Below are 56,731 nucleotides of genomic sequence, written 5' to 3'. Positions count from 1 at the left end.
CTACTGACGCAACAGGGCAGCGCTCCAGTTCGTCAGTATAACGACCTGACGCGTCGTTTACGGATTGGCAACGACGCGGTGCTTCACTGTTGTGAAGCAGAGAGTGACATGCCATCCCGCCTACCAAGGAGGTGCCGTATGCGTCGTTATGGGCTACTAGTGGCATGTAACAACTGAAACGGTAGTGTATACTGGGCGTCCACAAGGGAGGACGCCATGATCCTGACAGACGTGGAACGACGGGAGCTGGAACGGCGCAGCCGCAGTCGCAAAGGTCGAGCGGATGAGGCCCGGCGGGCCCGGTGTATTATCTTGTTGGCCAAGGGCGCCAGTTGGGCGCAGATTCGCAGGCACCTCTGCTGCGGCGATAGTTACATTGCCCGCTGGAGTCACCGTTTTGCGACCGAACGACTGGCAGGCCTCTACAGTCGGCATCGGGGACAGTCCCCCACAGTGCTCACCCCCAAGCTGGACGCCAAGATTCTGGACTGGACTCGCCGGGGACCACAGGACGGGACGACGCACTGGAGTACGCGGCGATTGGCGAAGGCGCTGCGGATCTCTCATATGATGGTGGCCCGGGTCTGGGCCCGGCATGGCCTCAAACCGCATCGCCTCAAGCGGTACATGGCGTCGGACGATCCCGACTTCGAGCGCAAGGCGGCCGATATCATTGGGCTGTACGTGAATCCGCCGCAGCATGCCGCCGTCTTCTGTGTGGATGAGAAGACGGCGATCCAGGCATTGGATCGGCTGGATCCGGTGTTGCCGCTGTCGCCCGGTCGTGTCGAGCGGCATGGCTTTGAATATGCCCGTCACGGCACCCTCTCGCTCTATGCTGCATTCGAGACTCGCAGCGGTACGGTGCTCGGGCGTACCGCCGAGCGACACACCTCGGCGGAGTTCGTCGCGTTTTTGACCGACCTGGTGGCCCATCAGCCGCGTGGGCAAGCGCTGCACCTTATCCTCGACAATCTCTCGGCGCATAAGACCAAACAGGTGGACGTCTTCCTGCGTGACCATCCTACGGTCCGTCTACATTTCACGCCCACGTACTCCTCCTGGCTCAACCAAGTCGAACTGTGGTTCGCCAAGATCGAGCGTGATGTGATTGCGCGCGGCATCTTCACGTCTCAGCACGATCTCAAACGGAAACTGATGCGGTATATCCGCCACTACAATCGAGCTGCGAAACCCGTGAAATGGACGCATACCGACCCGCGGCGTCGGATTACTCCCACTTTGTCTGTTACAGGCCACTAGTTAGTACTATACTGCTCGCCTTTGGTGTGGCCCGTTCTCGTCATGGGCAGCCAACAATTTGATCTCAGGCGGGCAAACATCTCCAGCGACCTGGGAAATTCGAAATGCCACCGGGGGACTAGTCAGCAGTGGATCGTTGAGCGCAAACCGTGCCGCTCATTGTGGCGTCAAACTTTCAACAGGGAACATCATGTTGGCAGGAGGTGTACTGTCCGCCACTACCTGGGAAATTCGCAACACAGCGGGTGTGCGCTTGTGAGTACGGGAACGTTGAATGCAACCAGGAGCGGTTCTCATACCTGCACGCTGTTGACAACCGGCAACGTGTTGATCGTCGGAGGAATTGCGAGCCCTGGTACCTACGAAATTCGAACCAGTGCAGGAGCCCTGGTCAGTTCAGGGTCTTTATGGGCGAGTCGTGCCTCTCACTCCACCACGCTCCTCACTTCCGGCAATGTGCTCATCGTAGGAGGCAGCGCCTCAGGTGGAACGTGGGAAATCCGAAATAGCACCGGAGGGCTTGTCTCGACGGGTTCCCTCTGGGCACTTCGAAATGGGCACTGCGATGTCCTACTTCCTAACGGAAATGTGTTCTTGGGCGGGGGAACAAATGCAATACGACCTGGGAGATCCGAAACGGGAGCGGTGCACTGGTGAGCAACGGGTCACTTTCGACGACAAGAACGGATTCGTTTACCTGCAACCTGTTCACCACCGGCAATACCATGATTGTGGGCGGCCAACCATTTTTCACGTCGTGGGAAATTCGTAACAGCAGTGGAGGTGCGGTGTCGACTGGAACGCTCACCATCAATCGCTATGATCACAAAGCTGATGTACAAACGACGGGAAATTTGTTCATTACGGGAGGGGCGGGATCTCCAACGACGTGGGAGATCCGAAGTAATACTGGTGCGCTGCTGAGCACCGGCACATTGAACGCCAATCGAAGCGGGGGGCACGCCCAGACTCAGTACTAGCCTACCCGCTCAGCCAATAGGCCCCTGGGTCGCTCTCGCTTGCGAGAGCGACCCCTCATTCGTCGCCCCGTCGCACCTCGGTGGCAAGAAGAAAAATCTTGGAGCCTTGCATCTGAAGTATCCCTCGTACGATATAGTTCTGGCGCCATGTTCTGTCTACGGATTCCGCGCAATCTCGATCGACCTCAACTTCAATAGAACCAGTGCCATCTTTCAAAGTAAACAGACAAGCTCCTACGACAGGTCCTCGGCGTGTCATGTAGGGTGGTAGTGCTTCAAGGTCTGTGATTGAGCCGCGCAATGTGACGATGCGAAGTTGATAAGCCGCAGATTCTTTTATGACGGTGGCAATGGAAATTGGGGCTTGTGCCTGAGCCGTCGAGAAGCCGAGGCAAAGCACTGTCACATGCGCGCAGATGAGAGTTGCCCATATGCTCTTCCTCATGCGATGGGAGCGGCTTTTCATTACAGATAAAGTATAGCACCTCTCGATGGCGGCTCCATGCAGTGGACCGAAGTCCACTATGGAAAGGTTCCAACAAAGGGAACAACTGCGGCACGAGCGCTTGTTGCAGAGCGTTGTGCTGTGCGACTGCGAATGCAAGACCCCGCCAGCATTCCTCCCTCTTGGTGTGCTCTTAGGAACATCGCCAGGACTGCTGATCTGATGCGTCACTATAAACGAACACCCCGGTTGATTTAGTCATCCGCTCTGCACTCATGAGGGTCCTCAAAAAACCGACGCTCACGCCTTCTCGGCTTACAGCGCATTCGGTAGTACTTGAATCGTCAGGCACACATTCCCTTCGCCGCGGTTGTTGATGAAGACGTACATTCCTCGATTTTCTTCTACCGCGTTCTTCGCCAGCTCCACTTTCTTTCGTGTATCACTGCCAGCCCTTTCACTATCTTGGCGTGCGGCTCCGCTCGTTTCTTTGTGATCCGTTGACCGACATCGAGAAGACGGCTGGACCTACGGGCGTTTGATTGCAGAGTGACGGAAAGTTTGCCTTGATTTTCACTCACCTGCCTGTGTAGCTTCTGGTTTCGTTTCGATTTCCGGTGTGTCTGGATCGTCCGGTTGTCACTTCGAACCACGACCTCTGGACCTACAATTCGGCGGGACATTCACGATTCCCGTTCGACAATTCTTGATCCACCGAAAAGACGAACAGCCGTACTCTCGGCCAACGATAGAGGTTGGGGGTTCGGGGGTAAAGCTGAGAATGGGCTCCAACCGCCGTCCCATGCCCCCGAAATTCAACACACTTCTTGTCGACAGTCGCCTGATTGGGTGCTTGCACGATGACCGCTTTGCGATGGTAGTAGGCTCGCTCCTTCGCATCGCTATGATCAACGCGAAGCAGGGGGAGCGTCATGCGCCTTGAAGAGCAGAAGATTCCGTCGTCGCGCACGGGCATCGGTCCGCGGCTGGTCATCGCCGGAACCGTGTTCATGTTATGGTTCGCCCCGTCGTTCGCCGTCGCGGCGACCGACCCACCCACCGCGTTTGGCATCCCGTTCGATTTCATCTTGTTCGCCCTCACGCTGCTCGGTGTCGCGCTGTTCCACCACCACACGCTGCAGGTGGCGCTCACCGGACTCACAACGATCGCGCTGTACAAATTGGCGTTCACCGGGTTCAAGACCGGCGATGGCGTGTCGGGCTTGGTCAGCCACCTGGCCCATGAATGGGTCATTCTTTCCAATCTGCTGTGCCTGTTACTGGGCTTTGCGTTGCTGTCCAAGCATTTCGAAGACAGCCATGTTCCCGCGGTGCTGCCAAAGTACCTACCGGGGCAAGCGAAGGGTGCGTTCGCGTTGCTCGCGACGGTGTTCGTGCTGTCCTCGTTTCTCGACAACATCGCCGCAGCGCTGATTGGGGGCACAATGGCACACACCGTCTTTCGCGGCAAGGTCCACATCGGTTACCTCGCCGCGATCGTCGCCGCCTCCAATGCGGGCGGTTCGGGCAGCGTGGTAGGCGACACAACGACCACGATGATGTGGATCGACGGCGTGAGCCCGGCCGACGTATTCCACGCGTATGTCGCCGCGGTGGTCGCACTGGTCCTGTTCGGTGTCCCGGCTGCGTTGCAGCAGAACAAGTATTCGCCGCTGATAGCCTATGAGCCCGGTGGCACGCATGTGGACTGGGGCCGCGTCGGTATTGTGGCGTTCATTTTGGTGGCGGCGATTTCCACCAACGTGTACATCAACTTGGTACACCCTGAGATCGCCGATCATTTCCCATTCATCGGCGTGGCCGTGGCACTGGCGATCCTGGTCTCGGCGCCGTTACGCAAACCGGATTGGAGTCTGTTACCCGACGCGACGAAAGGGACGATTTTTCTGCTCGCACTGGTCACCTGCGCCTCGATGATGCCGGTGGAAAAATTGCCGACCGCCTCCTGGCAATCGGCCATGGGGCTCGGTTTCATCTCCGCGGTGTTCGACAACATTCCGCTCACCGCGCTCGCGCTGAAACAAGGCGGCTACGACTGGGGTATGCTCGCCTACACGGTGGGGTTCGGCGGCTCGATGATGTGGTTCGGCTCGTCGGCCGGCGTTGCGTTGTCCAACATGTATCCGGATGCGAAGAACGTCGGCCGATGGATCTATCACGGGTGGCATGTCGCAGTCGCGTATGTCATCAGCTTCTTGGTGCTGCTCGCGGTCATGGGCTGGCACCCCGGTCCCAAACGCGGCGATCCGCCGGTCACAACGTCTTCTGTGGCACAACCAACCGAGGCGCCGGCGCGCTAGAACATCTCATCCTTCGTGATCAAAGGGAAATCCAACATCTCAAATGGACTCCGGCTATTGCGCTTGGTTATGGCGCGAGCATTTTCTTGTGCACATGTGGATCAATGCCGCACGTTCTGAGCGGGAAAATCTTTCAAGAATCAGGTTCGCCCTACTCTACGATTTGATGGGCCTTTTCTCTTTCCCAACCACGCCGCAATGCAGGTTCTCGGAAGGTACTGTTACAAGGTCGCACGTACAAGGAGCATGTGGGTCTGCAAGGGCACAAACGGTACGGCGGGAAGAGTGGAGGTCTCAACATGAGAACTGATGGAACGCGATACAGAAGGTCTCTCGCACTATATTGTTTTTCAAACACTCAGGAAGGTAACAAGGGGTTGGAAGGCCTCCGCTGATCCGACGTAAGACCTTCCAGCCCTCGTTCTGTAGTCCTCCGTTCTAAAACCTCGATGCCGTCAGCGTCACGTCGGTGTCAGGCCAGGCTTTGTGAAAGCGTGCTTCCGTTGCGGCCGCTTCAGTGTCCTTCCCCTGCGCACGGAGCGCTTGCGCGAGGCCGAACAAGGACCAGCCGTTCTCGGGAAAGCGACGGAGGTCCTCGCGATACACCTTCTCGGCCTCGGCATGATGTCCGCTTTTCACCAGCGCGGCACCGAGCGAGTGCCGAATGGGGTAGTACCACTTGGGCGGTTCAGCGTAGAGTCCGCCGTCCTCGATTTTCGCCGCCTCCCGGAAATGATTGATCCCCGCATCGAGATCGCCGCGACGGGTTGCGATCTCGCCGGACAGTGCGTGCACGGCTATCGAGAGTCCTGTCTTCTCTTCGGCCCCTTCGCGCGTCGCAGCGTCGGCGGCCCTCACCATCTCGAGCGCGGCTTGCGCCTCCTCCCACTCTTCTTTGGCGGCATGCGCCACCCCGCGGGCGTAGGTGGCCATGACATAGGAGAAGCGGAGGTCCTCCGGCGGAAGCGGTGTGGCCAGCACCTCGTCCCATTTTCCGAACGTCGTGAGCGTGAGTACATCGTACGGCACCATTTCCTGCAGCAGCCCGATCTGGCGCGCAGCGTTCAGGTCCACCTTGGCAGTGAGTGTCTTGGCCGCCTCGATCGCCTGCGCACTACGGCCCGCCATCGTGGAGGCGAAGGCGAGAAAGTGGATGTTGTGTGGGTAGTAGGCGAGCGGATAGACGCCCGTCGGCTGCTGCCCTTCGATGAACACCTCGTCAGAATGAATGGCGTGGTGGTTAGCCTGCACGGCGTCGTTATACCGTCCGACGCGGATGTATATGTGTGCTGGCATGTGGACCATGTGGCCCTCGCCGGGCATGAGCCGAGCGAGCCGTTCGGCGCACGGCACCGCAGCCTTGGGATTCACCGCTTCCACCGCGTGGATGTAGTAATGACACGCGCCGGGATGATCGGGGCTGCGGGAAAGGACCCTTTCGAGCTGGCCGACAATGTCCTTCGTGCCAGGATAAGGAGTCCCGTCAGGGCGCCAGTAATTCCATGGGCGAAGGTCCATCAGCGATTCGGCGTACAGGGTCGCGGCATCGAGGTCTTTGGGATAAGTCTTCGCGAGTGTCCCCATCGCACGGGAATACGCCACGTCCAACCGGGCTCTATCGGCCGGTGGGTTCGCCTCATAGCGCTGTGCGAGCGCCTCGATGTAGGCACGCTCAGGCGCCGTGGCGTGTGACTTGAGCGACAGGGCTTTCTCCACCGCCTTATACGCCGCGACGCCGCTGGCCGCGTCCATTGGAACGTTGACGTGCGGGCCGTGGGCCAATGCGATCCCCCAGTAGCACATGGCGCACCTGGGATCGAGTTCTGCGGCGCGCCTGAACGAACGGATCGCCTCCGCATGATTGAATCCGTAGACGAATCGCAGACCCTGGTCGAAGTATTGCTGTGCGGCCGGGACTCGAGTGGAGATACGTTTATGATGGGTGCCCAGGTTTGTATAAAGAGGAACTATGTCAGAATGGTTCGCCTGGGCTGCGGGAGTGGCCGTCGACTCAGTGGCTGAACTAAGTGCGGCACTGCCGAGCAGAGCAGCCGCAGCGAATCCGATGATGTGATGGAACTTCATGGCGGACCTCCTTGTACATCGTGGAATGGATTTACCGTGTTTGCGTTATCATGCGTATATATCGGTAATGACGTGATTCATATCTCTTTTCCAATCAAAATCATTGAACCCACCCGCTCGTGTGACCCTTGATGCGCGGAAATGCGCTGAGGCTCCTCTTGGTCGGCTCCACTCCCGTGCGACTCGGAGACAATCCGAGGCATCAGTATCGTCAGAATCATCCCTGCAATGACTAATGCAAACCAGACGGCTAAAATTTCGATGTCGTGCATGATGATGCTTCCTTTCTTTTTCGACGGATGTTTAACATAGTGGGTAGTTAGATCTCTCGATGTCCTGTTCTTTTCCGGCACTCGCAGTTACACGCGAATACCGACGACTTCCAGGTACTCAGCAAATACGGTGGTGCAGTCACCGCCCGCTCGGTTGTGTGCCGCCCAGAGTGTTTCGAGCTCTTGCCGCAATCGGACTTGCCCCTCAGCGTCAAGCGACGCGAATGCTTTGTTCGTCGGCCCGTAATACAGACGAAAGAATTCCACGACCTCCGACGGTGGAAAGGGATAGTCGAAGAGGTACTGCCGTCTCATGAGGCTGAGTTCCGAGAGTCCGTGGCCAAGCCGCTCGCGAACCGTCGACTCGTCACCCCAGAGGACCGGCGACGGCATGCCGGACGGCGCGATGAATTTTGAGACGGCCTTGAACATTTGCCCGATGAATCCCTGTGGGGTCCAGTTGGCCATCGCGATGGTGCCTCCCGGCGCGCACACACGGAGCAATTCTTGGGCGACCAACTGAGGACGCGGGGCGAACATCGCGCCGATCAGACTGGTCACGACGTCGAAGCTCGCGTCGTCGAACGGAAGCCCCTCGGCATCAGCCTCCTCGAATTGGGCGGTCAATCCTTCCGCTTTCGCGCGGGTCCGCGCCCGCTCCACCAGGTTGCCTGCGATATCCACGCCGGTCACCTCGATGCCGTCTTTGGCCGCCATCAGCGCCAGTTGACCGGACCCGCACGCGACGTCCAGCAGCTTGCAGCCCGGCGTAATGTTCAGACGTTCATAAAACTCTCGTGCACCGCCTTCCATGAATCGTGAAAACCGATCATAGTCTCCCGCCGTCCAGATTGATTTGAGCCGAGCCTTTATACTATCTATTTCTGCAATCGTTGCACTCGTCATGATGGCCTCCTTTATTGGTTGTGTATTCCGGATGTGGTGCCCGGTGCCGTGCTGTTTCTGGTCGCACTATACGAGAGAATCGCGTCGGCGTCTTATCAGCGCGTCTAGCTCTCTTATCAGGAGAATGCTAAGCTGCACGTCGTTTATCCGAGCGTCCAGCGGGCTTAGCCGAGAGGCCTCGTTGGGGGGACCCGTCGAATGGATGTACTGTCTGAAGTCTTGAAAGCCGTGAAACTGGACGGCGCGGTCTTCTTCAACGGTGTCTTCTCATCACCATGGTGTACACGTGAGCCCGATTCAAGCACCTTGGCGTCCTATTTGCCGTCCGGTCCCAAACATGTCTTCATTTTCCATTTGGTCACCGAAGGACAGTGCTATTGTCAGAACGAAGACGGTGGCCGTGCCGTCCCTCTGGAAGCGGGCGATATCGTCATCCTCCCCCATGGGAATGCCCACCTCATGGGCAACGGCCCTTCAGTCACACCCATCGACAGCGCGCCGCACCTGAAGCAGGTTTTCGCTGAAGGCCGTATCCTGTCCCAGTTGGGCGGCGGAGGAGAGACCACGAAACTGGTGTGCGGGTACCTGACCTGCGATCCTCAACTCGGGCAGGTGTTCTTGGCCGGGCTCCCATCGATCGTCAAAGTGCATATTCGAGACAACCCGTCCGGACAGTGGTTGGAGGATACCTTCCGCTATTCGGTCGATCACGCGGAGGCTTCCGGTCCAGGCGGCGCCGCAGTCATCGCGAAACTATCCGAAGCGTTGTTCGTGGAGACGTTGCGCCGCTACATCGCCCAACTGCCGCCGACACAGACGGGCTGGCTCGCCGGCGTGCGTGATCCGGACGTCGGAAAGGCGCTGGCGCTCTTGCACAAACAGCCTGCGCATCCTTGGACGATCGCGTCGTTGGCCAATGAAGTGGGCTTGTCCCGTTCAGTGCTGGCCGAGCGATTTCGGCATTATCTCTCCGATACACCGATGGGGTATCTCACGCGCTGGCGGTTGCAGCTCGCCGCGCAAGTGCTGACGTCGACCTCCAAGAGCGTGGCGGAAGTGGCGGGTGAGGTGGGATATGAGTCCGAGCCGTCTTTCAATCGCGCCTTCAAGCGGGAGTTCGGTGCCCCTCCGGCTCGGTTCCGCAGCCAGACCAGACGCGCTCAACGTCAGCATGAAACGAGAACGTGATGAACATGAGGGGGACAGCCTCATGGATGTGACTTTCAGATCCGGCACGGTTGCCGACGCTCCGGCTTGCGGAAGGATCGGCTACGAGGCGTTCAAGGCAATTGCCGAGCACCATCACTTTCAGCCTGATTTTCCTTCCGCTGAGATCGCGATCGGACTGTACGCGATGATCCTCTCACGGTCCGACATCTTCTCGGTCGTGGGGGAGCGTGATGGCCACATCGTGTGCAGTAATTTTCTGTGGGAAGGGGATGTCATTGCAGGAGTGGGTCCGATCACCGTCCTTCCGGCAACACAAAATGCCTCGCTCGGGCGCCGGTTGATGCAGTCGGTCTTGGACCGCGCCGAGAGTCGGCATCACGCCGGTGTGCGACTAGTCCAGGCCGCGTATCATAACCGGTCTCTATCCCTGTACACCAAGCTCGGATTTCACGCGCGCGAGCCACTTTCCACGCTGCAGGGCCCACCGCTCAACATGGAGCTGCCCGGCTATCGAGTCCGCCAAGCGACCCTGGACGATCTTGCGAAATGCGATGACTTGTGCCGTTACGTGCACGGACATGACCGTCACGGCGAACTGGCGCAGGCCATTGCGGATGGAGCCGCAACGGTCGTTGAGCATAGCGGCAGTATCACCGGCTATGCCACGGGTCTTGGTTTCTTTGGACATGCGGTCGGTCGAACGAATGAAGAACTCAAGGCGCTGATCGGCGCTGCGCCGGCCTTTACCGGACCAGGTTTCTTGTTGCCGACGCGGAACACGGAATTGTTGCAGTGGTGTCTCAATCACGGCCTGCGGATCGTTCAACCGATGACCCTCATGAGCCTCGGGCTGTATCAGAAGCCGCTCGGTTCCTTTCTTCCCTCCATTTTGTACTGAGCGAGCGCCCGTTCTACGTTTCCATCATTTCCAGCCTGGCATCGAATTCATGTCCACAGGCGGTACATTGGATGCAGTCCGATTCGACGACGAATTCATCGGTTCGGATTCCCATACCTCCACAATCCGGACAGCGGGCCAGATGGACGCGCTCATCGTTCACCGTTTCGTATTGCGTTCCGCGAAGGCAATAGACCGGCTTTCCCTCGAGGAGCCATGGTCGCCCCTGCTTATCGACGACCGGCAGGACGAGATAATGATGGTTCACGTAGGCTTCCAGGTCCTCCTGGGTGGTGAAACCGTCTTTGATCAACTTGCCTCCGCGTGCCTCGTAGAGCGCATGATCTTTCACGATCGCCTTCGTCGGCCCCATAGCTCCCTCCCCTCGTTTAAGTTCAGATCGTCCAGTGTTTGCTTATGGCACACCCACCCCTCTCCCCCGAATTCGCGGTCTCAACGATCAATTCCACACAGGCTCGTGGCCACCAGGATGAAGTTCACCACCGAACCGTCATGCCGCTCGTCTGTGGATCATTGGCGGTTCTTGATTCATATCAACCGATCCACCGGCACCTTGCTCTGATGACCGTTGCGCCTCGTTGTCGTCAGAAGAGAGGAGGCGTATGCAGGCAATCAGCATCACGATCATGGCTACGAGACCGATGACGATTCCCCAATATGCCCAGGACATAAATCACCCGCTCGCGTCATGCGACGCGAGTCCTTTGTGAGGTTGACAGTACTGATTTCCGCAGTGGAATCCCTAAGACATCCGCGAAAGGCGACGTCCTATTGCACGCAAACGAATAGGATCGTCCATGCACGAACAGGGCATGGTACGAGAAAAGGGCCCGTCTGGTGAAGAACGTACACCCGGCAGGTCCAGATCGTTGGAACCGTGCTCCACGGAGGACCATGAGCACCACCTCCAGGATGAGGCGGCAGTGAGAGAATGATGTCAGCCTACGCCTCGGACGATAAACAGGTCAAGAGGGGGATCGTGGATGCTATCAGACACTATTCTTCGTGGCGGTCACGACGAGATAATCATATTGTTTCGGTGTGTTGACGTTAGGTATCTTGCCATAGACCAGTCGCGTTGGAAAAAGTAGTGGGAGGATGCTCTATGCGCAAGCGGTTGTGATGCTCGGTGCCGTTGGAGTGACAGTGGCAGCGCGATTCATCCTCTATCCCTCATTCCCGAGATAGTGCCAGATGCACGAGCCGAGTCCTTCAATGTCGAACCAGGGAGTAGCAGGCATAAAGATTCCGGCTCACCGCACCATGGTCTCCAGGCCATAGATGTGTCCGTCATTTTCCGCTAGACTGATCTTTCTAGAATGATCATGGCTGACACCGAGCTTACATGAGGAGAAGCCGTGGTCGGCTTCCGTAATGAGCGTACGGCACACCCGTGACGTCCCTCCCAAATATGACGCCGGACGGCGACAGACTTCATGGTCTGGCGCAGGCGCTGAAGGCCGGTGCCATCTACTTCCTTATTGTGGTAGGAGCGGAGTTTGTTTTGGAGGTCGTCCGTCTCCAAGTCGTCGCGCTGCATATCAGCGCGCGGCTTGCCGAGATGCTGGAAATCCCCAATGTGCTTCTGGCTACCATTATTGGTGCGCGATGGGTCGTCGATCGATTTACCTTGCCTCCCCTGCCCGGCATTCGCCTCGGCGTAGGTCTCGTAGCCCTGTGCCTTGTGCTGGTGTCGGAGTGGACCGTCGTACAAGCTCTTCAGATCCTCTCTGTTGATGGGCATGTCGCTGCTCATGACGCGACGATTGAGACGATTCCCATCGGTGCGCTGGGTGTGTTGACGGTCATGCCGTTTCTGGTCGGGTATCGATGGGAGCGCTGATCCATGCGCGTTCTCAGACTGTTCGCTGTTTTCTCGTTAATGAAGTAATAGTATGAAAGTCGCACGTCTTTGCTGAAGGAGTTTTCTATGAGCTGTCTCGGCTGGTTTGCGCGGTGTGTACTGGCGCTGTTCCTGGGCGTCCCCACCGCTGTGATCGCGTCAGACCCTTCCGATCCAGAGTCCGCCGTCCGCCGCATGGTACGCGCGAACGCCGAAAAGGACTTGCCGACACTGTCACGATTGATGGCACATGATGCCGATATCATCAGTTACGGGGTCGCCGGCCGTAAGTACGTCGGTTGGACCGAACTTGAGGAGGGCATACGGGAGGAATTCGTCAATTCCCAGAAACTCGAGATTCCGATCCGGGAGCTCAAGGTGTGGACCAAGGGAGACGTGGCCTGGTATGCGATGGAGCTCGACTATATTCGCTATGTTGCCGACGGACCCGGACTGAAACGGACGGTCTTACCTATGCGGGAAACCGGAGTACTCGAACGTCGCAACGGCAACTGGCAATTGTTATCCTGGCATGAGTCGTTTCGCTCCCCTCCACTCGGTGAGCCACTCACTGTACCGTCCGCCGGGTCTCGGCAACGCCTTGTCAGCAGCCCTGAAACTTCCACCACGCGCGACCTCAGTGGAGAATGGGAGATTCTCGAAGTCGAAGACGATAAACGGTATAAGGCGACGTTGGACAAGAACGGAAACGGCCCATATACCCAGCAGGGCGGACGTTTCACGACCACCAAGGTAGAAAACCGCCTCTGGCAGGGCACGTGGCAGCAACCGGGTAACGACCGTGAGGGAGGATTTGAAGTGCTCCTCTCGGAGGACGGCATGCAGGCCAACGGAACGTGGTGGTATACCAGAGTCGGCAAACAGAAAAATATTCCTCCGCGCGAACACGGTGGGACCTATCACTGGAGAAGACTCACGCCGCAGGTGAGCGGACGATGAGGTTGAGTTTGCGCCGTCCGTTACAGTCCAGCTCAATAATGCATAGGCATTCCAATTCATGTTGTGGCGGCTTCAGTGCCAAAATTGATAGAGTGCGACGATGGAGTCTGAAGAACGGACCACTCCCACGGAGCTGCGGATGAGCTACCGTTACATTAAGGAACACCCCTGGGTCGTGACGGCCGTGAACGGGTTTCTCTCCGCATACTTCATGGAGCGGCCGGATTTTCGAGTTTTGCGTCATTTTGATGAGCTGGAATCCGGGATGCATGTCTGGATCTGCGAAGTGCCAAGTACGATGAAGATGACGACGCTCTTACGAAGACTACAGGCCGATATTCCTGCCTGCCGGTATAGTCAGACCACAACGGGGCCGGCCGACTGTCGGCAGTATGTCATCGATTCCCCCGAACCACGCTGAAGACTCGGTCCATCGGCTGCATTATTTTTCAAAGCGAGTAGTCAGACTGGTGCGGAGGAGTATAATGCGTCATCATGAATCGTGTGCTCGTCCTCGGTGCCGGCAAAATCGGATCGCTGATCGCCTGTCTCCTCAATCAGCACGGCCGGTACGAGGTCCATTTGGGCGACATGACCCTCGATGCCGCCAAGCATCTCGTCGATGCTCTCGGCTTGGAACGGGTGACTCCCTGTCTGCTCGATGTCAGGCATCCCGATGCCGTGAGCACCTATCTTTCGGCCCACCGGTTTGATGCGATCCTGTCGAGTCTCCCCTATTTTTGCAATCCGACCGTCGCCGGGCTGGCCTTGACCCACGACCTGCATTACTTCGACCTGACGGAAGACGTCGAAGTGACGAACCAGATCAAGGTGTTGAGTGCGGGGGCGACGCATGCCTTCATGCCGCAATGTGGTCTCGCGCCGGGTTTCATCAGTATCGTTGCGCATGAACTGATGACCCATTTTGAAACGTTGGATACGGTCAAGATGCGTGTGGGGGCGCTTCCCGTGCATCCTAGTAACGCCCTGAAGTATTCGCTCACCTGGTCCACCGATGGACTCATCAATGAGTACGGCAATGTCTGTTACGGGATTGAACAAGGGGAGAAAGTCCCCCTGCAACCGCTCGAAGGATACGAAACGATCGAGTTGGACGGGCTGTTGTACGAAGCGTTCAACACCTCGGGAGGATTGGGAACCTTGGCCGACAGTTACGCTGGAAATGTGCGGACGATGAACTACAAGACACTCCGCTACCCCGGTCATTGTGAAAAAATCCATTTGCTCATGAAGGATCTCAAACTGAATGAAGACCGCGAGACCCTGAAGCGTATTCTCGAGCGTGCCGTCCCGCAAACCCTTCAAGACGTCGTCTTGATTTACGCTTCGGTGACCGGGACGAACAAGGACGGATTCTTCGAAGAAAACTATGTGAAAAAGATTTATCCGCACTGTATCAAGGGAAAACTCTGGTCGGCGATTCAAATGACGACCGCGTCAAGCGCCTGCGGCGTCATGGATCTTGTGTTGAAGAATCCATCGGCGTACCATGGATTTGTCACTCAGGAATCCATATTGTTGAAAGACTTTTTGGACAATGACTTTGGAGCCTGCTTCCGATGAGCACCATACACACTGCGCTAAGGGATCTTGGCATCCAGGCCGTGAATTCCGGCGGGAGTACCGGTAACAGCTGGTGGTCCGGTCGCAATGACGGATCCCTTCTTCCATCGATTAATCCGTCAACCGGGGAGCAAATCGCCGGCGTCTACCCTTGCTCTTCGGATGATTACCAGCGGATTGTGAAGGAATCGGTTGAGGCGTTCCGTGCCTGGCGGATGGTCCCGGCGCCGAAGCGTGGCGAGATGGTTCGGTTGATCGGCCAAGCCCTGCGCGAGAAGAAAGATCAATTGGGTACGCTGGTCTCGTTGGAAGTCGGCAAGATCAAGGCCGAAGGCGACGGTGAAGTGCAAGAAATGATCGACATGGCGGATTTCGCCGTCGGTCAATCCCGGATGCTCTACGGCGTGACGATGCAGTCCGAGCGGCCGGCCCACCGGATGAGCGAGCAGTGGCACCCGTTGGGACCGGTCGGCGTCATCACCGCGTTCAATTTTCCTGTTGCCGTGTGGGCGTGGAACGCGTTTGTCGCCGCCATCGCCGGTGATACGGTCATCTGGAAACCGTCGCCGAAGGCCCCGCTCTGCGCCGTCGCCGTACAACAGATTTGCAATCGGGTCATGCAGCAACAAGGCTATTCGGGAATTTTCTCCCTGTTCATCGCCGATCAACCGGCGCTTGCGGAGCAGATGGTGCAGGACGAGCGATTGCCGCTCATTTCCTTTACCGGTTCGGTGCCGGTCGGTCGAAGGGTTGCTTCGTTAGTCGGTCAACGATTGGGTCGGACCCTCCTCGAACTCAGCGGCAACAATGCCGTGATCGTCGATCAGACCGCCGACTTGGACATGGCCGCGCGCGCCATCCTCTTCGGTGCCGTGGGGACTGCCGGTCAACGGTGCACCACCACGAGACGCCTGCTGATCCACGAATCGCGGGCTGAGGAATTGGTCGGCAGACTCGTGAAGGCCTATGCGCAAGTGCATATCGGAAACCCGCTGGAAAAGGATGTTCTGATGGGGCCGCTCATCGACCAGGTGGCCGTGGAGGGCTATCGAGCCGCTCTTGATGAAATCAAGAAGGAAGGCGGTGAAGTGCTCTACGGTGGACATGTGTTGACCCGACAGGGGTATTTTGTGGAGCCGACGCTCGTTCGAGCGCAAAACCACTGGCCCATCGTGCGGCGTGAGACCTTCGCCCCGATTCTGTATGTCATGACATTCCAAACGATCGACGAAGCCATTCAGATGCAGAACGACGTTCCCCAAGGCCTCTCGTCGGCGCTGTTTTCGAATGAGGTGCGCCACAGCGAACGGTTTCTGTCGGCGGCGGGAAGCGATTGCGGGATCGCCAATATCAATATCGGAACTTCGGGAGCCGAGATCGGCGGCGCGTTCGGAGGGGAAAAGGACACCGGTGGCGGCCGCGAAGCCGGATCGGACTCCTGGAAAGCCTATATGCGCCGGCAGACGAACACGGTCAATTGGGGAACGGAATTACCGTTGGCGCAAGGCATCAAGTTTGGTTCGTGAATGAGGTGTAACCGTGGATCAAGCGCAAGTCCTCGATGACCTCATGGCAAGAACGGTCGCCGGCTATGTCGAGCACAACCGGGCGGCCGGTGTCCTAAAAGCGATGCTCGACGAAACCGGTGTGGGCTTCACGCCTGTCATCGATCATGTCACCATCCGGACACACGACATCGACCGTGGGGCCGAACCTTTCGTCAAGCTAGGGTATAGCTATGATGAGACCCTGCAGTACGACGATTGGTATGCGAAGGTCTACCGCAAGTCCGGCTATCCGGCTCTATTTGTAGACCAGGCCTACCCCGATGAGCGGGGAAAAACCAGTATCATCCCCGGGTGGGTAGACAAATTTGGCGACAAAGTGTTTCACCATGTCGCCGTTCGTGTCGAGAATATCGAACAGGCCGTCGTTCGACTGCAGCAAAAAGGGGTCGTCTTTGCCGGCAAGATCGTCGGAGAGCGTGGCGGTCATCTTCGGCAGATCTTTTCTTCTCCTGAGATGATCGATGGCCAGCCCTTCACCGTCTTGGAGTTGGCGGAACGTCATCGAGGTTATCTCGGCTTCCTGCCGCCTCAGGCCGACAGTCTCATGAAATCCTCAACCGGACGTTAGTTATCCGGGTATGTTGAGCTCCGCCTCTATACCCTGTTGCGAACGAAATTCTTGAGCGATCATATTCCTCACCGTCAGAAACCGGCGTATACCAAGTACAAGACAGGCCAGACCAGCCGCCATCGATAGCCCGCCTAACGCTTGGACATACGGGTGATCCAACCACCACACGGCCGGTAAACCGACTATCTCGAAGCCCAACGCAGTTCTGATATAGGCCAACAACGTCCGTTCATTGGCCAACTCGGTCCGTTGCCGGGCCAAGTGATTTCGGATTTCGTCCACTTATCCTCCTCCTCTTTCCTTATAACACAACACTTCCGTTCCCATTCGTCACCCTAGGGAGGAAGACAACCCGTTCTCAGGTACAAGCGGTCTTGTTCTCAGCCACCATACAAAAACCTACGGGGCGGCCTGGACATAACCTGAATCCTGGCAATCCAAGTACATCCACAGAAGTGGCATATTTTTAGCGAAGGGAAACTTAGTCGCAAGTTACACAGATAAGGAGGTCTCCATGGATCGAAGCAGAGTTGTGGTGATGTCATTCGTCATCGCGGTGGCCCACCATCGGGACAGTCTGGGCCGACTCGACCAAGGACAAGCTTCAGATGTCCCAGAATGCGAAGGTCACGATAGACCAAGCGGTCAAAGCGGCGACGGAGCGTGTGCCAGGAAGGTCATAGAGGGGGAATTGGAAAAGAAGCATGACATGACGGTGTGGAAAGTAGAAGTAGTCTCAGCCGACAACAAACATGGAAGTGCACATCGACGCGATGTCCGGCGCCATTATTGATCTGGAACAGGAAGAGGCAGCGAAGGGAAAGAGGCATTAGTCAATGATTTGCTTCGGCACGTAAAACAGTCGGAGAACATCGCCGGTTGCTCTTAGCTGTCGTCTCCGACGCTAAGGATCATGATTAGCCCATGTCCCGCAGCACATGATCGGGGTTCCGATCCCGCGCGATGGTCTTCATGAGCTGATCACCGAAGAGGACGACGACCCGATCTCGTTGGTCCTTCACCATCATCGACGCCGACGGTGGTTTGAAGGTAGAGGGATCCCCTTCCAACCAGGCGCTGCAACTGAACGGTAGCGCGTCGAGGATCGTTTCGACGCGGTATTCATGGCGGAGTCGGTATTGCAGCACGTCGAACTGGAGACGGCCGACCGCGGCAATCAACACTTCTTGGTCATTGAAACTCCGCATGATCTGCACCGTGCCCTCTTGCGCCATCTGGGACAAGCCCTTGTCGAACGCCTTGCGCTTGCCGACATCCGTCGGTCTCAGGCGCGCAAAGATTTCGGGCTGGAATTGTGGGAGCGGTTTATAGTTGAAACCTCCGGTTAGCGATACCGTATCACCGATGGCAAAGACGCCGGGATTGATGATGCCGATGATGTCGCCCGGATAGGCCTCTTCGACCGTGCTGCGTTCCTGCGCCACCAAACTATGCGGTCTTGCCAGCCGAATCTCTCGACCCAATCGGTGATGCTTCACCACCATATCGCGTTCGAAACGTCCGGAACAGATTCGGAGAAATGCCGTGCTGTCGCGATGCTTCGGGTTCATGTTCGCCTGCAGCTTGAAGACATAGGCGCTGAACGGCATGTCGATCGGGTCTACAGACATCTCGGAGCCGTCGTCACGATCAGCCGGCCGCACACCGGGACTTGGCGCCAGGTCCACAAACGCGTCGAGAAAGCTTTCAATCCCAAAATTCGTGAGCGCGGACGCGAAAAAAACCGGCGTGACTTCGCCCTGAAGAAACTGCTCCCGTGTAAAGAGATTTCCGGCGATCTCCAGAAGCTCCAGATCATGCTGCACGTGTGCCAGGGTCTCCTGAGACACCCGGCTGTGTGCTCCGAGCTCGGCCAGCGGCAACGTGTCCGTTTCGACTTTGGTCGCCCCGCCGTGCATGGTCTTGCTGAACAGCTGCACTCGACTATCGGCACGAGTGACAATGCCCACAAAGTCACTGCCCGACCCGATCGGCCAGTTGATCGCGCTCGCGTGAATATTCAACGCCTGTTCCACTTCGGTCATGAGGTCGAGCGGTGGACGCCCCGGCAGGTCCATCTTGTTGATCAAGGTCAAGACCGGGATCCGACGCATGCGGCAGACGGCGAACAGTTTGCGTGTTTGGGTTTCCACACCTTTGGCTGCATCGATGACCATGATGGCGCTGTCGGCAGCAGTGAGGGTGCGATAGGTATCTTCGGAGAAATCTTGGTGGCCCGGTGTATCCAGGAGATTCACCACGGCGTCTTTGTAGGGAAATTGCATGGCCGACGCCGTGATGGAAATACCGCGCTCCTGCTCCATGCCCATCCAATCCGAAGCGGTGGTCTTTCTACCCTTCCGTCCGCGCACCATGCCCGCGGTTCGGAGCAGGCCGGAGTACAGGAGCAGCTTTTCCGTCAACGTCGTTTTGCCGGCATCCGGATGACTGATGATGGCAAAGGTCCGTCTCCGCGCGACGGCGGCGGCAAGTTCGCTGAAGAGGGTCGTCTCAGTCGTCATAGCGTGCGCAGCATACCATATCGTAATGGCAAGAGGGTGATTCTCAAGAGGCGGTCAGCTCACCGGGGCACTCATAGCCGGCTCGCTCCAAGGCTCGGCGGACGGCGCCCAGTACAGCCGGGGTATCAGAATGGGGCAGCACGGTCACTTCCGGGGCAGTACGGAGCGCGGTGATCAACTGGTCAATGTGCGAACCCGCAAGCTTATCGCACGTTTCATATAAGCCATCCGGGCCTTCTTCCAGCACATTGTGTATGTCGAGGATCGAGCGGAGTGCGGCGACGATACCCGGAGTGGGCGTCGGCATGAGCAGAGAAGCGATTGCACCATGATCGAGCCGGAGCTTCGCCGCCATCGAGAGCGGTGTGCCTCCGTTCCATCGCTGTGCAGCCGGCAGGAGGATTTTCTCTTCCATCCCGGTGTGGCGGAGCAGGCCGGCTCGGAAGTGGTCATACGTTCCCTGCTCCACACAGCCTGAAGTAGCCAGAGCTGTCCGAAGGAGTTGTTCTAATCGCCGGTGATCCTCCGCTAAAAATTTGGCCACCGGACCCGCTTCATGTCCTTGTGGTGATTTCACTGTTTCAAGGAAGTGTTACCCGAGGAAATCACATGCCGCGCGTACAGGGATATCCGTACAGAGATATCTATGACGGATTCGAACGCAAAACACCGGAGACCGCTGAAACAAGATAGATGGTCTCGCTGGCGGATGCAACCTGTTAAACCTTGATTCGCTTAGATTCTTGATGTGGACGGAGAGGTCATGTTTGTCCACCGTCCGTTTGCTGGAATGATACTGATCGTGATAAGCGATCACAAGATCGCCCACCTTCCTGCTACCTAAGACTCGCGGACCATAAAGATTGCAAGGATAATTACTAGGTGAGCAGTCCCAGTTCATGTTTTATGGATCTTGACCTGAGCGATACCTGGTATGTCACGACAGGGTACCGGGTTATCGAGGGCGGTGTGGACAATGACGAGCGATTCGCATTTGCTTGGTACAAATTCGCAATCGTTTCACTTGGTACACCGTTCTGACGACATGGGGCGTGAGGCACATGGCCCATCATTATACGCATTATACGGCTTCATGTATTTCTGACCGTAGGGTCGTCTTATCCCTGCCAGACGTTTCCACTGTCTCTTGTTCTGTCCCAAACAGCCAAATGATCAACGTGCCAAGAAATGTAGCGTGGCCCACAACCAGTACAGCGATAATCACGACAATCCCCAGACCGATCCATGTATCAGGCGTAACAAACATAGAGGTTCCCCCGGACAATACAGATGATAGTGAAGATTGTACACCCGGAGGGAAGGGAAAGAATATTCAGCGCCAAACGGCTTGTGCGTAGACTGTCAAGACGGAGATGAGGAGGATTGTCAAGGCACCGAAGAAGGAAGCGGTCAGCGAGAAGGGACCATAAGGTTGGAACCGAGGTCGCCGAGTCCGAGGGAATCGCATGAGACAAAATGTCACGAAGGATGCGCCGGTGCCGATCAGAGCCAGCAGAATTTGATCACCATCCATTGTGCGTGCATGCCCTTCTCATTACATCAAGAAATATGCAAGCCCCCCACCGCCGGCCAACAGGAAGATCAGCCAGCGGAGTAGGCCTTCGCGCGCATCCGCTTGGGCTTCATCAACTCGATCTCCGAGGGCCGGTTGTGATCGGAGAGACGTCTCGATCACATCCTGGGCTTCATGGACACCGATGCCCTGTTCCAGGCGCACTGGTACGATCGCGTCGACCCAATGACCTCGCGATAGGGCGTCCACTACTGGTTGTGGAAATGTCGGGACGAGCGGAGATGTCGGTGGCTCGTCAGCGATCGGAGGTTGAAGGGTAGACAGCGGCATAGTTGAATAAGAGCGTACCACCGCGGAAGTCACCGTCGAAGAGAAACCAAAGAATCGGCGAGGAGAATCGACCGTCCTGTTCCCCCCTGCTCCGTGCTGATCTCGTCCCGTTGGTCATCATGGTGCGCCTGGCTTGCTTGCGATGAACAGTGCACCAGTGGAAAGCGGGATTTCGTCATAGCCGGATCGCCTTTCGATATGAAAGCCGGCGACACGCAACCATGCGCGAATGTCCGATGGACGGTACAGGCGTTGTCGATGGATCTCTTGGCCACGCCGCCATCGACCACGTACCAATCGAAGCGTTGTGATGCTCCGTATCAATATTCGCCGGTTCATGTCGACCACTCTGCCGGACATGACAGACCAATCGGTACCGATCTTTCCTGTCACCCATGTCAACGGATCGTCTTTGCGAGGAGGCATGCGAACATCGAAAGCAAATCCCACGTCTGCGGAAGGTAAGGTAATTGAGGACCTCGCCGGTCGCCACGATGGCGGTCCATGGAACGGTCGAATAAGCAAGAAAGAGGCGACACGAGACTTTCCGTGAGGCACCCGACGTCTTGCCAGATGAACCATTGATCGAGAGATGTCCATCCCAAGCGTCTCGTACCCGGCTCGGCTAAACACGGCCGTCGCTCCCACACACCCCAAGTCCAGAAGACGGCCGCCGCTTCGATGCTTGGTTCGTAACATGTGAACGATCCATGTCGCGGCACGAGCTGCTCCGTCGGAATATCCGCGATCATGAATATATGCGAGGTCCTCACAATACATAGTCACGCTCCTTCACAAGGAGACTTCAGCCGTCATATTATATCCAACGCGCGTTCACCGCTCCCGCCCAAATTCCTCCTCTTTCTTCATATTTTCGACGTCCAGTGTAGAATGTCTCGGAGAGGGATACATGTATATTCGATTGTTTTCAATCCTCCTGGCCACCGTTGGTGGGAGCCTTTGGGAGGCGGCCGGTGTTGCCGAGACAATCGGAACCACGAATGAACTCAGCGGACCCGTTCGCAGTGTCACGATCAAGAGATTGGGCTACTCCACAACCGAAACCTATGATCGCGCCGGGCATCTCATCGAGGCCGCCGTTGACATTGCACATGCCAATACCTCCACATATTCATTGTTCCGGTATGACCGGGAGGGACATCTCCAAGAAGAACTCGCTCTGGACCCCAGCGGGAGATTGCTGTTTAGGAAACAGGTCGTCTATGCGCGAGACTCACGGGGCCGAGAGACCGCATCAGTGACGACCTCAGATGACGGCGGTTTTCAGCATGCCGAGTTTTTACAGTACGACCAACGAGGGCACCTTTGGGAACAACTGTGGGTCAACCATTCGATCGCATACAAGAGTCTGTTCGATATATTCGGGCGGCGCATTTATTCAGCCCGGTACAGTAAAGGTGAGCTCTTCAGTGAATTGACGCACCGGTATGATGCACAGGGACGGTTACGTGAGCTCGTCATGTACGACGCGCAAGGAGTAGTGTCCGGCAGGGTGGCGAGCGACTATGATGATCTGGGAAGGCGTGTACGAGCGACGACCGAAACGTTCGGCGATAATCAGCCGCGCAAGTGGATCACCACTTATGAATACGACGCGATGGGCAACTGGACTAAGGAACTGACGACAGAACAATCGTCCTGGTCACAGAGCGCGACAGCTTCCGTTCCTCTCGTGCAAGAACGTTTCATCCAATACTATAGTCCTGCAGAGCACAAGACTCCCTGAAGCGTGGCCGTCTTTCGTGCAGAAGACAGTCATGTCCTGCACATCAACCAGTCACGCCTGAGCATTCGATTCATACTCACTCGGGATTGAAGTGCCGGCGTACCCTTCTCGCCGTAGAAAGTCAGGCAGGTCATCATTGGGCTTTGAGCATTGGGGAATGGGACTGTTGGAATGAGCTCACACGAAAGCAGCGCCGTCAAACGGCGGACAGACTTTGTTCACAGCGAAACGCCGTGGCGTTGTGGGACGGAGCTCCCCCCAATTCCTGTTGGTGGCGAAATGCGGAGATGGCGATTGTTTTTTCGATATGCGTCAGCCCACGAACTTGAGAAGCGGCATGCTCGAACTCATACAATGTCACGTTCCTTTGTCGACAAAACCATTGAATGAATGGTTTCCAGACAGGCTCAAAGTGATGAAACCACCACGCCGGCGTCATGTCTCCTTCCGCAGCTTCACAGGATGACATCTGCAAGGTCTGAAGTCGTGCCATCGAGCTACGGTCATACCCATATTGATGATGTTCACAAGCTGCCAGTAGGTGTAGAGGAAACATGCCATCGTGTCCCGTTAGGTTATCCACAATATCCCCACCCCGTTCAGTACTACGCATAACAAATTGTTCTGATGCGAAAGCAATTCAGGTGCCTAAAGCACAATATTTTTTATTTGAGAGTAATATGAACTTTTCGGGCAAGCCGCAGCTACTCGATTGTATCAAATCGTGTCCACTTGTATTATTCTGGAACACTGATATCGATCAAGACAAACTCCATGCATCTTGGAAGATGTACACTGCGTTCCAAAATAGAATCGAATCATTCGCATTTGTGAAGATCCCATGCAGTTACCCTCCACACACGATGAATTCTGATCATCCCAAGGTGTTCTATTGTGAGACACTGCTTGTAGAATGTTTTGGATGGAATAGGGAGCTGATCACGACTTACAAGATCACAAGAACACATTGCATGCGAATTGTTGCAAAGGCAAATCAATATATTGTGGCCCTATTACTCTCTTCATGGTGTTTCATTGTGAAACACTTCATGCGTGCCAGGCAGCTTTCATTTTCAGAAATGAAAACGATTACCTTGATACGCGAGAGCACGCGAGTTGTTTCTAGGTCGCCGATCGAGATGTTCTCTTCACAGCAGAACGGAGATCAGGGAGGTTATAGAGTTTTGTGATTGTGGAAAACAGCGTCGCTACACCGATTGAGGGAGTGGAGGGATCTGCGCCAAGGCGGCATCTGCGGTTGCAGATTCATGCGGCATTTCAGCCTTATTCTTGAATTTTGCAGGTTTCTTAGGCCTGGGGTTGGAGTTGTCAGGTGTGAGCGGAATTGCAGCTGGCACAAATTTTTCCAATCCATAGGCGCGCAGTTTCCGGTACAATGTCGAACGGCTCACCTCGAGGTCCCTTGCCATTCGGGTCAAGTTCCCTCGATGCAAACTGATTGCTTTTACCAGCAACTCCATTTCTATCCGGCGGTGAGCCGCCCGCAGAGAATCCAGGGAACCTTCCGTCCGAGGTTCTTCGTCGGCCAGATCCAAGTCCTGCGGAGTAATTTCGGTTCCTTCCGCCATGACAACGGCGCGTCGAACTCGATTGCTTAATTCCCGTACGTTCCCCGGCCAGGAATAGGAACGAAGCACGCCGACGGCTTGAGCCGTATAGCCTCGGATCGGTTTGCGATAGGTCGTGGCGGCACGTTTGAGAAAGACCATCGCCATGAGCAAAGTATCCTCGCCCCGGTCGCGCAGTGGTGGGAGATGGATATGCAACACGCCGAGTCTATAATAAAGATCCTCTCGAAAGAGGTTCTTGTCGATCGCGGTTTTCAGGTCGACATTGGTCGCGGCAAGAACCCGCGCATCGACATGGAGTGTCTCTTGTCCACCGACCCGTTCGAACGTGCCTTCCTGTAAAAAACGAAGCAGCTTGACCTGAAGGGCGGGTAGTAAATCTCCGACTTCATCGAGAAACAACGTACCGCCCGCTGCGGCCTCAAGTTTACCTTTCTTTTGGTGGACGGCCCCCGTGAAGGCGCCACGTTCGTGACCAAACAGTTCGGATTCCAATAAGGTTTCCGGGATGGCTCCGCAATTGATTGGCACGAAAGGTCCGTGTTTCCTGGGGCTTCGCTCATGGATCGCCTGCGCAGTCAATTCCTTCCCAGTGCCGGTCTCGCCGGTAATGAGAACCGGCATCTCGGTATTCGCCATCTTGCGAACCAAGTCAAAGACCGTGCAAATGGCGGGACTCGCTCCCACCATTTCGTTAACGGTTTCCACGGGCACCTCCCACTGTGGATCCCTACAATGACATCCCTGACGTTGTGCTTTTATGGCTCTGGGTCGCTGTACGATCTGAGACGGCCATCTCGGGTTCGAATGGCCTTATTCGAATATAAATGGATTCACGCCAGTGTGTGATAGTGGCGATGCCCCATACGTATAGCCCTAGCCTTATATCATAGATACGCAGTAAGGCTCTAGCCGAAATACTTGCACAGTTCTACATAATCTTCGAAATACAGAGCAGCTATCCGGTTGTTACAACCCGCCTCATTTGCCTTATCCCCCGGGGAGTAGCATTGGTTGGTCATGGTGGTTAAGGCGTAATAGCCCTAGTCATTTTCTGCAGCTAGGGCTTTTAGGATCTATTTCGATCACCTGTGGATAGCCTTATGCGCACCGTTTCAGGAATCACTGAACGAAAGACGTCAGAGGAAGAGTGGAATTTAAATCATTGATTCATTAGTCCCACGTAGTCGATCATGAAGTGACCGAACAGGCCACGGACTCTGGCGGTGTGCCAGACCGTGCCAGACATCGAGACCGTGGAGCGGATTCTGAACCCTGTCGAGTTCTATTGATTCGGAGAATCACATGTTCGATTGGATGAGTCATTCAGAGATGTGGGTTGCGCTGGGCACCCTGACGGCCCTCGAAATCGTGCTCGGAGTCGACAACATCATCTTTATCTCCGTCCTTGTCGGCCGGCTACCCCCGCACCAGCGGAACATTGCCCGTCGTCTGGGGTTGGGGCTGGCGATGATCGCACGATTGGGATTGCTGTTCTCGATTTCGCTCGTGATGAGCCTGACCGCTCCACTTTTCACGGTGCTGAGCCAAGCGATATCCGGTCGAGACTTGATCCTGATTGGAGGAGGGCTGTTCTTGCTCGCAAAGGCGACTCATGAGATTCACGAGAGCTTGGAAGGTTCGGATGAAGAGGCAGGGTCGTCGGTTCCAGCCGGTTTCGGAATGATGTTGTTGCAGATCACCGTATTGGACCTTGTCTTTTCGTTGGATTCCGTCATCACCGCCGTCGGACTCGTGGACGAAGTCTCCGTCATGGCGACGGCCATTATCGGCGCCGTGCTGGTCATGATGTTCGCCGCCCGTTCGATCGGCGATTTCGTCGATACGCACCCCACGATCAAGATTCTCGCTCTCTCTTTTCTCATTCTTGTCGGAGTGACGCTGATGGTGGAAGGGTTTGATGTCCATGTCCCGAAGGGGTACATCTACTTTGCGATGGCGTTCTCCGTTGCCGTGGAGATGATCAATCTGCGAATACGCGCACGCACAACACCCTCCGTCAAGCTGCACAACCGGTATTCGAGCGGCAAGGCGAAACCTCTGGAGTGCGAACGTTGATGCCGGTTCACTCGGTAGGTGGGTGAATCGTTCTCCTTCTACACCGGCGGCAATGGAGTGCCTTCCATACCGACCATGAGTTCGGTAATGTGGCACTTGCCGAGATTCACGGTGAACAAACTGGTGCCTCGAAACGCGCAGTTCGTGGGATGGCAGAGCACGATGGCCTCTCGATCGCGCCAGATCGTTTCGACGGTGCCGTCCACCGTGATTCGATACACCGCACTCGGCTCATAACAGGAGACGTACAGCCGTCCTGAGCTATCCATCGCCAACCCATCGGGAACAACATCGATGGAAGCCACATGCTCTTTTCGCCCCGCCTGTCCGCTTGGTGTGAGCGGGATCCGAACGATGCTTCCGGGAAAACTTTCCACCACATAGAGCGCTGAACAGTCCGGCGTGAACGCCAGGCCGTTGGCGAAGTTGAGCGGTTCCCGGTACCACAGCTCGCCGCGGCCGTCGGGCGTGAACCGAAAAATCCCGGGCCCGGGCTCCTTGAACTCATAACTATCGGAGATGTATAGACGGCCTTGGACATCGAACGCGGGATAGTTCGGAATACGGAGCCGGCGCCCCTCAGCCTCTTTGGCGAACAACTCCAGTTTTCCGGTCTCCGGACGGAAACGAAACACCGCCGCGTGGCGGGAGTCGCAGATAAACAGATCACCTTCCGCATTGAAAGCCATTCCCAGGCAAAAGCCTCCCGTATCCCCGACTTGCTCCATAGTGCGGTCTTCGAGGGATAGGCGAAAGATTTGTCCTTGTTCGCCGCCGCAGTAGAGTCGTCCCTCCTGGTCAAATGCCAGCCCTTCGGGATGATCCAGTTGCGGTCTTGTCATGGTTCCGTCAAAAACAATCTTGACTTGTTCCTCGCTGAGGACCATCCGGGGCTCGTCTAGCATCGTGGCCGATTTCGACACGAAGATATCTCCAATCTTTCCTCTTGCATCCTCTGCATGCGTACATGCGTTACGGGCCGGTAAGAACTGGGAACTACCCGAGCACGAGGGAAAGGCAGTACCGCCGCGTTGGAAGCACAATGGATGTATCTTGGAAAATTCAGCGTGAGTGAGGGGCTGAGGATGGTTTTTGCACAGATAATGGAGGCGCCAACTGCTCGAGAGACCGCCCTTCCGCATTGATGCCCAGCCACAGCTCCATCGCCGCACCGAGAAGCATCATGCCTCCGCCCACGAGATATCCGTAGAAGACGCTGGTGGTTGACGTTTCGATCAGCATTCCGTAGATCCACGGCGCTGCCACGCCGGCTCCCTGTGCCACGATGAAAAAGAAGGCGATCGCCATCGCGCGGATTTCCATCGGAAAGATCTCGCTCACGGTCAGATAGGCGGCACTCGCCCCCGCAGACGCAAAAAAGAAGATCGAGGACCAGATCACCATGTGCGTGAACAGCGTCAAAGAACCAGCCCAAAATAAATATCCTGTGACGCCCAAGAGAAGACCGGCCAGGCCGTACGTGAGGCTGATCATGGGCTTGCGGCCGATCGTGTCGAACAGTCGGCCCAACACGAGTGGGCCCAAAAAGTTGCCCAATGCGAACGGCAAGATGTAGAGGCCGATGGTGCTGCCGGGCACGCCATAATATTTCGTGAGCAGAAGAGGATACGTGAACGACACGGCGTTATACATGAACGATTGTGTGACCATGAGACCAATGCCCAGCACGGTCCGCCGTGGATACGATTGGAATAGTTCTCGGGCCACGGTCGCGATCGTCGCGTGTGGGCGGGCATGGACCGTGATTGTGCCGTGGGAGGCCGTGAGCGATGTGCCCTGATGTTGCGCCACTTGACGCTCAATATGCGTCACGATGGCTTCCGCGTCATGCACCCGGCCGTGGGTCATGAGCCACCGTGGGCTTTCCGGGATGACCCGCCGAACGATGATGATGGCCACTCCCAGCACGGCACCGAAGACAAAACAGAGCCGCCATCCGATGGATTCGGGAAAGATCGCCGGGTTCAACAAGAGCAGTGTCAACAATGCGCCGGCCGCGGACCCGAGCCACCACGTGCCGTTGATCGCCAGATCGGTGTGGCCCCGGCTTCGAGCGGGAATCAATTCATCGATCGCGGAATTGATGGCGGCGTATTCGCCTCCGATGCCGGCTCCGGTTAAAAATCGGAAGAACATGAAACTCGTGAGGTCCCATGAAAAAGCCGTGAGCACCGTTGCCGTGAGATAGAGTGCCAACGTGATCATGAACCATTTTTTTCGTCCTTGGCGGTCGGTGAGATATGAAAAGAACAGCGCGCCCATGACCGATCCTGCCAGATACGCGGATGCTGTGAGGCCCACTTCGGATTGAGTGAGGTGCAATGCGTCAGGGTGAGTCAACATCGGACCAAGCGAGGCCACGATGGATACTTCCAGTCCGTCGAGCAACCAGGTGATCCCCAATGCTCCGACGACGAGCCAATGCCAGCGTGACCAGGGTAGCCGGTCCAGACGTTGAGGGATATCGGTGGTTATGGGACAAGCGGGATCTGAAGCCATTCCGTCATGGTAGCATGCCGATAGAGCGGAATATCGGATGGCGAAGCCTTACCAACCCAGTTGCCAGCTGTGGCCGTCCTGTTCCACGAGCGCGTCCGCTTCCTTCGGTCCCCAGGATCCGGCCGTGTAAGAATGGACCGATCGAGGGCCAACCAATAGCGGGTCGTAGAGTCGCCAGGCCGTTTCCGTGAAGTCTGCAGTCACGAACAAGGTCTGATCGCCGATCATGACGTCGCGCAACAACGTTTCATAGGCTTCCGGCAACTCGCCGCCGAACGCCCGACCATAGTCGAATCGCAACGCCCGATCGGTAAACTTGAACGGGCGCCCGGGAGTCTTCACGGAGAAACAGAGCGAGAATCCTTCACTCGGCTGCAAGGTAATCAGCAATTTATTGGAGTTCAGACTATCAGGCTCCAACGATCGAAACACTTGAATGGGAGCCGCACGGAAGGTCACGGCTACTTGCGTAATTTTGCGCGGAAGCCGCTTCCCGGTTCGCAAATAAAATGGTACTCCCCTCCAGCGCCAATTGTGGATTTCCATCTTCAACGCCACATAGGTCTCGGTGATCGAATCGGGAGGGACACCTCGTTCTTCCAGGTAGCCCGCGATCCGCTGGCCGGCGACATCCCATGCCGTGTATTGGCCGAAGATGACGTTGTGAGGGCGAATCGGTGAAACCGAGCGTAAAACTTTCAGTTTTTCGGCCTGGATCTCCGAGGCTTCGAAGGACGTCGGCACTTCCATTCCAACGACGGTCAACAGTTGCGTCAAATGGTTCTGCACCATGTCGCGCAAGGCTCCGGCTTCTTGATAGTACGCTCCACGGTGTTCGACACCGAGGTCTTCCGCGACGGTGATCTCCACGCTGTCCACCGTGTCGCGATTCCATAACGACTCAAAAATAGGGTTGGCGAAACGAAAGGCCAACAAATTTTGCACGGTCTCTTTGCCGAGATAGTGATCGATGCGATAGATCTGCGTTTCGTCGAGATAGCGGTGCAAAAGGGTATTGAGCGCACGGGCGGAATGGAAATCGTGACCGAAGGGTTTTTCAAAGACCACCCGAACCCATCCGTGACTTTTCAGCAAACCGGTCTGATCGAGCAATTCCAAGGTGGCCGGCACGATCGTCGGCGGAAGCGCCAGATAGAAGATCCGATTTTGCGGCAAATTTCTGGCCACCTCCAGACGAGCGATAAACGTGGCGAGCGCTTCATAGTCCGCCAATCTACCTTCCCGCAAAGTCTGATAGTACAGATGGTCTTCGCACCATTGCCGAAGGTCCGACGCGTGACGAGCGCCTGAACTACTCAACCCCTCATAGGCCCACAAGCGGAACGCGTCCGCGCTCATTTCAGGCAATGCGGCCCCCACGATGAGCGTATTCTGTTTTTCCAGCTCACCGTAGGTGCGCAAGTGAAATAAGGCGGGCAGCAGTTTCCGCCGCGTCAAATCACCGGTCGCCCCTAGAATCACAAACAGGTGTGGCTCGACCGCTTGCTCCGTCATCCTCCATTCATCTCCAGCGCGACGATACGGTGAGACTAAAATTCATTCCGTCCCTCGCCAATGGACGAAACCCCTAAATCCTTTGTTTCGATCAAGCAAGATGCCCCGCTACTCGTTCGGTTCCTCGATCGGGCCGGCCCATTCGCCGTTCGCGAGTGAGACTTCCTGAAAACCGCCGTCCGGCCATTGAAACTCTCCCGCTTGATCCACCAGCACGATGAAGGGGTCGGCTTCATGCGCGGGCCCGCGAAACCAGTACCAACCAGGCTTTGTCGGTTTGTCGCTGCTCCAACGATAAGACGATATCGGTTCGTCCTTCATGCGCGGTTCCTCATTCCACACGGTTTGCGCGTTCTGGTACAGTATCAGCTCTCTATGTGAGACCCTATCACGTCATGTCCGCACTGCCAATAGAAGATGTGTTGCCGTCGGTCTGCTGCGCATTGGAAGCCGGGCCGAATGTGTTGCTGAGCGCCCCTCCAGGAGCAGGAAAAACAACGCGTGTGCCTCTGATTCTTCTGAACGCGCTCTGGTTATCAGGCAAAAAAATCTTGCTGCTCGAACCCCGGCGTCTCGCCGCGAGAGCCGCCGCGCATCGCATGGCGGAAACGCTGCACGAACATGTCGGAGACACCGTCGGGTATCGGATGCGTCTCGACACGAAGATCGGACCGGCGACGACAATCGAGGTGATTACTGAAGGGGTGTTGACGAGGTTGCTCCAACAAGATCCCTCGCTTGAGACCTATGGCATCGTGCTGTTCGACGAGTTCCATGAGCGAAGCCTGCAAGCGGATCTGGGACTTGCCCTGTGTCTCGAAGCTCAACGCCTCTTCCGCCCCGACCTGCGTCTCTTGATCATGTCGGCGACGCTGGATTGCGGTCCGGTGTCCGAACTGTTGCGTCGGGCTCCTCTCATCACGTGCGAAGGCCGGATGTATCCCGTCGAGACTAGGTATCTGGATCAACCGCTCACCGGACGGCTTGATGCGGCCGTCTCGCAGCTCATTCGGCGATCGCTCGCCAATGATCGCGGTAATCTGTTGGTGTTCCTCCCGGGAATGGCGGACATTCGCCGAGTCGAACGAATCCTGTCGGATTCCGGTCTGCCTCCCACCGTACAAATCGCGCCGCTGCATGGAGATCTTCCGCAAGACATGCAGGATGTCGCGATTCGGCCGACAGCTCCTGGATGGAGAAAAGTCGTGTTGGCCACCTCCATCGCCGAAACGAGTTTGACGATCGACGGTATACGTGTGGTGATCGACGCGGGTCGCGTTCGAATCCCACGGTACGACCCGCGTTCCGGACTGACTCGATTGGAAACCGTTCGCGTCACAAAAGACTCGGCTGAACAACGCCGCGGAAGGGCCGGACGTCTTGAACCAGGTGTCTGTTACCGACTGTGGACCGAGAAAGAACAGGTGATGCTGGCTCCTCGCCGTTCACCGGAAATTCTCGAAGCAGATCTGGCTCCTCTCATGCTCGATTTGGCACAGTGGGGAGCCCGTGATCCGGCGGAGTTGTCGTGGCTCACCCCTCCTCCTGTCGGAGCCGTGGCTCAGGCCAGAAATCTTTTGGTGCAACTCGATGCTTTTTCGGCCGATGGTCGGCCGACGGACCATGCCCGACAAATGGCCGAACTTCCCCTGCACCCCCGCCTCGCGCATATGGTGCTTCGGGCATTGCCGTTCGGTCTTGCCGCTCTCGCATGCGAGGTGGCGGCCCTGTTGAGCGAACGAGACGTTCTTCAAGGGCGACGCGAATGGCAGAACGCTGATCTGCGGGTAAGGATTGATGTCTTGCGGGGGCAGTACAATACCATCGGTCAGACGGTGGATCGAGCCGCGGTTGACCGAGTGAAGAGAACAGCCCGACTCTGGATGCGACAGCTCGGCGGCATACAGTCTCGTGAGGTCCGACATCAGAATCAGGACGATTCAAGTTCGGTCGGGCGATTGATTGCACTGGCCTATCCCGATCGGATCGCTCGGCGGCAGCCGGATCGCGAAGGGCGTTACCTTTTGGTGAATGGTCGAGGTGCTCGTTTTAGGACGGCCGATCCCCTCGCCTCGGAGCCCTTTCTCGTCATCGCCGATTTGGATGGAGGCGACCAGTGGGCCGGAATCAATCTTGCGGCTCCGATTACCCAAGAAGACATTGCCTCCTTGTATCCTGCCCGGTTGATTGATGAAGAAGAGATCATCTGGGATGAAGCAGTCCGAGCCGTTCGTGCCTGGCGCCGCCGACGGTTAGGCGCGATGATTCTCACTGAGGAAACGATCTCGTCACCTGATGCGAATAAGATAACTGACATATTGTTAGAAGCCATTCATAAACATGGACTTGAAGTCCTCTCCTTCAGTCGTCCTCTCCAACAGTGGCGTGCTCGTGTGATGTGGCTGAGACGCATTGATGATACTCAGTCAGAATGGCCCGACCTGTCCGACGAGACGTTGCTTCTGACATTGGATCAATGGCTCGGGCCTTATCTGACGGGAATCACGACCCTGGAGCGGGTGAGGCGGCTGGATCTGACGGCACCACTCCATGCCTTGCTGACTTACGAACAATCGCGTCGCCTTGACCGTCTGGCTCCGACGCACCTCATCGTCCCGAGTGGGTCCCGGCTCCCGATCGATTACGAGCAATCCGAGTCCCCGGTGTTGGCAGTACGGTTGCAAGAAATGTTCGGCAGCCAGAACACTCCGTGCATCGCTGATGGAAAGGTTCCGTTGGTTTTGCATCTTCTCTCCCCTGCCGGACGTCCGGTGCAGGTCACGCAGGACCTCGGTGGCTTTTGGAGGAGAGCCTACGCAGATGTCCGGAAAGAATTACGCGGTCGATATCCCAAACACCATTGGCCCGAAGATCCCATGGCCGCCGTACCGACGGCCAAGGCAAAGCGAAGAAAGGAGAGCTGACAACGGATTCTCAGTGCAGCAATACAACGATATTATGCCTGCTCGTTCGACGTGAACGGGCACCGCTGTCATCCACCATACCCTCAAAGCAACCTCAGCTCGGTCATCCTCGTTTTTTTTCATGGGGGAGAAACCGGTAGAGGGCTAGGGTTTTCCCCTGTAGCGCATGCTCTCCGGGCCGCGTACACACAATACCAATACTCCTTACTTCACTCCTTACTTCAGATGAGACGGAACACATGCTTCATTGGTTCGGGAAAAAGCTTGCACATGAACTAGATGTCAAGGGTAGTGCCGTGGCGCTGGCATTCCTTCTAAGCGTCAGTGTATTCGCCGGAGACCGGGATCATCGGAGCCTGGATGAAGAGCGACAGACCAAATCGGCTTCCGGCCAAATCGAACCGACTGTGACCAGAGAGAATACCGAAACCTCGCAGCAAGACAAAACCACCCCTTCCGAAACATTGCACGGACCCTATACAAACCGCTGAATCCCATCGCGTTGTCGCTCCGTGACCCCGTAACAGAACTCAGAGACCATTGAGTAAGGTGATCGCCCATCTTGTACTGGCCGTGATCTTCGGTACAATACGGCTCGATCATGACAAGCAAAACCCTAGTTCCTCCTCGCCGCACCCTCGGAGTCTCCCTAGTTATTCTCCCCGCTCTCTTCGTGACTCTCCTGTCCATACCCCTGGGCAACGCCAACTTACTGGAGATGGCAGACCTCATGGCCCATCCGGAAGTGTATGATCACAAAGCCGTGGTCGTCATCGGTTCCGTAAAGGATGTTCAAACGATCATCGATCAGAAGGGAGAGCCAACGTTCAAGTTCTTGTTGGCCGACAGCGTCGGGACGCTTAAAGTGACCAGCCGAATCCCCGTTCAGAACGGGGATCAAATCATCGTGGAAGGGACCTTTACCCGACGTCGACAAGGGGGTCGGCTCACCGTGTACAACGAAGTGACTGCAGTCACCATACGGCCGCTGAATCAGTTCAACTCTGACTTGATAGGATAAGTCGTACCGGATCTCTCGCCTTCTCGTTGCCTCAAGACAATCGTTCCCCATCTCCGAGGTAAGCCAGGTTCTTTCCTAGTCCCCAGCCGGATGGTTCTTCGAGAAGATGACGGTCACGATGTGTCGTCTTCTCACCCTGTCATTGTTGGAGGTGGCCATGAAAAGGATGCTGATATCGACCGTACTGGTAGTTGGACTGTTGGGCATCGGTATCGAGGCCCAATCGGCCAATCCAACGAACCAGAAAGAAGCATCACCGACCCTCAAAGAGCGTCTGACAAAGGACACCATCAAGGGCACTTTGATGCGAACAGAAGGCGAATACTACTACATCAAAGACGACGACGGTAAGGAGCAAAAGGTCCATGTCGACAAGAGTACCAAGCTGGATAAGGTCCTGCCGGGCGACATGGTCAAGGCTTACGTGACGGACCAGGGCCATACGACAACGCTAGAACGCGTGAACTGAAGCGATTGACTCCGTCTTATGTCGTATGAGAAGCGACCGGGAGGACCGTATGGCACGGTATGGTAAACGTGCGCATCAGTCGGTTGAGCGGGCGATGCGCAAGCGAAAGAAGGGTACCCTCAAAAGCGGAACGAGTGGGAAGCCCGTGAAGAGCCGAAAGCAGGCCATCGCGATCGGTCTTTCGGAAGCGAGACGCAAGGGAGCCAAGGTGCCGAAGAAGAAAGCTGCTTAACGCACGTGTCATGCATCCTTCTTCCTCCATACGATGCAATACGTCAGTCTCACATGGGGCATCTTTTCCCTTATCGGTATGCTGATCGGATTTGTTCCGTTTTTGGGCGCACTCAACTGGCTCCTCATTCCCTTCGCCGTGATCGGGACGATCATATCGGCCATCGCTCTAGGCATGGCGCCGGCTGAAGCGAGCAAGGGGAAAAGCATCGCCGGGCTGATCAGCTGTGGGATTGCCGCGATCTTTGGCATGATCCGGCTCATCGTCGGTTTCGGGATCGTGTGAGGCCGGTCACAGCTTGGCGCGGCTCTGTTCCCAAGCTCGAAAGGCGGCCAAATCTTGGGCCATGCTGTGCAGCAGAAAAACGAGGACGGCCGCGTCATCGATCAACCCGATGCCGGGAATAAAGTCCGGCACGAAATCCACCGGACTCACGACGTAGATCAGCGCGGTGATCAGCGAGACCAGCGTGCGTACCGACAGCCCGCGATAGCTGCCGTCTTTCCATGCATTCAGCAGCCGAAACAGCAGAGGAAGATCCGTCCAGAGACGACTGATCATGCGCAGTACCTCAAAGAACCTTGTCGACATCCTCATGTTCACCTCCGACATCATGGGTCATGTCACAATGAGCCGCGCTCTCGTAGCATATCAAGGGACGGCGCTTTTAGGAAGTGGTGTTCGAACCTGATATGGGAGTCAGTCCTTCAGCAGACGATGTAGTTCCTGCATCCCAGCCACGACCCCGTCGGGAGATTGTTGGATGCGACTTCCCACGATGAACATCACATCCATTCCTAAGGCCGAATTCAACTCCACCAAGCTTCCAGAGCCGAGGCGTCCGCCGACTGCGGGCATCAATGGTTTGAGCGAACCCCAAGTCCGTCGACAATGCTCCGCGATCAGGACACAGGCTTGTTGGGACATCGGATAGTCGGAACCGAACGCCGGATAGATGCTCAGGTCTGAGCCGACCAATCGAGGGAGGAGCCCATACACGACAGACGAAGCGAGCCCACCTCCGCCACGATCAACCAGGGTTCCCAGCATGGACGGATGGCCGGCAATCGGCAGAGCGATCTCGTCGTCCGACCGAAGGGCTCTCAGGGCGTCGAAGCCGGTCAGGCCGGGCGCGACCAAGAGACCTGAGGCGCCCAAGGATTTCGCCAGGACTGCGCGCCGACGCATGGTATCCCAGGCCGCACTGATGTGGGCGAAATACAGGCAAGGTCTTCCGCGCCTTGTACCGGCTCGTGCAATGGCTTCGGCACAGCGAGAGACTCGTTCGTCAAACCGACACCAATCTTGATCGACCAGGCTCTGGTCGTCCTTGATCACATCGGCGCCTCCTTCGACGAATTGAACGGCCAACTCGGCCAGTTCCCGAGGAGTGCGGCCCAACGGCTTCAGAACCGCGCAGAGCAGCGGACGGCGGACCACACCGACCATTTGCCTGATTCCATCAATGCCGAATCGTGGTCCGGGCCACGAAGCGAGCAACCCGTTCGTCATGGCGAACGACCGCAACGTGACGTCTCCGCGAAGGCTGCTGGTTCCAAACAGGATGTTGAGCAAATCGCTGCACTCGCCGCCGAGTAGGTCGCCACGGAAGCGAATGGTGGCTTGATAACGGCCTTCGACCGTCGCCCGCAGATCTTCCAAGAAGCCAAGAATCGTTGATCGGAGAGAAGGCGGAAGGAGATTGCTCTCCGCCTCAATGGTTTGATCTAAACAGATGCGCGTCGCCGTACTGCGTGCCTGTGATTCAGGCCCCTCGACCTCGTAAATCACCGTGAGGAACTCCGGGTTAGCATGGGCTGTGGTTTTCATGTCCATGGCTCTATGATCCATCCCGCGACGTTGGATCGATCGAGGTGGGCGTGCTCCGGTTTTCCCAACTCGCTATCCAATAGAGTGCAAATCCCACGGCGGTCATCATCGCAAGGCCAGGCCACCCTCCGAACGGAGGAACGACAAATATCGTAAAGGGATCGGCGCTGAAGCCGGGCCACAGGGCGGCAAACGCAATCGGCATGGCAACCATGATACCCATTACCGCTTCGCCCGTGATCAGCCCGGCGGCAAAGAGCAGCCCTCGTTGCGACGGCTCATGCCCCCCACCCGTTCGTCTATGGGCCAACGTCGCGATCATGCCTCCGACAAAAATGGCCGCGGACAGTTTCAGCGGCAGGTAGATTCCGAGCGCCACGGCCAGTACGGGGAATCGCAGCGCACTCCCGCGGCGTTCTTGTCGCCGATCCGCGAAAATGATCAGGACTCCGATCACCGCTCCCAGCCCCACGAGCGGCCAAGGCAACCCGGTACCGAACAGGCTTCGTGTCAAGTTCGCCATCAACATAGCCTGTGGTGCGCTGAGCGGATGCGGATGGCTGCTCGTCGGTTCGCCGATGCCGTATTTGGCTTGGAGGAGCGACAACACCGGTACGAGAACCAAAGCCCCGGTCAGGACCCCGACGACCTGCATCACTTGTTGCTTCCATGGCGTCGCTCCGACCAGATGACCGGTCTTGAGATCTTGGAGATTGTCCCCTCCCATCGCGGCGGCACAACAGACGACGGCTCCGATCACCAAGGCGGCCGCCGGTCCCGCCGGATGTCCGGTTCCCATGAAAAGCACCAGCAGCAGAGCCGCGACCATAATGGTGGCGATCGTCACGCCGGAGACGGGATTACTGGAACTTCCGACCATTCCGGCCATATAGGCGGCGACCGACGAGAAGAGAAAAGCGGCAAGCGCCATCACGATGGTCATCAAAATGCCGAGAAACGGACTGTCCACGACCGTCGAATAGATCCAAGCCATCGGCAGGAGTGACAGGCCAAACGGCACGACGATCCACAGGAACGGCGCGTCCTGTTCCGTCCGCAACGGTCCCGCGGAATCTTGCCGTACTCCGGACGCACGATAGCTTGCCCGGAGCGTCTGAAGGCTATTCCAAACCGGCTGTCGCAACTTCGCGAGGGTCCACAGCCCGCCGGTCAGCATCGCTCCGATACCGACATATCGTATCTGTCCGCTCCAGATCGACATCGCCGCCGCGCGGCCTGTTCGATCGGATGGGAGCCCATCAAAAAATCCATATGTGGGCATCAGGATCACCCACCCAAGGATTCCTCCGAGAAAAACCACCGAAGCAGTCTGTATGCCGATGATAAATCCGACCGCAAGGAGTGCCGGTGACAGATTGAGCCCTGCGTAGAACAGGGTGCGCCCCATGTGGGCCGCGCCTTCTAACGATTCCGTCCACAATCGAAGACCGCTTTCGCCGAACTTCACCACACTACCCAGCAGCGCCGCGAACAACAACGACTGAAAATCCCTCGTCGATTCACGCGACTCGGCTTCCGGCCGTGCCACCGCGCCGATCTTGAGGACTTCAGCCGTCGCCACTCCTTCGGGAAACCGCAATCGTGCCGACACGATAAGTGCCCGTCGCAATGGGATGGTAAAGAGCACGCCGAGCGTCCCACCGACCGTTGCGATGAGAACGGTCTGCCAGTAGTCGAATGTCGCCCAATACCCGACCAGCAAGAGCGCGGGAATCGTGAAGATGACGCCGGCCGCCAATGCTTCACCCGATGAAGCGGCGGTTTGCACGATATTGTTTTCGAGGATGTTCGACGTACGGAACAACCTCAGGATCGTCATGGAAACCACGGCGGCCGGAATCGAGGCAGACACCGTCATGCCGGCAAACAAACCTAGATACGCATTGGCGGCCGCCAAGACGGCCGCCAGGACGATCGCCAGCACGACGGCTTTGGGGGTAATTTCGGGCAGTGTGACGGATGCAGGGATGAGAGGCCGGGAATCATTCATGATAGCCGGTCATGATAGTCAGCCTGTCGCGATCACACAAGCCATGGCTTTCAGAATGTGTGATTGCGTCTCAAGACTGAGCAATAGTCCGCTTCTGGAGGCTGAGAACGAACGTGTCGCATGCAACGGTGGGAAAAGAAGGAGAGAAGGACTGCGATGAAACTGAAATGGGGAGACCCTGCGTCCACACGTTAGTCGCGAAACAGTCGTACGGGAACCCTCCGTCCTTTGATCCGAGCGCGCCCGAGTACTTCGATAATGCCTGACGCCATGGAAGCCGGGACATCAACGATGGAAAACCGGCTTTCGATTTCGATGGCACCGATGACGTTGGAATTGATCCGTGCCTCATTCGCGATTGCTCCCACCAAATCGCCTGGTCTGATGCCGGCTTCACGCCCCACCCCGACATATACCCGCGTCATCGCTCCCGCTCGTCCCCCTTGTTGCGTCCGTCCAGACGACGGACGCTGCGTTCCCGCTCCTCCATGAAACCGCCCACTGCCCGGACGTATATCCTGCATCGGCCGTCTCGATTCAGGCGGTCTGAGAGGCGTGGCCGGAATGTCCTGCTCTTGACGTTCGCCGCCTTCTGCGCGAATCAGTAGCTTGAACGCGGCCGCCGCGACCTCTGCCGGTGGATAGGCGGAAAACTTCTCGATCAGGTGCTTGAATGTATCCGGCGTGCCCTCGCGTAAGACCTGTTCCACCGAGGCTTGCACGCGTTCGAACTGCTTGGCGCGAAGGTCAGTCACGTTCGGAATCGGCAGCACGGCGACCCGTGCTTTGGTGTGTTGTTCAATGGTCCGCAGAAGACGCTGCTCACGGGGATCCAGGATGGTGATCGCGACACCTTCCCGACCGGCCCGACCGGTCCGTCCAATCCGATGGACATAGATTTCCGCCGAGGAGGGAAGGTCGTAGTTGATCACGTGTGATACTTGGGGTATATCCAGGCCGCGCGCGGCGACATCGGTGGCGACCAGTAACTCGGTTTGTCCCCCCTTGAAGCTTTGCATGACGCGGTCGCGCTGTCCCTGGCTCATGCCGCCGTGTATCGCCTCGGCTCGATGGCCGCGTCCGGTCAACATCTCCGTCACCTCATCCACCTCCAGCCTGGTTCGGCAAAAGACCAATGCCGATTTGGCCCCCACCACGTCGATCACGCGGGCGAGCGCGGCCGCTCGATACGGTCTCGCCACGATATAGGCCGTTTGCTGAACGCGGGGGGCCGTGCCGGCTTTGACCGGTTCTTTCGCGATCGTGATTTCGACGGGGTTATGGAGATGTCGGTGGGCGATCGAGCGAATCCGAGCAGGCATCGTCGCTGAGAACAAGGCGGTCTGCTTGGTCTTAGGCGTTTCGGTCAGGATCGCGTCCAGATCGTCCGCAAACCCCATATCGAGCATTTCGTCCGCTTCATCCAGAACGACGATTCTTACGTCGTGCAGCTTCAGTGTGCCTCGACGGACATGATCCAATGCCCGACCCGGCGTGGCGACGACCACATCCACTCCCCGTTTCAGTGCATGCAATTGGGGACCAATGGCCTGTCCGCCGTACACCGGTAACACGCTTACCCGTAACTCGCTTCCATACCGCCGCACCGCGTCTCCGACTTGAATGGCCAGCTCGCGGGTCGGAACGAGTACGAGGGCCGAGGGGCGAGCCCGTTCCGCATGACCGATTCGCTGCAGCATCGGCAACGCGAACGCTGCGGTCTTGCCGGTGCCGGTTGCGGCTTGCCCCAGCAGATCCCGACCTGCAAGGAGCAGGGGGATCGCCTCACGTTGGATAGGGGTGGGTTCTTCGTAACCAAGTGTTTCCAGCGTTGCCAGGAGGGGCGCTTCAAGTCCCAGGGAGACAAAACCGGGAGAAAACCCGGTAGCGGTTGGGCTTGCGGATACCGACGGATGGCTTTCTTTCATCACGGACGCGGCTACCTTTCCACTGTTAGTGGTCGCGGGTTGTGGGGAACATGGCACGACACTTCGCAAGAGGCCTGATGGTACGTCGAATGAGTCTGAAGCGCAAGTGAGGTGGGAGCCGGTTCGAGGGAATGGTCGGAAAGAGAGCACTACGCATCAATGGCGCGAAAATGTGAAAGCAGAGTCACTTTCAGTTTGCAGTTTGCCGGAAGGGGCCTTTTAAGGGAGGTATGCTCTTAATTGGACGGAGAAGGGTTCAATATCCGTCCGTCTCACTGCTCGACGGTCGGCTCTACGGGCGCCCTAACCGGACCGAAGGATCTGTTTTTCTAGAGCTTCGACAGGGACAATGCGCGTATCGGAACGAAGCGATCCTCTGCCGGGATGAGGAACATGATTTGGGAGAGCCTTCGGTACCTGGCTTCCAGTTCACGGCATCGATTCACGAATCGACCGGCCGACAACCTTGGAAAATAGTCGCGATGCCGCTCGTAAAAGAGCGCCCGGCGTCCCCACCGCTCGGCCTTGAAGATGCAGAGTCGGGTGATCAATTCCAAGAGATGATTCGGTGACAGCCGGTTGGATCCCCGTCTCACCGGAGCGGAGATAACGGATGTGGATATAGTCAGTCCTTTTGTCGTTTCTTTCATGAGGTGTTCTCCTTGCGCGCTGTGCCGGAACTTTCAACTCGAGCTTCGTGATCCGAGCGTCGTACCATCCCACTCTTGCTCATTCTGGTATTTCCTTATAATACAGGAACATGAAGAGACCATTAGGAGAAGATGAAAAATTCTTCATGAATACCCAGACCTATGTAGGGGGGTTGCCATAGAATGAAGACCGGCAAAAATGAGTGCGTCAGTATTCCGAGCAGGTGCAGCCCTGGAGGGCCTCAGTAGCGATGTAGGTCAGGTTGTTCGTGTAGGAGACAAACCCCCTTCGGCGTCCGAAGAGAGTCAGTACGCAGTCTGCTTCCTTGCGGTCGATAAAAAACCGGTAGTCCGTGCCGGATGGTGCTGCAATGACGAAAGGGCGCGGGCCGAGATCATAGGTGGTGAGCATAGAGATGGTCTGGTTCGCGAGAACGTTGGACGCCTCAGACTTTTCACCGTCGTGTGCAAGGATCGATGACAGTCGCTGCATGAACGAAGTGCGGCAAGGTTCCTCGGAGAGATTCGTCACCTTGGTCATTGTGGCGCAGCTTGCCACCATAAGAATAGTCATTGAGACAGCCCCAAGCCGGCAGGCGGAGTATGTGAAGCCCGCGATGGGAAGCAGACGTACCATGGAACAGGAGTGTAGTCGCCGGCCATCCGGTTGCGCAACGCTACTTTTCAGGGGGGACGAAGGCGACGTTGGCGATGGCCGTGGCTTGGACCGGAGGACGGGGCCCCTCGAATCTTGCGGGAAACACGTACACCCGCTCACCGACGGAGAACAGCAGCCGATATTCTTTTCCTGCATCACTGTGGAGATACACGGTGAGCAGTGAGGACGTAGGTTGTTTGTCGATCCGAGCCCAATTGAGTCCAAGTTGTGCGGGGACCACATACAGACCGGCGGCGATCACGGCGAATGCGACATACGCCATCGAGATGTCAATGAGCCGGTCCATGGTCTTGAACCGGGCCACAACCAGTTCCAGAGCCGAGCTGAATACAAGCAGAATCGCCGCGATGCCGACAATCGACAGAACGATGGCCGGAGTGACATAGCCGAATGTGGTCAGGAGCGGGGTCATCACCAAGAGTGCGAGCAAGAACCATGCACCATACTGAACCAAAGCAAGGGAGAATTTGAACTTGGAGCTGGCAGTCCAGTCCTCCGGACTTCCCATCACGGCGAGATTGGTCGTCGCCAGATATCCGAAGTAGAGCATCAGCACCAGCGGGACCCAACTTTGACTGAAATAGGTGGCTGCTGGAAGTTCCTCCAGGATCCAGGAAGCTCCAAATTCTGAAAAATAGGCTCTTGTGTAGATCGATCCCGCAAGATACGCCACGCCACTGACGACGGCCAAGCCGGCCAATGCTTTCGGCGTTTGCTCGATGAGTCGTCGCGCACCGGCTCGGGCAACTTCATTCTTGTGGGAGTCGTCGCGGGACATGGGGCATGATGGACATCCTGAAAGGTTCGGCTTTGTGAAGTCGTCGTTCGAGACCGTTCTCCGTGAAGTCAGGCTACTCTTCCAAGCGGTTCAATACAAGCGCGGACGTAGGGCAATGAATCAGGAGAAAGGAGGAATACGATGGAAGTCCATGACGAGCAACGTGTTTTAGTCTCGACCGGGTATCAACGTGACCTGTACGGTCCGCTCGCGTGGACCATCGAGCTCAACCAACAGCACCGACTGCCACGTGCCGAGCATCAGTTTCCCGGCCGACACCGGCACGGTGAGCGACGGTCCCAAAATTGACGAGGCCATGTGGGACCAGGCATGGGAGGGATCATGCGCATGTTGAAAGCGAATCTGAGGGATCATCTCTTCCACGACCTCCAGGAGATCATCGTCGGTTCCTTCCCCGATTTCTCCGGTCGTCAGCGCCGCGGTCGTGTGCGTCACGAATAACGCGCAGAGTCCTCCCTGGAAGTTCGCTTTCCGGACCACCGTCTCAAGCCGGTCGGTCAGATCGACGATCTCTTTCGTGGCTGTGGTCTTGATACGGAGAATGTCGCCCATCGTACAATGCTTCAACGGCAGAAAGCCTCAGTCTAGAGAAAGCGGCTATTCTTCTGCACTAGGAGAATCCCGACGCCTTCTCAACGATCAATGCTTCGAGGGAAGGTGAAGATCGTCCGAATCCCTGGAAGCGACGTCCTGATGACCTCTTCGGTCGGACCCACGAGCGACATAGCGGGATAGTGGTGTCGGATCCACAGCCGCCCAAGGTATACGGGAACGAAATACAAGACGAGGGCCACAGCCATGAGGCTGAGACCGCTCCATGGCCCGGCAGGGTCCATGGTGTGCAGGAATCGTTTCCCCACTACGGCGCCGAGCACCGCCACCCCGACGATCGCCTCCATCACCCAGATGAATTGCCTCAGCGTCAGTCTTACGGGCACACCGCGGGACGGCGAGACGTACAGGAGGCATGGTCCGGGAGGAAGGGTCGTCAGCAATCGATGGCCAATGCGGTGGACCGTCCAACCGAGCATAAAACCGATGAGACTCTGGACAACGATGGCGATGATGGGTTCGTTGCCCACAATCGAAGCCGGTCCGATCATGAAGATCATCGGGGCCGCATAAATGGTGCAGGCCACGATGTCTTCGTAAGTGGAGGTCCGGACAAGATCGCGGCAACTTTGTGTAAAGGAGTCTGGGCTTCGGGTGCCGGAAGGAGAATCCATTCGAACAAGTCCTCGATGACGAAGCGGAAGGGGAACTCTTGTAAGGGAAGCAGAGGCTTGTGTCAACCGATTTATCGGCGGAGCGTCTTTTGAGACGATGACCGATTGAGCTGTGGATCGGGCGATTCGCAATGCAGAACCGCCACGATCATGATCGCGTCCGTAAGAATCAAGAGTTGGATCTAAAGGCGGCCACAGCTTCTTCTTCCGTATTGCACAATTGAATGCTTTCTCCATACACGCGGCTCAACAGATCGAAGCCGCTTGCCTGGAGGGCTTCCTTGACCATCCCCTTTGCCGCAGCGATTTTCATTTGTCCTTGAACGTTGGTGAGTTGCTTGCCCGCCAGAATAAGGACGCGGATGCCGCCACTGCTGATATAGTCGACATCAGCCAGATTAAGGATGACCTTTTTCGTACCCCCGTCCAAAATCTTTTTCATTTCCTGGTTTCCCTGTTCCGCTGTCGTGGCGGAGAGGCTGCCCTGCATGTTGACTAAGGTGACGCCGCCATGCTCGCGAGAGGAGACCGTCAACGTATGTCTGGTCCCTTGATCCATCGGTTACGCTCCTTCCTGTTCAAAGATCGCCGTTCTGTCCCGGCCGTGTCGCCAGCCAACGATCATAGCATACCGGCAACGGCACATTCCCACTTCAGTTCGCGGGCTTTCACCAGCGTGATCGGACTGAATGCCATACAGAGAAAACTCGGAGAAACACACCGAAGGTCTACCCTGACTCATGGACCTTTGCAAGGGCCTCCTCCAGCGTGGCGGCATGAAGACTCATCATGAGCGCTCCGCTGGAGTGGAGCACCGAACGGACCTGTTCGTTTCCACCACAGAGTACGACCCTTCCAGCTGTTCGGGTAATTGCCGTCACAGCTTTTAGGATCACCCGTAGGCCGATCGAAGAAATGTACGAAATGTGGGAAAGGTCCAGCACGATCCTTTTTTCTCCTTGCCCGATATGGTTCGTCAGGATGTGCTCGACTTCCGGCGCGCTGTTCGTATCGAAGCGGGCCCGTGGGATCACGATCACCGCGGTTCCGCTTCGGCGTGACTCGACATTCAGCGCGGCATCTGCTCGGTCAAGGTGCGAAGGGCGTAGCGTTCTTCCAACGTCGTACGTGCCGATGCCGGTCCGGTCAGGACGTCGAGGAGAGACGGTCGCCGTCGATGCCAATCTTTTTTTGACGGTCAAGACGTTACGCCCAATATTGCGATGATACGACACCTCGTCGAACATGGACCGTACCAAATGAATGCCCAATCCGCCGATCTCGCGCTCATGCAGCAGCAGCGACAGATCTGGAGGCGGGACCGTCAAAGGATTGAAAGGAATGCCATCGTCCGTAATGGTGAGGACGACCCACTCATCCCGTACTTCGCCGTCGACTTCAATCGCATGTTCCGTCGGGTCGTCGGGAAAGGCGTACTGCACCACGTTGTTGAGCAGATCATCCAATGCCATGTTGAGCGTTGGAATCAGCGGCTTGGCCCTTTCCCATTGCCCCACATACCGCTCAAACGCCGTCTGTAGGTCCGGAATCGCCATCAACTGATTGGGCATCGTTCGGTGGAAGATTCGAGCCGCCACGTCGGACGGGGCGACCCCATGATATCGCAGTCCCAACATCGTGATATCGTCCGCCTGCGGGGCTTCACCCGCAAAGGCTCGCACCGCTTGCATGACCTCGCCAAGGCGATCGACTACTGAGACAGCCCGGGATTTGTCGAGGACCGTTTTCAGTCGGTCGTTGCCGAACAGTTCGCGCCGCCGATTATCCGCTTCAGTCACCCCATCGGTGTACAAGAAGAGCTCATCCCCCGGACCCAATCGCGTTGTCGTCTCCTTGAAGGCGATGCCCGCCATGGGACCGACCATGGGGCCGTCGATGCCTCTCAGCCACTCGAACTGTCCATCCTGACGTTTCAGCAGAGGAGGATTGTGGCCGGCGTTGGTCGTCAGGAGGGTCCCGTCGCGGAGATTCAAAATGCCGAGATACAGGGTCACAAACATGCAGCTGTCATTGTCCGCACTGAGCGCATCGTTCACATGGGTGACGATACTGGCTGGAGAGGGGTCCGACGCCGCCCTGGTTTTCACCATGATCTTGGTCATCGCCATGAACAGCGCGGCAGGGACTCCGTTGCCGGACACGTCCCCGATCACGAAACAGAGTCGATGCTCATCGACCATAAAGAAATCGTACAGATCGCCGCCGATCTCTAGGGCCGGTTCGAGCATCGCGTACAGCTCCAGCTCTTTCCGATCCGGGAAAGCCGGGAACACGCGCGGCAGCATGCTCCGTTGAATATCCCGGCCGACGTTCAGTTCTTCCTGCATGCGGGCCTTCGCGGCCTCCACCACCGCCAATGAATCGGCGAGCCGCGCCGTGGCATCCTCGGCAGCCTGTTCGGCATTTTTCAAGGCCGTAATGTCGGTGGCGATGAAGACGATGCCGCCGTCGTGCGTCTTGCGTTCGTTGATCTGAAGCCACTCTCCACTGGACCGGTATTGAATGTACGGTGCGATCGGATTTCTGTGCATGTCAAGGCGCTGTTGTATCCAGGGTTCGAGTTTTCCGATCGCAGCGGGGATATCGCCGCGTTCGGCAGTTCGGCGGACGATCGATTCGAACGAGTCGCCGGGTTGAACGTGAGCCGCAGTTCCAGACATCACGTCGCGATACTTGCGATTACAGATGACCAGCCGGTCGTCCGCATCGAAGAGCGCAAACCATTGGGGGACACTTTCGATGGCCTCGATCAACCGGGCGTGGCTGTCGCGAGCCAGCCTGGAGGCCGCCGTCACCTGCCGATCGATGATGGCCAGAAGGGTCGAAAGCGACACGGCGACCACCGCGAGGAGATCGACGTCGATCCCCGGCGGTGGAGCGCCGGCCGTGTGGCCGGAAAGGTCGTACGCCGGAATCATCCCGATGAAGTGTGTTCCGGAAAGGGCGGCCCCCATGGCGGTCGCCTTTTCCGTGACGCGCCAGTTCCCGTACGCGATATTCCAGGTTCCGAGCACGATGACGATGGTGCTGAAGGCCACGATCCCCACCACGGACAGCACAATGAGCAGCAAGTCGTTCTGGAGATCGATCGGTTGGTGGACGGCCGCCATGCTGGCGAAATGTGTCAGGCTCATGCAGGCCCCCGTCAACATTCCCCCGGAGACGAGCCGTATTCCACTGCCGGTATGGCTGCTGATCAGATACACGGCCACGGCGCCCGTGCCCCCGGCCGACAGGAAAGAAAACAGGGCGAGCCCGGAGTCCTGGGCGGCCGAAACCGGTGGGCAGAACGCCAGATTGCCGATGTAGTGGATGACCCAAATTTCGAGGCCTGCTGCTGCGGCGCCGATGGTCAGCCAGCGCCATTGGGCTGGGCCTTGGTCGGGAGCCCGCATCCGCTCGGCGATGCTCAGGATGGCGTAAGCCGCCGCACCACCCAGCAGCATCGAGGCAACGGCCAGCAAAGGATCGCATATTCCAAGCACAGTGCAACTCCGCTCAGGTGAGCTTAAGTGCAGGAGACGTCAAGAATTGGAACTTGCGGATCCTGGAGCATCGGAAATGACATCGTCGATGTGAACGAACCGACAACAACGCTATCACCTACCACGCTCGGCTTCCGCTCGCAAGCCGGAAGCGTCACGGCGTTCACGTTCCGGGGCTCACAGCCGTGTTACCGCACCGGTTGATTGAGGCGATCCCAACGGGGGATCCTTGTGTCGGGATCAATCGACCAGTAGATGAACACCACCTGCCCCAGGATGTGTTCTTTGCCGATCGGTCCTAAAAAGCGGCTATCCAGGCTTTCCTCCCGATTGTCTCCCAAGAGGAAATAGGAGTCGGGAGGCACGGTCACGGGCCCGAGGTTATCGCGAACGTTTCCGGCCATGCTGGATCGGTCGGTATGTTGCACATAGGATTCGGCCAACAGGTCTTCGTTCACCGTGACCACCTGATCACGGATTTCGATTCGATCGCCGGGAAGCCCGATTACGCGGTGAAGAAAGAGCGGTCCCGTTTCGTCCGGATAACGATAGACCACGACATCCCCACGCCGCGGTTCGGTCGCGTGATAAGCGGCTTTGTGCACGATGACGTAATCATCCGGGAGCAGTACCGGAACCATCGCGTCAGTGGAGATTTTGAACCGATGCGACCGTGCTCGCACCGCGGGCAACAGGTCCGGTAGGCGGTCTCGCACAAAATTCCAGCGAAGTTCTTGCACGCGGGACGACGGCACAAGCGCTTCTTGCTCATAGCCCTCCACCAGTGTCCTGGCCTCTGCTGGCGACAGGGTCGAGGCATAGTAGTGCGCGAGATGGTGTTCCCAGAAATTGGCCGGGGCCAGGTCGAACAGCATGACCTTGAGCGAGCGCACGAACGACTGTGCGATGCGCTCCATTTCAAAGGGTGTGAACGGATTGGCGAGGTCCGACTCGACCTCCAGCTGGTGGCTGAATCCCACCACGTCGGCTTGGTCGGCAATCGATTGGTAGAGACGATCGGACGTCACCTCCAGGCCGGCCAGTCGATCAAAGACGCGGTTCGGTTCTTGGTTGGAGTGAGGCCCCGTCACAGGGCTGGTGCTGCAGCCGGTCCACAATCCACTGCAGGTCACGAGCAGACCAAGGACGGCGTGATGCGAAGATCGGCGAAAGACGGAAGACATGTAGGAGAGAATCCGGAGGTTCAGTCTACACTCCTCTCGTTCACGCGCTCCGTGAGGATACCTCACCGGACCTTGTGAGGGGAAGCCTCGAGAGATAGGCAGCCCCTAGGCTTTTTCCGAGCCTCCGGCCGTGACCGACCGCTCTACACTGAAAATGAACAGCGAAAGGAGTGACCATGAATGACTTGAGGACAGGATTCGTCGGCACTATCGCCGTTCTGCTCATGGTGGTCGGTGCCGTGGACATGCAGGCCGCGACAGAACCGTCCACGATCGCGCCGGGAGGGGGAAAGAGTCCGGCGACCGGGGGGCGGCCCGACGAGCAAGGTCCTCGTTTGGGAACCGGCAATCGCGGCACGGGGGAACCGGGTAGGCCGTTGATCGACCCCAGCCAAATACGGTCCGCACCGTCCGGGCCCGGGACGGTGATCGGACAGGTCTTATCCATCGTCGGCGATACCTACATCGTGCGGCAACCAGACGGCCGTGAAGTAATGCTTAAGTCCACCGGTGCCACCGACGTGCGATCGGTCATCAACATGGGTGAGACCGTGGAGGCCCAAGTGGATGGGGCGGGAGTATTGACGCAGATCAAACCGGCGGGCCGGTGAGGACGAAAATGATAACGACCCTACCAAGATGGCTGTGCATTCTCCATCGTTCTCGATCAGTTCTCCGATTATGAGATCAATGACTCCCCGTCTCCGCTGCTCGATCCCCGCATCAATGTTCTGACATTGCTTCAACAGATTTTCCTCCCTCACTTGCTTCCTTACAATCCTGGGCCACGCTCCTCGGACTCCACAGCCAAAAATCGAATAGTGCTGGCCAAGAAACCGCAGCCGGTATGTAATTGTGGTCAAGAGAAACTACTTGTGGGAGGGAATAGGATCATGGCGAATCGAAAGATCATCGGCCTTCTCGGCCTGGCACTGTCCATGGGAATTGTGATGGCTCCAAAGGATGGATCGGCGGAATGGTATGCCGACGCCTATGCGGGGGCTGTCTGGACGAGGAACACGGACCTGACCGTGACCAGTTCGTTGGGGACCACGACCACCTACCAAGGTCTCGACATCCACAACAATTGGACAGCCGGTGGCCGTGCGGGATACTGGCTGGATAAGGGAAAGATGGACTGGCTCGGATTCGGGTTGGATGTCTTTTTCTTCCACCTCAAGACACCGCCCGGTCAACAAGTGGGAGTGATCAATGGTGGGGGGACCACCACGCAGTTCGCCCATTGGAGCTTACCGGCCTGGGGAATCGGGTTCGACGTGCTGCGTCTGCGGCTCCCGCTGCTGCGGGATGAACAATTCGTCCATGGGCGCGTGCAGCCGTATCTCGCCGCCGGGCCCGCGGTATTCATTACCTACGCCGGTCAAAACACGTTTGTGCAGCCGGGCGGGCAAAGTTCCACCGACGCCTCAGTCGGCGCCAAGGTCGACGCCGGCGTGACCGTCATGGTCACGAAACAGATCGGGGCGTTCGCGCAATATCGCTTCACCCACTTCACGACCGCATTGGAATATCAAAACACCGTACCGGCCCCCGCCACGGAAGAATTCAAGACGACCTACAACTCTCATCACGTCATCGCAGGATTGTCCTTGCGCTTCTAAATTCCAACGATAAAACAGGACTGCCGTCCCTGCTCGGTCTCATCACGGCCGAGCAGGTCGGTATCCCGCCTTCCTGAAGGAGCGCGGTCTCAGCAGCCGGAATAGGGGTCGGGAATTGAACGCCAGATTTCGATAGGTCCGTTCCCCCGCCATCACGTCCGTCACCGCTTCGCAGAGGCGCTGCCCTTGTTGTGAAAACGCCCACGAGCGTATCCGAGGAACGTCATACAACAGTCGGGCCAGCACCCGTCCTGTGCGCAGTTCCGGCAAAATCATCTGAGCCAGCAAACGGCCGTAGGCGATGCTGACGGACTTCTCGTCAAGTTGTCCGTCAACCAAGGCTTGTGCCGCCAGCAGACCGCTGCGAATGGCGAACGAAATGCCTTCTCCGGTGACGGGATCGGCGAAGCCGGCGGCGTCCCCCACCAGCAGGACGCGTGTGTCGGCAAACGGCCCTTTGCGCGGTCGGACGGGAATGACATAACCATGTGGTTCGATCCGGACGACCTCACCGCAACCAAGCAGGCCGAGATAGCGCGCGATCGCCCGTTTGAGATCGCACCCGCTCTTCGTCATCGACAGGACACCGATCGAGAGATACTGTCGTTTCGGAAAGGCCCAGGCATATCCGTGAGGAAGCAAGCCAAAATCAAATCTCGCGGTGCCGTGAAAGGTGTCCAAGCGATCACGAGGCACCGTTACTTCGTATTCAAGCGCCGGAATGAGCATACGTCCATCCGCCATTCCCATTGTGCGTGCGACGGTGCCGAGCGCTCCATCGGCTGCCACGACGAACTTGGCGCTCATCGCGCCGACGTGGGTAGTGACCGTGACAAAATCACCGTGATACGAAACGTCCTCAACGGCACAGCGTTGGTGTACCGTGGCTCCGGCCGCTTCAGCGGCGGACAGCAGCGCGAAATCAAACTGATCGCGCATCGTCATGCAGACGATGGGGGCTTTTCGATGGGTTGTGAAGGAAAGCCCGGTGGGAAACACATTCAATTGCGCGGCATGACAGTCTTGTTCGACGACGTGACGCACCTCAATGGGCAAGGCCTGCATGGCTCGCCCCACGATTCCACCGCCGCAGGTCTTGTACCGCGGCGGCGCGGCCTTCTCGATCACGGCGACCGCCATGCCCGCCTTCGCCAGCCACCAAGCCGCGCAAGCCCCGGCCGGTCCACTCCCGACCACGATGACGTCATAGGTGTGGTTCATACCTCATACCTGGCGGTTCGCGGATCAATCGACGACATGAAAGGCTCGCGGCGATTCAGCCATCTACTCATTCCGAAATCACAGCAGGATACCTCACCGGGCCTTGATGGCAAAAGCCGTCCGGATCCCACCGAGCCATCATTTATTGGCTGAACAGACAAGCCTGGTCGCACCTTGTGTCCTGCTGGAGTATCAAGGCCTGTTCCTGTCTTCCACTTGTGTTAGCCTATGTGCGAGGAAGTTGTCCCTGAACCCGGGGTGTCAAGAGCCTTGATGGGGTGCTTCACCGGACAAGCGTGAGAGGAAGATCGAAGATAAATGGTACGTTTCATTCTGCTCCTGATCATCGTTGGTCTACTCATGGTCGGCCCGCAACTTTGGACCAGGCGTGTGTTCGCCAAACATGATGCGCCTCGTCCCGACTATCCGGGGACCGGCGGAGAACTGGCCAGGCACCTGCTCAATCGGTTCGACCTCCACCACATCACCGTCGTACCGACGGAGACCGGCGACCACTACGATCCCGTCAGCAAAACGGTCCGCCTGACGCCCGCGATATTCGACGGCAAATCCCTCACGGCGATCACGATCGCCGCCCACGAGGTCGGGCACGCCATTCAAGATCACCTGGGGTACCAGCCGCTGGCGGAGCGCACCAATCTTGTGCGGGTCGCGCAGGGAGCGGAAAAGGTCGGAGCGGTCCTGATGATGGGGATTCCGATCGCGGCGGCCGTTGCGCGTACCCCGGTCGCGAGTGTCGTCGTCATGATGGCCGGATTGGCCACAATGGGGATCTCCACGCTGGTCCACCTCGTCACGCTGCCGGTCGAGTGGGATGCCAGCTTCAGACGTGCCCTTCCTGTTCTCCGTCAGGGCAAATACCTGTCACCCGACGATGAACGGGGCGCTCGCAGCATCCTCACCGCCGCCGCACTGACCTACGTGGCCGCCTCCCTCGCCAGCCTGCTCAACGTATGGCGCTGGATCGCGTTCCTGCGGCGATAAGCGTGGCCTCGCCACGCGCGCCACTTCACTGAGGGTGGAAAGTCCATCGCTCCTCATGCCTGAATGCGCAATATCGAGTGATCTACAAGGTTGAAGAGCAGCGCGTACTGATGGTTGTTATGGACGTCACCGCGCGCGATTATCGGAGGCAATAATGAAACACAAGGGCTTCCGTCCCGCAAAAGTTCGAGTGGCCGTGTCAGTGGGAGAATCCGTTCGGATCGTTCGTGAACTTCAAGGGCTCACACAGAGCGAGTTGGCTCGACGGACGAAGATTCACCAATCCACCATCTCAGCCATTGAAAACGGCACCATCAATCTCGGAGTCGAACGGGCAAAAACCCTGGCACGTGTCCTACAGTGCCATCCCGCCGTCTTAGTGTTTCCCGGCTGGGAGGTCACCAAATCATCCGCTGCTTAACGACGACGCCTTGGCGGTTTCTCAGAGCCCCGCATCACTCCTGCCCCACGAAGACGCTGGCCCCCGTTGTTGTTTTCTTTCCGCTCTCTTACTTCGCCTCAGACAGATGCGTGGCCGCCTGTTCCGCGTGTTTCGTCGCCACGTCCGCATGGCCCGCTCTTCCATGTTCAATGGCCTGGTTCAGCTCCGCGATTCCCGCATCCACATGCCCATCCTTGGCTGTCTTCTGGGCATGTTGCAGCGCGGCATCCGCGGCTGTCAGGAGTGCGCCCACATGACCCTGCTTACCATGATCCGCCGCTTCTTTGGCGAGTTTGACGGCATCTTGGCGATGCTGCTCCTCTGACCGCATCACATCGCGCCGCGCCCCGCCCTCCCCGAAGACCGGTTGGAGCGGTAACACTGTGGCGGTCACCAGGACGAACACCGCGGCCAGAGCGACAGTTAGTGGTGTGGTATATCGTGACATCGACATGCTCCTTCTCTAGAAGTGAACCAACTTCGGTCAAAACTTCCTCTCGCAGTGAGGGCACCGAATAACACCCCTCTCTTTTACCGTCATTGTAACATGCGTGTTCCAGAACATCCCCAGGTCCAATCGTTGACAACGATGGCCATCAAACCTGGACCAGCTCATCCCGTCCGCTTTTCTCCTCAGCTGGTCGGTTTGCCCCTTCTCGATTTCGCCCACGCGCTGATCGTCACGGGCTTCGTCCACTGGGTGAAGTCACGGCTAGACGTCGGTGGGATCGCGCAGCGCAATTGTCTGACGCGTCGACGGCTCAGTCCTTCAGCGAGAAGGGCGTGAAGTCCGTCTGCCGGTCGTACCAGTCCTCGTTCTCCTGGCGCTTCAGCCAGCCGACGATCGCGTAGGTCGCCGGCGTGAAGATGATCTCGACCGAGACCTTGAACGCCCAGTTAAAGGCAATAACTTTGATCATCGTCCCGGGCTGCCAGGTCCCGAGGAAGGCAATCGGATAGAAGAGGCCGCTATCGACAAGCTGGCCTACCGCGGTCGAGCCGATCGTGCGGGTCCAAAGATGCCGCCCCTCGGTCCAAACCTTCATCTTCGCCATGACATAGCTGTTCATGAAGTCGCCGCACCAGTAGGCGACCATCGACGCGACGACGATTCGCCCCGTGCTTCCGAACACGACCTCCAAGGCAGGCTGGATCACGACATTGAAGGGCTCCTCCGGATCACCCGGTATGTGGATCACGAAGAGCCCCATGATGGTCGCGAAGGTCATCGCGATGAAGCCCGCCCAGATGACTCTGCGCGTGCGCGCGTAGCCATAAACCTCGGTCAGCACGTCGCCGAAGATGTAGGAGATCGGGAAGAAGAGGTTTCCGGCGCCGAAGGTCACGCCGAAGAGGATGCAGGTCTTGCCCGGCCCGATCAGATACGAACAGAGCAGGACCGTCACGAAGCCAGCCATGACAAGGTCGTAGTAGCGGTAATGGCGGGGGTTCGAGACGAGTTCCCGTTCGGACGGTTGGGCGTGGGCGGTCATCTGCGGGCCAGGATCCTCCCGGGCTCTGGTTCTCGTGGCCCGTGCCGGCGTCGCGTATGAAATGGATCAGCGACTCAGGAAGGAAAAGGAAAGTACACAGGCCGTTGGGCCCGGCCCCGAACGTACCAAAGACCACGTGACGGATCAATCCCGGTCTCTGCCATCGGAAATACGGGCCTGTCCCCTGCGAACTGATCCTTGAACGGGCGGGAAAAGGTTGTTGCGAAAAACGGGCCCTTCTCGGTCACAGATATTCCCGAGGGCTACTCGCAAGATCGCATCTTATACGGCGAACCTGTCCAAAGCCGCGTTTCTCGAAGACGAGAAAACCTTCGATGCGGTGGTCCGGAATCTCGAAGTAATCGGTGAGGCCGTCAAGAAACTTCCGAGGACCTTCGAGAGCCTCTCGCTCTTCAAGCTCGGGCTCAAAGAGAAGCTGGATATTTGGAAGGCTGGAGCGCCGTCCTAGCTGGGGCCTGGTGGATCCTCGCGATCTTCTCCCGTAAGCACTTCGGCTTCTTGCGCTTCGAGTTCCTGCAGCTCGGTCAGCATACTCTGGAGCGCCTGCCGGCGTTGCTGAAGTCCCTTCTTCGGGATGTCTCGCGTCAAGGGCTCTTGCGCGGATTCCGGTAAATTGACCAACGCCTCGGCCTCGCCGACGGTGGCATATTTGTACGCCGCCACGTACTGATGATCGGCGCCGTAGATGTTGATCAACAGGTCTTCTGTCTCAGCGTCGAATTGATCGAGGGTGGGGCTCACCGCTGTGTGCTGGGCCAGGCCTTCGAGCTTCTCGATCTGTGTCTTTAGCGCATCACTTCTTGTTTGCGCGTGATACATGGAATTGACTTCCGCCATGACGGCACCTCCTTCCCTGTTGGTCTTGGGTATAGCGTTCTTTGTCTTGGCGGATCAGCTAGGCATTCCCCTGGGAAGTCTTGAATAGGGCTGCTAGCTGAGAGCAACATTATCAACCCACTTCGGAATCTTGCCAGGGATTTGAACATCGAATAGTCAATCCGCGCCGTATCGACCTTTCGCCTCGTTCTGTAGAAGCCTCGATAAGGCCTTCGCATTTCTTATTGCATAGCCATTCCGATCGTTATTGAAATAAGCCCAGACCCGTTTTGCTCCGCTATCGCATAGACGCGTTGCCCACAGGGTTAATTCTGCTTTTGAATAATTATGGCGATACCAACGCTGCGTTCCATGAAATCGAACATAGATATCCTCCGATGTTTTGATCACATCATCAGGGAGCCTTGGCCCGCTGCATGAACAAAAAATCGTGCCGGTATCCCGAAATGCGGAAAAGACGGTTTCGTTCCACCAACTGGGATGACGAAATTCAACCACATTGCGGCGGCGATGGTCCAGCTGACCTAAGATGGCACTCAAGCGGGCCGGCGTATAATGAAAACTGGGAGGCAATTGGAACAGAAAACAACCCATCATCGGTCCCAGCATATCCGCGATCAAACCGAAATCAGCAATAAGCTGTTTTGTTCCCTGAAATCGCTTCACATGCGTAATCAATTCACAAACCTTCACCGTATAGACAAAGTTTCGTCGCCCTGCCTGCCGCCGCCATGATTGGATCGTGGCCACCGTGGGCCATGCATAAAACGGGGCATTGAGTTCAACCGTCTTAAAATGCCTTGCGTAATAGGCAAACCACTCTTTGGTTGGCATATCAGCAGGATAAAACCTGCCTCGCCAGTGCCAATAAAACCAGCCCGAGCATCCGATATTGACCTTTGAAGCTC

At 57.2% G+C, this 56,731-nt stretch carries 62 protein-coding genes and 2 pseudogenes (2 of these 64 only partly in view); 27 read left to right on the top strand and 37 right to left on the bottom strand.

What is annotated here, in order from left to right:
- The 3 genes from A4E19_13025 to A4E19_13015 form a co-directional block, all read left to right on the top strand.
- Positions 1–41: the 3' portion of a hypothetical protein gene (locus A4E19_13025; protein ID OQW37596.1), read on the top strand. It extends 955 nt beyond the left edge of the window; 41 of the gene's 996 nt are visible here — the last part of the coding sequence; the start codon falls outside the window, past its left edge; its stop codon occupies positions 39–41.
- Between the two features lie 175 nt (positions 42–216).
- A complete protein-coding gene (locus tag A4E19_13020) occupies positions 217–1,263 on the top strand; it encodes a DDE endonuclease (GenBank protein ID OQW37595.1) in 1,047 nt (348 codons plus the stop codon).
- 653 nt (positions 1,264–1,916) lie between these two features.
- Positions 1,917–2,243, top strand: a complete 327-nt coding sequence (locus A4E19_13015; GenBank protein ID OQW37594.1) for a hypothetical protein — start codon at positions 1,917–1,919, stop codon at positions 2,241–2,243.
- A 55-nt stretch (positions 2,244–2,298) separates the two neighbouring features.
- Here A4E19_13015 and A4E19_13010 read toward each other — a convergent pair whose 3' ends face one another.
- Positions 2,299–2,688 (bottom strand): hypothetical protein, encoded by a 390-nt coding sequence (locus tag A4E19_13010; protein ID OQW37593.1) that lies wholly within the window; start codon positions 2,686–2,688, stop codon positions 2,299–2,301.
- A gap of 664 nt (positions 2,689–3,352) precedes the next feature.
- Entirely contained in the window at positions 3,353–3,622 is a 270-nt protein-coding gene (locus tag A4E19_13005) for a hypothetical protein (protein OQW37592.1), read from the bottom strand.
- Positions 3,623–3,698: 76 nt separating this feature from the next.
- Here A4E19_13005 and A4E19_13000 point away from each other — a divergent pair.
- Positions 3,699–4,937, top strand: a pseudogene (locus tag A4E19_13000) (citrate transporter).
- A 510-nt stretch (positions 4,938–5,447) separates the two neighbouring features.
- Here A4E19_13000 and A4E19_12995 read toward each other — a convergent pair.
- From A4E19_12995 to A4E19_12985, 3 genes are all read right to left on the bottom strand, one after another.
- Positions 5,448–7,094 carry a hypothetical protein gene (locus A4E19_12995; protein OQW37591.1) on the bottom strand — a complete coding sequence of 549 codons (1,647 nt, stop codon included), beginning with the start codon at positions 7,092–7,094 and terminating at the stop codon, positions 5,448–5,450.
- A gap of 77 nt (positions 7,095–7,171) precedes the next feature.
- Positions 7,172–7,366, bottom strand: coding sequence for a hypothetical protein (locus tag A4E19_12990; GenBank protein ID OQW37590.1), 195 nt, complete (start codon positions 7,364–7,366; stop codon positions 7,172–7,174).
- An 87-nt stretch (positions 7,367–7,453) separates the two neighbouring features.
- The gene (locus A4E19_12985; GenBank protein OQW37589.1) at positions 7,454–8,272 is read right to left on the bottom strand and encodes a ubiquinone biosynthesis methyltransferase UbiE; all 819 of its coding nucleotides are present in this window, start codon (positions 8,270–8,272) and stop codon (positions 7,454–7,456) included.
- Between the two features lie 198 nt (positions 8,273–8,470).
- Here A4E19_12985 and A4E19_12980 point away from each other — a divergent pair, with 198 nt between their 5' ends.
- Together A4E19_12980 and A4E19_12975 are read left to right on the top strand one after the other, a co-directional pair.
- Entirely contained in the window at positions 8,471–9,460 is a 990-nt protein-coding gene (locus A4E19_12980) for an AraC family transcriptional regulator (protein OQW37588.1), read from the top strand.
- 22 nt (positions 9,461–9,482) lie between these two features.
- On the top strand, positions 9,483–10,340 hold the full coding sequence (locus A4E19_12975; GenBank protein ID OQW37587.1) for an acetyltransferase: 858 nt from the start codon (positions 9,483–9,485) through the stop codon (positions 10,338–10,340).
- Positions 10,341–10,353: 13 nt separating this feature from the next.
- Here the strand turns inward: A4E19_12975 and A4E19_12970 are convergent, their stop codons facing one another.
- Positions 10,354–10,713 (bottom strand): hypothetical protein, encoded by a 360-nt coding sequence (locus A4E19_12970; protein OQW37586.1) that lies wholly within the window; start codon positions 10,711–10,713, stop codon positions 10,354–10,356.
- A 138-nt stretch (positions 10,714–10,851) separates the two neighbouring features.
- Positions 10,852–11,031 carry a hypothetical protein gene (locus A4E19_12965; GenBank protein OQW37585.1) on the bottom strand — a complete coding sequence of 60 codons (180 nt, stop codon included), beginning with the start codon at positions 11,029–11,031 and terminating at the stop codon, positions 10,852–10,854.
- 741 nt (positions 11,032–11,772) lie between these two features.
- On the opposite strand from A4E19_12965, the gene A4E19_12960 reads away from it, so the two are divergent.
- The 6 genes from A4E19_12960 to A4E19_12935 all read left to right on the top strand — a co-directional run bounded on the left by A4E19_12960 (position 11,773) and on the right by A4E19_12935 (position 16,884).
- A complete protein-coding gene (locus A4E19_12960; protein ID OQW37584.1) occupies positions 11,773–12,204 on the top strand; it encodes a hypothetical protein in 432 nt (143 codons plus the stop codon).
- An 87-nt stretch (positions 12,205–12,291) separates the two neighbouring features.
- On the top strand, positions 12,292–13,164 hold the full coding sequence (locus A4E19_12955) for a hypothetical protein (GenBank protein ID OQW37583.1): 873 nt from the start codon (positions 12,292–12,294) through the stop codon (positions 13,162–13,164).
- Positions 13,165–13,264: 100 nt separating this feature from the next.
- Positions 13,265–13,585: a hypothetical protein gene (locus tag A4E19_12950; protein OQW37582.1), complete on the top strand. Its 321-nt coding sequence runs from the start codon at positions 13,265–13,267 to the stop codon at positions 13,583–13,585.
- 74 nt (positions 13,586–13,659) lie between these two features.
- Complete coding sequence (locus A4E19_12945) at positions 13,660–14,748, top strand: saccharopine dehydrogenase (protein OQW37581.1); 1,089 nt, start codon at positions 13,660–13,662, stop codon at positions 14,746–14,748.
- Positions 14,745–16,274 carry an aldehyde dehydrogenase gene (locus tag A4E19_12940; GenBank protein OQW37580.1) on the top strand — a complete coding sequence of 510 codons (1,530 nt, stop codon included), beginning with the start codon at positions 14,745–14,747 and terminating at the stop codon, positions 16,272–16,274. The genes A4E19_12945 and A4E19_12940 overlap by 4 nt, the downstream gene beginning before the upstream one ends.
- A gap of 43 nt (positions 16,275–16,317) precedes the next feature.
- Positions 16,318–16,884, top strand: coding sequence for a hypothetical protein (locus A4E19_12935; GenBank protein ID OQW37661.1), 567 nt, complete (start codon positions 16,318–16,320; stop codon positions 16,882–16,884).
- Here the strand turns inward: A4E19_12935 and A4E19_12930 are convergent, their stop codons facing one another.
- Positions 16,885–17,169, bottom strand: coding sequence for a hypothetical protein (locus tag A4E19_12930; GenBank protein ID OQW37579.1), 285 nt, complete (start codon positions 17,167–17,169; stop codon positions 16,885–16,887).
- Between the two features lie 232 nt (positions 17,170–17,401).
- Here A4E19_12930 and A4E19_12925 point away from each other — a divergent pair, with 232 nt between their 5' ends.
- Positions 17,402–17,680: a hypothetical protein gene (locus tag A4E19_12925; GenBank protein OQW37578.1), complete on the top strand. Its 279-nt coding sequence runs from the start codon at positions 17,402–17,404 to the stop codon at positions 17,678–17,680.
- A gap of 124 nt (positions 17,681–17,804) precedes the next feature.
- Here the strand turns inward: A4E19_12925 and A4E19_12920 are convergent, their stop codons facing one another.
- The 6 genes from A4E19_12920 to A4E19_12895 form a co-directional block, all read right to left on the bottom strand.
- The gene (locus A4E19_12920; protein OQW37577.1) at positions 17,805–19,409 is read right to left on the bottom strand and encodes a peptide chain release factor 3; all 1,605 of its coding nucleotides are present in this window, start codon (positions 19,407–19,409) and stop codon (positions 17,805–17,807) included.
- Positions 19,410–19,452: 43 nt separating this feature from the next.
- Entirely contained in the window at positions 19,453–19,986 is a 534-nt protein-coding gene (locus tag A4E19_12915; GenBank protein ID OQW37576.1) for a cation-binding protein, read from the bottom strand.
- 504 nt (positions 19,987–20,490) lie between these two features.
- Positions 20,491–20,676, bottom strand: a complete 186-nt coding sequence (locus A4E19_12910) for a hypothetical protein (protein ID OQW37575.1) — start codon at positions 20,674–20,676, stop codon at positions 20,491–20,493.
- A gap of 66 nt (positions 20,677–20,742) precedes the next feature.
- Entirely contained in the window at positions 20,743–20,943 is a 201-nt protein-coding gene (locus A4E19_12905; GenBank protein OQW37574.1) for a hypothetical protein, read from the bottom strand.
- Between the two features lie 21 nt (positions 20,944–20,964).
- Positions 20,965–21,147, bottom strand: coding sequence for a hypothetical protein (locus A4E19_12900; GenBank protein OQW37573.1), 183 nt, complete (start codon positions 21,145–21,147; stop codon positions 20,965–20,967).
- A 243-nt stretch (positions 21,148–21,390) separates the two neighbouring features.
- Complete coding sequence (locus A4E19_12895) at positions 21,391–22,053, bottom strand: hypothetical protein (GenBank protein ID OQW37572.1); 663 nt, start codon at positions 22,051–22,053, stop codon at positions 21,391–21,393.
- A 130-nt stretch (positions 22,054–22,183) separates the two neighbouring features.
- Here A4E19_12895 and A4E19_12890 point away from each other — a divergent pair, with 130 nt between their 5' ends.
- Positions 22,184–23,020: a hypothetical protein gene (locus tag A4E19_12890; protein ID OQW37571.1), complete on the top strand. Its 837-nt coding sequence runs from the start codon at positions 22,184–22,186 to the stop codon at positions 23,018–23,020.
- Between the two features lie 196 nt (positions 23,021–23,216).
- Here the strand turns inward: A4E19_12890 and A4E19_12885 are convergent, their stop codons facing one another.
- A complete protein-coding gene (locus A4E19_12885) occupies positions 23,217–23,513 on the bottom strand; it encodes a hypothetical protein (GenBank protein ID OQW37570.1) in 297 nt (98 codons plus the stop codon).
- A gap of 187 nt (positions 23,514–23,700) precedes the next feature.
- On the opposite strand from A4E19_12885, the gene A4E19_12880 reads away from it, so the two are divergent.
- A complete protein-coding gene (locus A4E19_12880; protein ID OQW37569.1) occupies positions 23,701–24,210 on the top strand; it encodes a hypothetical protein in 510 nt (169 codons plus the stop codon).
- 18 nt (positions 24,211–24,228) lie between these two features.
- Here the strand turns inward: A4E19_12880 and A4E19_12875 are convergent, their stop codons facing one another.
- On the bottom strand, positions 24,229–25,299 hold the full coding sequence (locus tag A4E19_12875; protein OQW37568.1) for a hypothetical protein: 1,071 nt from the start codon (positions 25,297–25,299) through the stop codon (positions 24,229–24,231).
- A 615-nt stretch (positions 25,300–25,914) separates the two neighbouring features.
- Here A4E19_12875 and A4E19_12870 point away from each other — a divergent pair.
- Entirely contained in the window at positions 25,915–26,688 is a 774-nt protein-coding gene (locus A4E19_12870; protein OQW37567.1) for a hypothetical protein, read from the top strand.
- 38 nt (positions 26,689–26,726) lie between these two features.
- Here the strand turns inward: A4E19_12870 and A4E19_12865 are convergent, their stop codons facing one another.
- The 4 genes from A4E19_12865 to A4E19_12850 all read right to left on the bottom strand — a co-directional run bounded on the left by A4E19_12865 (position 26,727) and on the right by A4E19_12850 (position 31,044).
- A complete protein-coding gene (locus A4E19_12865; protein OQW37566.1) occupies positions 26,727–27,575 on the bottom strand; it encodes a hypothetical protein in 849 nt (282 codons plus the stop codon).
- A gap of 175 nt (positions 27,576–27,750) precedes the next feature.
- Positions 27,751–29,208, bottom strand: coding sequence for an MFS transporter (locus A4E19_12860; protein OQW37565.1), 1,458 nt, complete (start codon positions 29,206–29,208; stop codon positions 27,751–27,753).
- Between the two features lie 48 nt (positions 29,209–29,256).
- Positions 29,257–30,723, bottom strand: a complete 1,467-nt coding sequence (locus tag A4E19_12855) for a hypothetical protein (GenBank protein OQW37564.1) — start codon at positions 30,721–30,723, stop codon at positions 29,257–29,259.
- 108 nt (positions 30,724–30,831) lie between these two features.
- Positions 30,832–31,044, bottom strand: a complete 213-nt coding sequence (locus A4E19_12850) for a hypothetical protein (protein ID OQW37563.1) — start codon at positions 31,042–31,044, stop codon at positions 30,832–30,834.
- 74 nt (positions 31,045–31,118) lie between these two features.
- Here A4E19_12850 and A4E19_12845 point away from each other — a divergent pair, with 74 nt between their 5' ends.
- From A4E19_12845 to A4E19_12820, 6 genes are all read left to right on the top strand, one after another.
- On the top strand, positions 31,119–33,647 hold the full coding sequence (locus A4E19_12845; protein OQW37562.1) for an ATP-dependent helicase HrpB: 2,529 nt from the start codon (positions 31,119–31,121) through the stop codon (positions 33,645–33,647).
- A 239-nt stretch (positions 33,648–33,886) separates the two neighbouring features.
- Positions 33,887–34,138 (top strand): hypothetical protein, encoded by a 252-nt coding sequence (locus A4E19_12840; protein ID OQW37561.1) that lies wholly within the window; start codon positions 33,887–33,889, stop codon positions 34,136–34,138.
- Positions 34,139–34,365: 227 nt separating this feature from the next.
- On the top strand, positions 34,366–34,668 hold the full coding sequence (locus A4E19_12835; GenBank protein OQW37560.1) for a hypothetical protein: 303 nt from the start codon (positions 34,366–34,368) through the stop codon (positions 34,666–34,668).
- Between the two features lie 106 nt (positions 34,669–34,774).
- On the top strand, positions 34,775–35,137 hold the full coding sequence (locus A4E19_12830) for a hypothetical protein (GenBank protein ID OQW37559.1): 363 nt from the start codon (positions 34,775–34,777) through the stop codon (positions 35,135–35,137).
- A gap of 49 nt (positions 35,138–35,186) precedes the next feature.
- Positions 35,187–35,369, top strand: coding sequence for a hypothetical protein (locus tag A4E19_12825; protein OQW37558.1), 183 nt, complete (start codon positions 35,187–35,189; stop codon positions 35,367–35,369).
- A 33-nt stretch (positions 35,370–35,402) separates the two neighbouring features.
- On the top strand, positions 35,403–35,654 hold the full coding sequence (locus A4E19_12820) for a hypothetical protein (GenBank protein ID OQW37557.1): 252 nt from the start codon (positions 35,403–35,405) through the stop codon (positions 35,652–35,654).
- Between the two features lie 6 nt (positions 35,655–35,660).
- Here the strand turns inward: A4E19_12820 and A4E19_12815 are convergent, their stop codons facing one another.
- From A4E19_12815 to A4E19_12760, 12 genes and pseudogenes are all read right to left on the bottom strand, one after another.
- Positions 35,661–35,984, bottom strand: coding sequence for a hypothetical protein (locus tag A4E19_12815; protein ID OQW37556.1), 324 nt, complete (start codon positions 35,982–35,984; stop codon positions 35,661–35,663).
- 84 nt (positions 35,985–36,068) lie between these two features.
- Positions 36,069–37,205: a hypothetical protein gene (locus A4E19_12810; GenBank protein ID OQW37555.1), complete on the bottom strand. Its 1,137-nt coding sequence runs from the start codon at positions 37,203–37,205 to the stop codon at positions 36,069–36,071.
- Between the two features lie 73 nt (positions 37,206–37,278).
- Positions 37,279–39,210, bottom strand: a pseudogene (locus tag A4E19_12805) (oligopeptide transporter, OPT family).
- Positions 39,211–39,401: 191 nt separating this feature from the next.
- Positions 39,402–41,138, bottom strand: a complete 1,737-nt coding sequence (locus tag A4E19_12800) for a heavy metal transporter (protein ID OQW37554.1) — start codon at positions 41,136–41,138, stop codon at positions 39,402–39,404.
- Positions 41,139–41,467: 329 nt separating this feature from the next.
- Entirely contained in the window at positions 41,468–41,788 is a 321-nt protein-coding gene (locus tag A4E19_12795; protein ID OQW37553.1) for a hypothetical protein, read from the bottom strand.
- Between the two features lie 208 nt (positions 41,789–41,996).
- Entirely contained in the window at positions 41,997–42,350 is a 354-nt protein-coding gene (locus A4E19_12790) for a hypothetical protein (protein ID OQW37552.1), read from the bottom strand.
- Positions 42,351–42,465: 115 nt separating this feature from the next.
- On the bottom strand, positions 42,466–43,245 hold the full coding sequence (locus A4E19_12785) for a hypothetical protein (protein ID OQW37551.1): 780 nt from the start codon (positions 43,243–43,245) through the stop codon (positions 42,466–42,468).
- A 168-nt stretch (positions 43,246–43,413) separates the two neighbouring features.
- Entirely contained in the window at positions 43,414–43,818 is a 405-nt protein-coding gene (locus A4E19_12780; protein ID OQW37550.1) for a hypothetical protein, read from the bottom strand.
- A gap of 80 nt (positions 43,819–43,898) precedes the next feature.
- Positions 43,899–44,492 (bottom strand): hypothetical protein, encoded by a 594-nt coding sequence (locus A4E19_12775; GenBank protein ID OQW37549.1) that lies wholly within the window; start codon positions 44,490–44,492, stop codon positions 43,899–43,901.
- A 169-nt stretch (positions 44,493–44,661) separates the two neighbouring features.
- Positions 44,662–45,051, bottom strand: coding sequence for a hypothetical protein (locus A4E19_12770; protein ID OQW37548.1), 390 nt, complete (start codon positions 45,049–45,051; stop codon positions 44,662–44,664).
- A gap of 169 nt (positions 45,052–45,220) precedes the next feature.
- Positions 45,221–47,998, bottom strand: coding sequence for a hypothetical protein (locus A4E19_12765; protein ID OQW37547.1), 2,778 nt, complete (start codon positions 47,996–47,998; stop codon positions 45,221–45,223).
- Positions 47,999–48,186: 188 nt separating this feature from the next.
- Positions 48,187–49,182 carry a hypothetical protein gene (locus A4E19_12760; GenBank protein ID OQW37546.1) on the bottom strand — a complete coding sequence of 332 codons (996 nt, stop codon included), beginning with the start codon at positions 49,180–49,182 and terminating at the stop codon, positions 48,187–48,189.
- A 176-nt stretch (positions 49,183–49,358) separates the two neighbouring features.
- Here A4E19_12760 and A4E19_12755 point away from each other — a divergent pair, with 176 nt between their 5' ends.
- Together A4E19_12755 and A4E19_12750 are read left to right on the top strand one after the other, a co-directional pair.
- Positions 49,359–49,793 (top strand): hypothetical protein, encoded by a 435-nt coding sequence (locus A4E19_12755; GenBank protein ID OQW37545.1) that lies wholly within the window; start codon positions 49,359–49,361, stop codon positions 49,791–49,793.
- A 282-nt stretch (positions 49,794–50,075) separates the two neighbouring features.
- The gene (locus A4E19_12750) at positions 50,076–50,804 is read left to right on the top strand and encodes a hypothetical protein (GenBank protein ID OQW37544.1); all 729 of its coding nucleotides are present in this window, start codon (positions 50,076–50,078) and stop codon (positions 50,802–50,804) included.
- A 42-nt stretch (positions 50,805–50,846) separates the two neighbouring features.
- Here the strand turns inward: A4E19_12750 and A4E19_12745 are convergent, their stop codons facing one another.
- Positions 50,847–52,025: a hypothetical protein gene (locus tag A4E19_12745; protein OQW37543.1), complete on the bottom strand. Its 1,179-nt coding sequence runs from the start codon at positions 52,023–52,025 to the stop codon at positions 50,847–50,849.
- Between the two features lie 318 nt (positions 52,026–52,343).
- Here A4E19_12745 and A4E19_12740 point away from each other — a divergent pair, with 318 nt between their 5' ends.
- Entirely contained in the window at positions 52,344–53,030 is a 687-nt protein-coding gene (locus A4E19_12740; GenBank protein ID OQW37542.1) for a peptidase, read from the top strand.
- 154 nt (positions 53,031–53,184) lie between these two features.
- Positions 53,185–53,451, top strand: a complete 267-nt coding sequence (locus A4E19_12735; protein ID OQW37541.1) for a transcriptional regulator — start codon at positions 53,185–53,187, stop codon at positions 53,449–53,451.
- 88 nt (positions 53,452–53,539) lie between these two features.
- Here the strand turns inward: A4E19_12735 and A4E19_12730 are convergent, their stop codons facing one another.
- Positions 53,540–53,920 carry a hypothetical protein gene (locus tag A4E19_12730; GenBank protein OQW37540.1) on the bottom strand — a complete coding sequence of 127 codons (381 nt, stop codon included), beginning with the start codon at positions 53,918–53,920 and terminating at the stop codon, positions 53,540–53,542.
- A 313-nt stretch (positions 53,921–54,233) separates the two neighbouring features.
- Entirely contained in the window at positions 54,234–54,965 is a 732-nt protein-coding gene (locus A4E19_12725; GenBank protein OQW37539.1) for a hypothetical protein, read from the bottom strand.
- A gap of 220 nt (positions 54,966–55,185) precedes the next feature.
- On the opposite strand from A4E19_12725, the gene A4E19_12720 reads away from it, so the two are divergent.
- A complete protein-coding gene (locus A4E19_12720) occupies positions 55,186–55,434 on the top strand; it encodes a hypothetical protein (GenBank protein ID OQW37538.1) in 249 nt (82 codons plus the stop codon).
- On the opposite strand, the gene A4E19_12715 is transcribed toward A4E19_12720, so the two are convergent.
- Complete coding sequence (locus A4E19_12715) at positions 55,431–55,823, bottom strand: hypothetical protein (protein ID OQW37537.1); 393 nt, start codon at positions 55,821–55,823, stop codon at positions 55,431–55,433. The genes A4E19_12720 and A4E19_12715 overlap by 4 nt on opposite strands.
- Before the next feature lie 156 nt (positions 55,824–55,979).
- Positions 55,980–56,731, bottom strand: partial view of a hypothetical protein gene (locus A4E19_12710; protein ID OQW37536.1) — the 3' portion only. 154 nt of this gene lie beyond the right edge of the window; the window shows 752 of its 906 coding nt (coding positions 155–906); the start codon falls outside the window, past its right edge; the stop codon is at positions 55,980–55,982.

This window comes from Nitrospira sp. SG-bin1 (genome assembly GCA_002083365.1).
Taxonomy (GTDB): domain Bacteria; phylum Nitrospirota; class Nitrospiria; order Nitrospirales; family Nitrospiraceae; genus Nitrospira_D.
Note: the sequence above shows the minus strand (reverse complement) of the source record. Positions and strands in the feature narration are given on the sequence as shown.

Coding starts and splice junctions, on each gene's coding strand:
- A4E19_13020 (OQW37595.1), top strand. CDS start 217: ATGATCCTGACAGACGTGGAACGACGGGAGCTGGAACGGCGCAGCCGC.
- A4E19_13010 (OQW37593.1), bottom strand. CDS start 2,688: ATGAGGAAGAGCATATGGGCAACTCTCATCTGCGCGCATGTGACAGTG.
- A4E19_13005 (OQW37592.1), bottom strand. CDS start 3,622: ATGACGCTCCCCCTGCTTCGCGTTGATCATAGCGATGCGAAGGAGCGA.
- A4E19_12995 (OQW37591.1), bottom strand. CDS start 7,094: ATGAAGTTCCATCACATCATCGGATTCGCTGCGGCTGCTCTGCTCGGC.
- A4E19_12990 (OQW37590.1), bottom strand. CDS start 7,366: ATGCACGACATCGAAATTTTAGCCGTCTGGTTTGCATTAGTCATTGCA.
- A4E19_12985 (OQW37589.1), bottom strand. CDS start 8,272: ATGACGAGTGCAACGATTGCAGAAATAGATAGTATAAAGGCTCGGCTC.
- A4E19_12980 (OQW37588.1), top strand. CDS start 8,471: ATGGATGTACTGTCTGAAGTCTTGAAAGCCGTGAAACTGGACGGCGCG.
- A4E19_12975 (OQW37587.1), top strand. CDS start 9,483: ATGGATGTGACTTTCAGATCCGGCACGGTTGCCGACGCTCCGGCTTGC.
- A4E19_12970 (OQW37586.1), bottom strand. CDS start 10,713: ATGGGGCCGACGAAGGCGATCGTGAAAGATCATGCGCTCTACGAGGCA.
- A4E19_12965 (OQW37585.1), bottom strand. CDS start 11,031: ATGTCCTGGGCATATTGGGGAATCGTCATCGGTCTCGTAGCCATGATC.
- A4E19_12960 (OQW37584.1), top strand. CDS start 11,773: ATGACGCCGGACGGCGACAGACTTCATGGTCTGGCGCAGGCGCTGAAG.
- A4E19_12955 (OQW37583.1), top strand. CDS start 12,292: ATGAGCTGTCTCGGCTGGTTTGCGCGGTGTGTACTGGCGCTGTTCCTG.
- A4E19_12950 (OQW37582.1), top strand. CDS start 13,265: ATGGAGTCTGAAGAACGGACCACTCCCACGGAGCTGCGGATGAGCTAC.
- A4E19_12945 (OQW37581.1), top strand. CDS start 13,660: ATGAATCGTGTGCTCGTCCTCGGTGCCGGCAAAATCGGATCGCTGATC.
- A4E19_12940 (OQW37580.1), top strand. CDS start 14,745: ATGAGCACCATACACACTGCGCTAAGGGATCTTGGCATCCAGGCCGTG.
- A4E19_12935 (OQW37661.1), top strand. CDS start 16,318: ATGGCAAGAACGGTCGCCGGCTATGTCGAGCACAACCGGGCGGCCGGT.
- A4E19_12925 (OQW37578.1), top strand. CDS start 17,402: ATGGATCGAAGCAGAGTTGTGGTGATGTCATTCGTCATCGCGGTGGCC.
- A4E19_12920 (OQW37577.1), bottom strand. CDS start 19,409: ATGACGACTGAGACGACCCTCTTCAGCGAACTTGCCGCCGCCGTCGCG.
- A4E19_12910 (OQW37575.1), bottom strand. CDS start 20,676: ATGTTTGTTACGCCTGATACATGGATCGGTCTGGGGATTGTCGTGATT.
- A4E19_12905 (OQW37574.1), bottom strand. CDS start 20,943: ATGGATGGTGATCAAATTCTGCTGGCTCTGATCGGCACCGGCGCATCC.
- A4E19_12895 (OQW37572.1), bottom strand. CDS start 22,053: ATGTATTGTGAGGACCTCGCATATATTCATGATCGCGGATATTCCGAC.
- A4E19_12890 (OQW37571.1), top strand. CDS start 22,184: ATGTATATTCGATTGTTTTCAATCCTCCTGGCCACCGTTGGTGGGAGC.
- A4E19_12885 (OQW37570.1), bottom strand. CDS start 23,513: ATGGCACGACTTCAGACCTTGCAGATGTCATCCTGTGAAGCTGCGGAA.
- A4E19_12880 (OQW37569.1), top strand. CDS start 23,701: ATGAACTTTTCGGGCAAGCCGCAGCTACTCGATTGTATCAAATCGTGT.
- A4E19_12875 (OQW37568.1), bottom strand. CDS start 25,299: ATGGTGGGAGCGAGTCCCGCCATTTGCACGGTCTTTGACTTGGTTCGC.
- A4E19_12870 (OQW37567.1), top strand. CDS start 25,915: ATGTTCGATTGGATGAGTCATTCAGAGATGTGGGTTGCGCTGGGCACC.
- A4E19_12865 (OQW37566.1), bottom strand. CDS start 27,575: ATGGTCCTCAGCGAGGAACAAGTCAAGATTGTTTTTGACGGAACCATG.
- A4E19_12860 (OQW37565.1), bottom strand. CDS start 29,208: ATGGCTTCAGATCCCGCTTGTCCCATAACCACCGATATCCCTCAACGT.
- A4E19_12855 (OQW37564.1), bottom strand. CDS start 30,723: ATGACGGAGCAAGCGGTCGAGCCACACCTGTTTGTGATTCTAGGGGCG.
- A4E19_12850 (OQW37563.1), bottom strand. CDS start 31,044: ATGAAGGACGAACCGATATCGTCTTATCGTTGGAGCAGCGACAAACCG.
- A4E19_12845 (OQW37562.1), top strand. CDS start 31,119: ATGTCCGCACTGCCAATAGAAGATGTGTTGCCGTCGGTCTGCTGCGCA.
- A4E19_12840 (OQW37561.1), top strand. CDS start 33,887: ATGCTTCATTGGTTCGGGAAAAAGCTTGCACATGAACTAGATGTCAAG.
- A4E19_12835 (OQW37560.1), top strand. CDS start 34,366: ATGGCAGACCTCATGGCCCATCCGGAAGTGTATGATCACAAAGCCGTG.
- A4E19_12830 (OQW37559.1), top strand. CDS start 34,775: ATGACGGTCACGATGTGTCGTCTTCTCACCCTGTCATTGTTGGAGGTG.
- A4E19_12825 (OQW37558.1), top strand. CDS start 35,187: ATGGCACGGTATGGTAAACGTGCGCATCAGTCGGTTGAGCGGGCGATG.
- A4E19_12820 (OQW37557.1), top strand. CDS start 35,403: ATGCAATACGTCAGTCTCACATGGGGCATCTTTTCCCTTATCGGTATG.
- A4E19_12815 (OQW37556.1), bottom strand. CDS start 35,984: ATGATGTCGGAGGTGAACATGAGGATGTCGACAAGGTTCTTTGAGGTA.
- A4E19_12810 (OQW37555.1), bottom strand. CDS start 37,205: ATGGACATGAAAACCACAGCCCATGCTAACCCGGAGTTCCTCACGGTG.
- A4E19_12800 (OQW37554.1), bottom strand. CDS start 41,138: ATGAAAGAAAGCCATCCGTCGGTATCCGCAAGCCCAACCGCTACCGGG.
- A4E19_12795 (OQW37553.1), bottom strand. CDS start 41,788: ATGAAAGAAACGACAAAAGGACTGACTATATCCACATCCGTTATCTCC.
- A4E19_12790 (OQW37552.1), bottom strand. CDS start 42,350: ATGGTGGCAAGCTGCGCCACAATGACCAAGGTGACGAATCTCTCCGAG.
- A4E19_12785 (OQW37551.1), bottom strand. CDS start 43,245: ATGTCCCGCGACGACTCCCACAAGAATGAAGTTGCCCGAGCCGGTGCG.
- A4E19_12780 (OQW37550.1), bottom strand. CDS start 43,818: ATGGGCGACATTCTCCGTATCAAGACCACAGCCACGAAAGAGATCGTC.
- A4E19_12775 (OQW37549.1), bottom strand. CDS start 44,492: ATGGATTCTCCTTCCGGCACCCGAAGCCCAGACTCCTTTACACAAAGT.
- A4E19_12770 (OQW37548.1), bottom strand. CDS start 45,051: ATGGATCAAGGGACCAGACATACGTTGACGGTCTCCTCTCGCGAGCAT.
- A4E19_12760 (OQW37546.1), bottom strand. CDS start 49,182: ATGTCTTCCGTCTTTCGCCGATCTTCGCATCACGCCGTCCTTGGTCTG.
- A4E19_12755 (OQW37545.1), top strand. CDS start 49,359: ATGAATGACTTGAGGACAGGATTCGTCGGCACTATCGCCGTTCTGCTC.
- A4E19_12750 (OQW37544.1), top strand. CDS start 50,076: ATGGCGAATCGAAAGATCATCGGCCTTCTCGGCCTGGCACTGTCCATG.
- A4E19_12745 (OQW37543.1), bottom strand. CDS start 52,025: ATGAACCACACCTATGACGTCATCGTGGTCGGGAGTGGACCGGCCGGG.
- A4E19_12740 (OQW37542.1), top strand. CDS start 52,344: ATGGTACGTTTCATTCTGCTCCTGATCATCGTTGGTCTACTCATGGTC.
- A4E19_12735 (OQW37541.1), top strand. CDS start 53,185: ATGAAACACAAGGGCTTCCGTCCCGCAAAAGTTCGAGTGGCCGTGTCA.
- A4E19_12730 (OQW37540.1), bottom strand. CDS start 53,920: ATGTCACGATATACCACACCACTAACTGTCGCTCTGGCCGCGGTGTTC.
- A4E19_12725 (OQW37539.1), bottom strand. CDS start 54,965: ATGACCGCCCACGCCCAACCGTCCGAACGGGAACTCGTCTCGAACCCC.
- A4E19_12715 (OQW37537.1), bottom strand. CDS start 55,823: ATGGCGGAAGTCAATTCCATGTATCACGCGCAAACAAGAAGTGATGCG.